Raw genomic sequence first — 57,671 nt, forward strand, 5'->3', positions numbered from 1 at the left:
GAACCAACCGTATCACGGTGTGGAGGGGGCTCCGGCCGGGGCCGATCCGGCCCCGGCCGGAGCCCGGCGCGCTATCCGGTCGGCTTCTGGGCCGCCTTCAGCTTCGCGCTGGCGTCCGCCGCACGCTGGATCGCGTCCTGCAGGGTTTCCTGCGCCTTGCCGTACGCCGTCCAGTCGCCCTTCTTCAGCGCCGCCTCGGCGTCCGCGTACGCCTTCTGCGCGTCCGCGATCGCCTGGTTGAGGGCGGCGTCGGCGGTGGCCGGCGGCTTGGGCGTGGTCTCGCCCGGCGGGGGCGGGGTGGGCTTGGCGCCCTCCACCCCGAAGACCGCGTTCAGCCCCTCGCCGAGGGTGTTCTCGAACACCGTGGTGTCCTTGGTGGTGTCACCGTCCGGCTGGTCCGCGTCGACGTACGACACCGCCACCTTCTTCAACAGCGGGTAGAGCGCGTTGCGGCCCTGGGCGTACACCGGCTCGACGTAGAGGAACCCGCCGTCCAGCGGCACGGTGAGCAGATTGCCGTACTGGATGTCGGAGTCGGCACCCTTCATGTCCCGGACGAACTGGGCCACCGACGGCAGACCGTTGAGCTTGCTCTGGACCTGTGCCGGGCCCGGCACGTCCGAGGTCACTCTCAGCAGCCTTATCCGGCCGTACTCCTTGCTCGTGGCGTCCGCGTCGACCGCCATGAAGCCGCCCAGGTTGGGCCGCCCGTTGGGGGTGAACGTGGTCGTCAGCGAGAACCGCTGCTGCTGGTCCCCGGGCATCTTCATGCTCAGGTAGTACGGCGGGACCGCGTTGCCGTCCTTGTTGGTCGGGTCGTCCGGGACCTGCCAGGCGTCACTGCCGCTGTAGAACTGCGCCGGGTCCTCGACGTGGTAGCGGGTGAGCAGCTCGCGCTGGACCTTGAACATGTCCTGCGGGTACCGCAGGTGCTGCATCAGGCCCGGCTTGATCTCGGCACGCGGCTTCACCGTGTCCGGGAACGCCTTCATCCAGGTCTTGAGAACCGGGTCCTTGGTGTCCCACTGGTAGAGGTTCACCGTGCCGTCGTAGGCGTCGACGGTGGCCTTCACCGAGTTGCGGATGTAGTTGACCTGGTTCTGCTGGGCGACGACCGTGCGCTGCTGGTTGCCGACGGTCAGCGCGTCCGCCGTGGTCTCGCCGAGCGTGGTGCGCGACGCGTACGGGTAGCCGTTGGTGGTCGTGTACGCGTCGACGATCCACTGGATCCGGCCGTCGACGACCGCCGGGTAGGCGTCGCCGTCGATGGTCAGCCAGGGCGCGACGGCCTCGACCCGCTCCTTGGGTGTGCGGTTGTACAGGATCCGCGAGCCCTCGCCGATGGCTCCCGAGTAGAGGATCTGCGGCTCACTGAAGGCCACCGCGTAGGCGGCCCGGTTGAACGCGTTGGAGAGGTTGACCCCGCTCTTGCCCTCGTAGCTGGTGGTCTTCTCGCCGTTCTCCTCGTAGTCCAGCTCCTTCTGCGGCCCGCCGACGATCGAGTACTGGTCGGTCTTCTCGCCGTAGTAGATCCGCTGCTGGTACTTGGGGGTCTGGCCGCTCGTCGGCAGCCCGGCCTCGGTGAAGACCGGCGAGCCGTTGGCGTCGGTCGTGGTGCCCGTGGCCATGATCGCGCCATAGCCGTGGGTGTAGGTGAAGTGGTCGTTGATCCAGTTCCGCTTCGGGATGCCCTTGATGTTGAGCTCCCGCAGGCCGACGACGGTGTCCTTGCCCTGGTAGCGGTCGATGTCGAGGGTCGTCGGGAACTGGTAGTACTTCCGCTTCTGCTCCAGCTGCTGGAACGTCGGCGAGACGATGTTCGGGTCGAGCAGCCGGTAGGCCGCCGCCGAGTCGGCGTCGTTGCGGAGCTTGTCCTTGGCCTTGACCGTGGACTTGCCCGAGTAGTTCTCCGGCGTCGTGTCACCGATGGCGTACGCCTGGCGCGTCGCGTCGATGTTCTTCTTGATGTACGGGGCTTCCTTGGCCTGTTCGTTCGGCTGGACCTGGAACTTCTGCACGATGGCCGGGTACAGGCCGCCGATCAGGATGGCCGACAGCACCATCAGACCGAAGCCGATCACCGGCAGCTGCCACGTCCGGCGCCACAGCGTGGCGAAGAACAGCACGGCGCAGATGACCGCGATGCAGAAGAGGATCGTCTTCGCCGGCAGATAGGCGTTGGCGTCGACGTACCGCAGACCCGTCCAGTTGCCGGTCGCCTTGAAGTCGCTGGACTTCACGGCAAGGCCGTACCGGTCGAGCCAGTAGGCCACGGCCTTGAGGGAGACGAAGACACCCAGCAGCACCGACAGGTGGCCGGTGGCCGCCGCCGTGGCCCGGGCACCGGGGCTGGTGATGCGCAGCCCGCCGTACAGGTAGTGGGTGAGCGCCGCGGCGATCAGGGACAGGACGGTGGCCGCGAAGCCGAAGCCGAGCAGGAAGCGGTACCAAGGCAGGTCGAAGGCGTAGAACGCCACGTCCAGCTTGAACTGCGGGTCCTTCTGGCCGAAGGGCACGCCGTTGACGTACATCAGCCAGGTGCGCCACTGGCCGGAGGCGGAGGCGCCGGCGATCAGCCCGACCAGGGCGGTGATCCCGAGGAGCACCCACTTCTTGTACGGCGCGAGGCCCATGCGGTACCGGTCGAGGCTCTGCTGCTCCAGCGACATCGCGCTGAGCGGCGGGCGCAGCCGGTGTGCCAGCCAGATGTTCAGGCCGACGGCGGCCGCCATCAGCAGGCCGAACACGGCGAACAGGCCGATCTTGGTCCATAGTGTGGTGGTGAAGACGGTCGAGTAGTGGACCGAGCGGTACCACAGCCAGTCCGTCCAGAACCCGGCGAACATGACGAACGCCATGGCCAGCACGGCCAGCACACCCAGTGTCATGAGCAGGGTGCGGGCCCGGCGGGAGGGCCGGCCGACTCTGATCCGTGGCCCGGTCGGGCCTCCGCCGCGGTCCGGCATCTGGAAAGCCAACGTGCGCCCCTCGAAGTTCGCGGTCGTGTGAAGCGGGCCCCCGCGATGCTAGGGCCCACTGATGCAACTTACTGAGGCTTTACCTAGTTCCCGTCTCGGGGGGATAACGAGGCAGGATATTGACCATGTCCAACGTTTCCTCCTCCGGCCCCCCGATGGCCGCGAGTCCCCTCACCCGTGCCGTGCTCGAGATCGACGAGTACGCCTCCGGTCTCGGCTGGGACCAGCCGGCCCGGCTCTTCGCCCTTGTCGACACCGCCCAGCTGCGCAGCCAGGAGCCGGCGCTCGCCGCCCAGCTCGGCCTGGACGGCGGCGACGACGCCGCCCCCCTCACCCCGATCGAGCAGGACGAGCTGCCCGCCGGGCAGGCCCTCGACGAGTTCCTCGGGACGATCGCCTGGCCCGACGCGGTGGCCGGCTGCGCGCTGACCGTGGAGCGGCTGATGCTGCCTCCGTCGGCCGAGGCGTCCGTCCCGGAGAACCTCAGCGAGGCCGCCCTCGCCAAGTGGGTCGCCAAGCACCCGGACCGCCAGGAGGTCCGGATGACCGTCGCCGTGCTGCGCGACGGGGCCCGGGAGTCCGCGCTGCGGCTGCGTGAGAAGGACTCCCCCAACGAGGTCCTCACCGGCGCCGACCTGGTGCCGGGCCTGGCCGAGGCGCTGTCGGCGACCTTCGAGGCCTAGGCCGTACGTCTCCGGGGTCCGTGCCGCGTACGGGCCCCGGGGGCGCCGCTCGCCGTCAGCTCGTGGTGCAGCGCGGCAGGGAGGCGAGGTCGCCCTTGCGGAGCTTCTCCAGCGACTTCGTCGCGTCGTCGATGGTGTCGACCTTGATCAGGGCCAGGCCGTCGGGGGTGTCCGTCGCGGCCGCGGCGCAGTTGTCGGCGGGGGTCAGGAAGTAGCGCGCGCCCGCGTTGCGCGCGCCCACCAGCTTCATGTCGATGCCGCCGATCGGCCCGACCTTGCCCTTCTCGTCGATGGTGCCGGTGCCGGCGATGAACTTGCCGTCGGTGAGCTCGCCGGGGGTCAGCTTGTCGACGATGCCGAGGGCGAACATCAGACCGGCGCTCGGTCCGCCGACGTCGGCGAGCTTGATGTCGATGGTGAACGGGAAGACGTGGTCCGTCCCGGCCCGGATGCCGACGATCGCCCGGTCCCCCTCCGGGGACTTGGCCGTGGTGATGGTGACGTTCCTCGTGGTGGTGGGCGCCTTGCCGGCCTTCTCGGCGGCCGCCGCGTCCTTGGCCGGGACGATGGTGAAGACGACCTTCTGCCCGGGCTTGCGCTTGACGACCTGCTTGGCGACGTCGTCGGGCTGTGTGACGGGCGTACCGTCGACCGCCTTGATCACGTCTCCGGCGTGCAGCGTGCCCTCGGCCGGGCTGTCCTTCTGCACGGAGGCGACCACCACGCGCGTGGTGACCGGGACGCCGAGCTCGCCCAGCGCCGCGACCTTGGCGCTCTCCTGGGACTGGCTGAACTCCTCGGCGTTCTCCTGGGTGGACTGCTCCTCGGTCTTGCCGTCCGGGTAGAGCGTGTCGTGCGGCACCACGACGTTGTCATGGGCCAGCCAGCCGTAGACCGCCTCGACGATGTTCATCCGGTAGTCCGCGCTGGTGACCCTGACCGTGGTCATGTTGAGGTGCCCGCTGGTGGGGTACGTCTCGCGGCCGCTGATCTGCAGCACCGGCTCGCCGTCTGCCTCGCCGAGCGTGTTGACGGTCGGGCCCGGGCTCATCTCCGAGTACGGCACCGGAAGAAGGACGCCGACACAGAGCAGGGTGATCAGAACGAGCGTGGAGGCGAGCATCGTCGCAGTGCGGCGTGGCATGGAACGACAGTACGGGACGGGTCTGTCAACGCACCGTCCGGGCGGTCCGTACGAGGCGGCCGGCGGAGAGAGGCCGGAGACGTGGCAACTGCGTACGGTGGGCGCGGGGGTCAGGCAGGTCCCGGACCGGAATGGGACTTCTCCATCGCGTCACGGAACCGCGCGTAACCGGCGAGCTCGGCGACGTCCCCGGCAGTTCGGTTCCTCGAGGCCCAGCTCGCCCATATCGCCGCGCCTACGACGGCGAAAAGCGGAATCAGCAACCAGGCGAGCACTGCCATCCCGTCCTCCCATCCCCAAATGAGCGACCGCAATCAGTGACCGCAATGAGTGATCAGCAGACTAGCCATCCGCTGCTTCAACGCTGCTGCCAGGGGGGCGGTTACGCAAATTGGGGCGGATGCCACCGCAGGGTGTTTCACGGGACGTTTTGCCAGGTCCGAGCGGTGTGTCGGGGCCTCAGCAGGCCCCGACCCACTCCTCGGTGCCGTCCGAGAACTGCTGGTGCTTCCAGATCGGCACCTCGTGCTTGAGGTCGTCGATCAGCTTGCGGCAGGCCTCGAAGGCCTCGCCGCGGTGTGGGCAGGAGACGGCGACGACGACGGCCAGATCGCCGACCGTCAGATCGCCCACTCGGTGGACGGCGGCCAGGGCGCGTACGGGATAGTCCGCGACGACCTTCTCGGCGACCCGCCGCAGCTCGGCCTCGGCCGTCGGGTGGCAGGAGTAGCCAAGGGCGTCGACGTCGGCGCCGCCGTCGTGGTTGCGCACGGTCCCGACGAAGAGCGTGGTGCCGCCGGCCGCGTCGTCGCCGACGGCCCGGAAGACCTCGTCGACGGAGAGCGGGGTGTCACGGATGGCGAGCAGCCTGATGGGATCCGCCGCCGCCTGCTCACCGGGATGATCGTGCGTAGGTGCCATGCGGTCCATGGTGCCGTACGGCCACGACATCCCGGAATAGCGTTTTCGACCGGCGGTGCGGACCCTCCGTAGGAGGGTCCTACAGACCTCCGTGCCGCCCTTCCGGGGGCCGCTTCCTCACAGACCCCGGCGCTTGCGGGCGCGGCGTACCAGCGCGGCCGTGCCGAGCAGCGCGACCGTCGCGCCGGCGGCTCCGGCGGCGGTGGCGTCCTTGCGGCCGAGCCGGCGGCCGGCGAGGGTGTGCCGGCCCTGGACCTCTTCGAGCAGCGCCGCGAGGACCTCCTCGTTGGTCCACCGGGGCCGCCAGCCCGCGTCGTGCAGCCGTCCGACGCTGACCACCCACGGGTGCATGGTGTAGGCGAGGTCGCCGGCCGGGGACGGGGTCAGTCCGATGCGGTGCAGCCGGGCCGCGGCGCCGAGGGCGACGGCCGAGGGCAGCTCCATGCGCCGGATTCCGCTCAGCTCCTCGACCTCCTCCTGTTCCAGCCAGCCGTCGCAGCCGACCGCGAACTCCCCGTCGGCCTTCTCGAGCGCCGCGTACTCCAGGGCGCTGACCAGGTCCTCGACATGGCAGAACTGCCAGGTGGGCCGGGATCCGGCCACCACGAGCAGGCGCGGCGACTCGAAGTAGCGGGTGAGGGCGGTGTCGGTGCCGCCGACCAGGACCGCGGGCCGGACGACGGTGACGTTGAGACCGGGGTGGGCGCGGGGCGCGCGGCGGCCGAGGCGTTCGATCTCCAGCAGGTCGCCGACGCCGGTGGCCTCGGCGGTGGCGCGGAGCTCGGCGTCCTCGGAGAGCGGGATGTCGTTGTCCGGCAGCGCGCCGTAGACCATCGCCGAGGTGCACAGCACGACCCGGTGCACGCCCGCCGCGGCGGCCGCGGTGAGCACGGTCTGGGCGCCGCGCACGTTGTACGCGGTCCGGGCGGCGGCGTCGGTCTCCAGGTCGAGGTCGACGGCGAGGTGCACGACGACGTCGGCGCCCCGCAGCTTCTCGGCGATGGCCGGATCACGTACGTCCAGGATGTGCCACTGCGCCTCGGGGATCTCGCCCCTGCGCTCGTCGATGGCGATGACCTGCTTGATCTCCTCGCACGCGACGAGGCGCCGGGTCAGCAGCTCACCGACACCGGAAGCGGCGCCGGTGACCGCGACGACGGGGCCGCGCGCGGCGGACCGGGTTGAGAGGTTTCGCGCTGCGCGAACCTGCGGATCTGGGGAACTCACCGGGCGTCTCCAGCGGTTGTCTTCAGTACGTACGTGAATGACGCGTACGTACCAGGTAGCGTCCATCCTGCCGCAGGCCGCGAGGCGGCGAAGCACTGAGGCCTTATCCGGCCTCGATGTCTAGGCTTGGTGGTGTTGTCGGGCAGTCGCCGCCGGCGAAGAGCCGGCGGCCCTACGAGCCGAGGAAACCCGTGAGTGACACCCCATTCGGATTCGGCCTTCCGCCGGAGGAGCCGGAGAACGGCGACGAGGGCAGGAAGAAGGACCCCGCCGGAGGTGGCAAGGGGTCGGGCGGCGACCCCTTCGGGTTTGGCGGCCTGCCGGGCGGCGCGGACAATCCGTTCGCCGCGATGTTCGGGTCCCTGAACCCCAGCGACCTCGGTGCGGCCTTCCAGCAGCTCGGCCAGATGCTGAGCTACGAGGGCGGTCCCGTGAACTGGGACATGGCCAAGCAGATCGCCCGGCAGACCGTGGCGCAGGGCACGTCGGACGGCACCAAGGACGCCAGTGTCGGCCCGGCGGAGAAGACGGCCGTCCAGGAGGCGGTGCGCCTCGCCGACCTGTGGCTGGACCAGGTGACCTCCCTGCCGTCGGGGGCGAACACCGCCGTGGCGTGGAGCCGCGCGGAGTGGGTCGAGGCGACCCTGCCCGCGTGGCAGCAGCTGGTGGACCCGGTGGCCGAGCGGGTCGGCGCGGCCATGGGCGATGTGCTGCCCGAGGAGATGCAGGCCATGGCCGGCCCCCTCATCGGCATGATGCGCTCGATGGGCGGCGCGATGTTCGGCCAGCAGATCGGGCAGGCCGTGGGCGCCCTCGCGGGCGAGGTCGTCGGCTCGACCGATGTCGGTCTGCCGCTCGGCCCGGCCGGGAAGGCGGCGCTACTGCCGCTGAACATCGAGACCTTCGGCAAGGACCTCGGGGTGCCCAAGGACGAGGTCCGGCTCTACCTGGCCCTGCGGGAAGCCGCCCACCAGCGGCTCTTCGCCCACGTGCCGTGGCTGCGCTCGCACCTGTTCGGTGCGGTCGAGGGGTACGCGCGCGGGATCAAGGTCGACACCTCCAAGCTGGAGGACGCGGTCGGCCAGCTCGACCCGACCCACCCCGAGCAGCTGCAGGAGGCGCTGCAGCAGGGCATGTTCCAGCCGCAGGACACCCCGGAGCAGAAGGCCTCGCTGGCCCGTCTGGAGACCGCCCTCGCGCTGGTCGAGGGCTGGGTGGACGCGGTGGTGCACGAGGCCGCGAAGACCCGGCTGACGTCGGCGGACGCGCTGCGCGAGACGCTGCGCCGCCGCCGGGCCACGGGCGGGCCGGCCGAGCAGACCTTCGCCACGCTGATCGGTCTGGAGCTGCGTCCGCGCCGGCTGCGGGACGCCGCCCGGTTGTGGGCGTCGCTGACCGACGCGCGCGGGATGGACGGCCGGGACGACCTGTGGGGCCACCCGGACATGCTGCCGACGGCGTCCGACCTGGACGACCCGGACGGCTTCGTCCACCGCGAGCAGCTCGACTTCTCCGAGCTCGACAAGATGCTGGGTGAGGCGGCCGAGCGGGCCGACGAGGACGGCAAGGACGACACCGACAAGTGACCCTGCACGATGACGCCGTTCTCGTACTGAAGGCGTACGAGAACCAGCCGGAGCTGCGCCAAGTCTATCTCGATCATCTGGACGCCCACCCGGACGGCATGTGGAAGACCTGCGGGGCCGGGCACCTCACGGCGAGTGCGCTGGTGGTGGATCCGGAGCGCGGGCGGGTGCTGCTCACGCTGCACAAGAAGCTGGGCATGTGGCTGCAGATGGGCGGTCACTGCGAGCCGGGCGACGCGACGGTCGAGGCGGCCGCGCTGCGGGAGGCCGTCGAGGAGTCGGGTGTGCGGGGGCTGACGCTGCTGCCGGGCGGGCCGGTGCGTCTGGACCGGCACCCCATTCCGGCGCCGTGCCACTGGCATCTGGATGTGCAGTACGCGGCGCTGGCGCCGGCCGACGCGGTCGAGGCGATCAGTGACGAGTCGCTGGATCTGCGCTGGTTCGGCTACGACGAGGTGGCTGAGGTGGCCGACGCGTCGGTGGTCCGGCTGCTGGAGCACACTCGCGCCCGGCTCTGAGGCCACAGCGGATGCGATAAGGGAGCGCGTAAGGGGCGGCCTCCCTGGAGGCCGCCCCTTACGCGCTCCCTGGGATCAGTTCCAGGCGTTGTTCTGGTTCTGGGCGTGGGAGCCGTGCTGCCCGGCGCCGAACTGGGCGCGCACGCCCTGCCCGATCTGCGCGTTCTGCGGCGGCATGACCTCGCTGGGCTGGACCAGGGCGAAGCCCTGTCCGAGGAAGCTGAGCTCCCAGCCCTCGCCGGTGTTGCCGCGGCGCCGCATCACACCGGAGGAGTGCGTCTGCGCCTGCATCTGCACCCGCAGCCCGGAGGACCAGGCGACGATCGCGTCGGCGTCGGCGTTGACGTACTTGTCGGGCGTGACCTGCATCATCAGCGGCTGCCCCGAGGTCATCAGGGCGACCTTGCCGCGGCCGGAGATGTTGAGCTGGTACTTGCCCGATCCGGAGATGCCGTACTGGCTGTCCACGGCGATCACTTCGGTGTGCAGGGTCGAGTCCAGCGCCAGGACGTAGGCGCTGTCGACGGTCATGCCCTCCTGGTCGACGTCCACGACGTGGATGTACTGGGCCAGGTTGGCGAAGTAGACCGTGCCCTGGCCGGAGCAGCGCATCAGGTCGAGGCCCTCCCCGGTGTTGGCGCGGGCCCGGCGCTGGCCGCCGGTCTGGTATTCGCCGTCGAAGTCGACGAGTCCCTGGTAGGCGACCATGGCGCCCTTACGGGCGAGGACGTCGTCGTGGCCGGTGAGCGCGACCCGCAGCAGCTGCGGGTTCTGTACGACGTACCGCTCCTGGCTCTGCTGCTCGGCGTGGTTGAAAAGCGGGCTCTGCATGGTGTTCTCGCTCCCCCTCAGCCCCGGATCCGCAGACGGTCGGTGCTGTCCTCACTCGGCTGGACGACGACGATGCCGCGTCCGGAGAAGGCCATCTGGTAGGCCTCCCCGCTGCCCCGTCCGATCAGGGAGGAGGCCTTGAAGCTGCGCTTGCCCTTGACCTTCAGCTCCGGGGACCAGGCGACGAGGGCGTCCGGGTCGACGTACGTCTCGTCCTCGCCGCGGCCGCAGTCGACCACGATCGGCGTGCCGCGCGAGGTGAGGGCGACCCAGCCCGTACCCGAGATCTGGACGTTCCACAGCCCCTGGCCGGCGAACTTGGCCAGGCCCTTGACCTTCTCGACGCCCCACTGGAGGTGGGCGTCGAAGGCGAGGAGGTTGGTGCCGTTGACGGAGAGCGAGTCGTTGTTGAGGTTCATGACGACGACGTCGGCGCCGTAGTCGGCGAGGTAGAGCAGTCCGTCGCCGGAGCACTTCATGATCGGCGCGCCCTCACCGGTGATCCACTGGGAGGCGACCTGGCGGGCGGCGGGCGGGTTGGGCTCGTACTGGATGAAGCCTTCGTAGGCGACCATCGAGCCGGTACGGGCGAACAGGTCCTGGCCGGAGGCCATGGCGACCTTCAGCATGGAGCGGCCGTGGTTCTCCATCCGGGCCGCGATCGGGGTGGGGGCGTAGCCCGCTAGTTGCTGGTTCATGTCTTCGGGCTCCCTCAGACCTCGTACGGCTGGACGACGATGAAGTTGCCGGGGGCTCCCCGGAACTGGAGGTTGACGGTCTCTCCGCTGTGGCCGGGGTAGGCGTTGCGGCGCAGCCGGACCTGGCTGGAGAGGATCACCTGCGAGGCGGCGGACCAGGCGACGACGGCGTTGCAGTCGGCGAACGTGGTCGGCGTGACGGGCAGGACGACGGGGACGCCGTGGGTCTTCACGACGACGGTGCCGGTGCCCTGGAACTGCATGGTGAACAGGGCTCCGCCGGGGATGCCGTGGCCCTCGATGCGGCGCACCTCGTGCTGGAGGGACTCGTCGAAGGCGAGGACGTTCTCCGCGGAGACGCAGATGGCGTCGCCCTGGAGCTCGATGGGGTGCAGATGGGAGCCGGTCTCGGCGAGGAATACCTGGCCGCGACCGGTGCAGCGCATCAGCTGCATCTCCTGGCCGGTGGCGTTACCGACGATACGGCCGGCGAACCCGGCGCCCTTGTAGCCGAATTCGACCTTGCCCTGGTACATGACCATGCTGCCCTGGCGGGCGAGGACGGGAACGCCGCCCATGGCCAGGTCGACCCGCATGAGCTGCTGGTTCTGCGGGGTCCAGCGCTGGCCGGTGGCGGCCTCCTTGTACGGCGCGAGCGCGGCGGCGAGTCCGGCGCCGCCCTGCGGGGCCCCTTGCGGCATGCCGCCGGGCGGCATGCCCATGGGGGGCTGCTGGCCGTACTGCGGCTGACCGTAGCCGGCCGGCGCGGGCTGGCCGTACGGGGACGGGGCGGCGGGCGGCGCGGCCTGGCCGGGGACCTGCCCGAACTGCGGCGGCTGGGGCGGCTGGCCGTACGGAGACGGGGCCGCGGGCGGGGCCATCGGCGCCGCGATCGTGGGCGCGCCGTGCACGGGCTGGGGCGCGGGCGGCACCGGAGCGGGCGCCGGGGCCGGAGCCGGGGCGGCCGGGGCGCCGAAGGACGGCGCGGGCTGGGCCTGCTGAGGCTGCGCGGGCGCGCCGAACGAGGGGGCCGGGGCTGCCGCCGCCGGGCCCGGGGCGGCGAAGCCGGGCGCCGCGGAGCCGCCGGGCGGCGGACCGAAACCGGGGGCCGCCTGCGGCGGCTGAGCGGCCGGTTCCTCCTCGGCGACCTCGCCACCGAAGTTGCGCAGCAGCGCGGCCAGTCCGCCGTCGAAGCCCTGGCCGACGGCGGCGAAGCGCCAGACGTCCTTGAGGTAGAAGTCGCCGAGCATCACGGCGCGCTCGGTGGTGAACTCCGAGCCCGTGAAGGAGTACCGCACGACCTCTTCGCCGCCCGCGACGATCCGGATGTAGCCGGGGCCGACCTGGGACATCTGGCCGTCGCCGTCGATGGTGGCGGTGAAGGACAGCTTGTGGATCGAGGCCGGGATGCGGTCCAGCGTGACCCGGAAGGACTCGGTGTCACCGGCCTGTGCGCCCAGGAGCTGGATGGATTCCTCGGGTGACTTCGGCTGGTTGAAGAAGACGAAATACCGGTCGTCGGAAAGCTGTTCGTCGGCGTCCAGGCCGAAGCAGCTGATGTCGAAGGTCAGCCCGGGTGCCGCGATCTGCACGCCCACGTACAGGTCGGTCCCGGAAGTGAGATCACTGATCTTGGCCTTGTGGCCCCGTTGGAATTCCCTGGCCATGCGTAACGACCGTCCCCCATCCCGAAATGTGAATGCGTCGCGTCAGGCTAACGGCTGGCGACGACATTGAGCCAAGTCGGGACGGATTCGCTACAGGATCGACGAATGTCACTCTCCGCGAGCGGCCGGCAGATGCGGCAACCGCTCGGCGGCGACGACGCCTTCGAGGTAGCCACGGGCCCGCTCGGTACGCGGGTAGGCCTCCAGGAGCCGCCAGAAGTCGGGACCGTGCCCGGGGACGAGGAGGTGGGCGAGCTCGTGGACGAGGACATAGTCGACGACGTACTCGGGCATCCCCTGGAGCCGGTGGGAGAGACGGATGCTGCCCTCGGAAGGGGTGCACGAACCCCAGCGGGTGTTCTGGTTCGTCACCCACCGCACGGAGGTGGGGCGCGCCCTGCCGCCGAAATACTGGTCCGACAACCGCTCGGCGCGCTCGCCCAGTTCCACGTCGCCCAGCATGCGCTTGCTCTCCTGGGCGGCGAGCTTGTCGAGCATCACGGTCACCCAGCGATGCTCCTCCGCCTCGGACATCCGGGCGGGGATGAGCACGATGGTCCGGTCGCCCTCCCGGTAGGCGGAGACTGTTCTGCTCCGCCGGGAGCTCCTTCGGACCTCGACCGCACTCGTCCCCGACCCGCGGGGCGGTTTCCTTGTCTCGCTGCGCTGTGGGTCGGCGGGCACGCCCCGACGTTACCCGCTGTCAGCGGAGGAAGTCCCGCCTCCAGGACGGTTCGGACGGGATCCACCCACGTCGTACACCATTTGAACGACTAATACCCCGCCCCTGTGGACAACTTTCCGTGGCCTTCGCGCCGCCGAGGCATTCTGACGGCGGAGATCACCACAGCGAGTGATCATGAAAGTACCGGGGGGCGGAAATGCATCCGATGGTCAAGCCGGCGCTGCGCCGCGCCTGGCGGAATCTTCAGTACGTGCAGTTCGGTGTGACACCGGCGCACGCGGTCGTGGTCGGTCCGGTGGACACGACCACCGGCAGCCTCATCGGGCTGATGGACGGGACTCGGGGCATCGATCTGCTGCGCGAGGAGGGCAGGGCGCTCGGGCTGGACGAGGACCGGGTGGACGTGCTGGTGAGCAGACTGGCCGCGGCGGGGCTTCTCGCGGACGCGACGGCGGGCCGAGAGGGCGCCGCTGCCTCCGGTCGCCGCGGCGGGGAGCCGGATCCGGTGCGCGCCGATCTGGAGTCGCTCTCGGTGGTCCACCGGGAGCCGGACGGTGCGGTGCGGCGCTGGTCGGCGCGGCGGACGGCGCGGGTGCAGGTGCGCGGTGCCGGGCGGGTGGGGGCGGCGGTGGCGGCGCTGCTGTCGGCCTCCGGGGTGGGACGCGTGGAGGTGCTGGACAGCGGGCCGGTGGAGCCCTGGGACGTGTCGCCGGGCGGGCTGCCGCCGGAGGCGGTGGGTGAGCGCAGAACCACTGCGGCCCGGCGGCTCGTGGGGAGATCGGCGCCGGGCGGGCGGGTGCCGCGGGCCCGGCAGGCGGCCGACGCGCCGGGGGCGGGCGCCGGGCGGCCCGTCTCGCTGATCGTCGTGGCGCCGAGGGACGGGCTGGGGGCGTATCTGCCCGACCCGGTGCCGGCCGGGGAGTGGGTCGCGGCCGGCACCCCCCATCTGTACGCGGGGGTGGCCGAGGCGACCGGAGTGGTGGGCCCGCTGGTGCTGCCCGGCGGGACGGCCTGCGCCGGGTGCATGGAGCGGGAGCGGACGGACCGGGAGCCGGTGTGGCCGCGGATGCTGGCGCAGTGGCGGTCCGGCGGGCCGGGCGCCGTGCCCGCCTGCGACCTGGGGCTCGCGACGGTGGTGGCCGGGCTCGCCGCGGCGCACGCCCTGGCGTTTCTCGACGGTGAGCTGCCGGCGAGTGTCGGCGCGCGCTGGGAGACCTCCTCGCCGTTGCTGGAATGGCGTTCGGAGCGGGTGGTGCCGTACGCCGGGTGTGATTGCGGCGCCGTTGCTGACGGAGAAGGGGAGCGGGCCTCGGGCGGCGGAGCCGCGCACGACACAATGGCGGGGTAACGGCCACCGGTACGCGACCTCGGCGTCGAACGCGGCACAGCAGTCTGGGATTTGGAGGGGCGCATGTCTGATCTACCCCGGAAGGCGGTCACCCGGACCGCCAAGTTGGCCGCGCTGCCACTGGGCTTCGCCGGTCGGGCCACGTGGGGCCTGGGCAAGCGGATCGGCGGGAAGTCCGCCGAGATCGTCGCCCGCGAGCTGCAACAGCGCACCGCCGACCAGCTGTTCAAGGTGCTCGGTGAGCTCAAGGGCGGGGCGATGAAGCTCGGGCAGGCGCTGTCCGTCTTCGAGTCGGCGCTGCCCGAGGAGGTGGCCGGCCCGTACCGCGCGGCGCTCACCAAGCTTCAGGAGGCGGCGCCCCCGATGCCGGTGCGCACGGTCCACGCGGTCCTCGCGGAGCGGCTGGGTGAGGACTGGCGTGAGCTGTTCCTGGAGTTCGAGGACAAGCCCTCGGCGGCGGCGTCGATCGGCCAGGTGCACCGGGCGGTGTGGCACGACGGCCGCGAGGTGGCCGTGAAGGTGCAGTACCCGGGGGCCGGTGAGGCGCTGCTCTCCGATCTGACCCAGCTCAGCCGCTTCGCCCGGCTGCTGGGCCCGCTGGTTCCGGGCATGGACATCAAGCCGCTCATCACGGAGCTGCGGGACCGTGTGTCGGAGGAGCTGGACTACGCCCTGGAGGCACAGGCGCAGCGGGAGCACGCGGCGGAGTTCGCGGACGATCCGGATGTGGTGGTGCCGGATGTGGTGCACCAGTCCGACCAGGTGCTGGTGACGGAGTGGATCGACGGCATCCCGCTCGCCGAGGTGGTCGCGGACGGCACGCAGGAGCAGCGGGACCGGGCGGGTCAGCTGCTGGCCCGGTTCCTCTTCTCCGGTCCGGCCCGTACGGGGCTGCTGCACGCCGATCCGCATCCGGGGAACTTCCGGCTGCTGCCCGCGGCAGGGGCGGACGACGGCGAGGAAGGGGCCTCTGGGGACTGGCGGCTGGGGGTGCTGGACTTCGGCACGGTGGACCGGCTGCCCGGCGGGCTGCCGCAGACGATCGGGGTCTGTCTGCGGATGACCCTGGCGGGTGAGGCCGAGACGGTCTACGAGCTGCTGCGCGAAGAGGGCTTCGTCAAGGAGAAGATCGCACTCGACCCGGACGCGGTGCTCGAGTATCTGCTGCCGATCATCGAGCCGGCGGAGGTGGACGCGTTCGCCTTCTCCCGGGAGTGGATCCGCAACCAGGCCGCCCGTATCGCCGACCCGCGCTCCCCCGCCCATCAGTTGGGCAAGCAGCTCAATCTGCCGCCGTCGTATCTGCTGATCCACCGTGTGACGTTGAGCACGATAGGGGTGCTCTGTCAGCTGAACGCGACGGTCCGGCTGCGGGACGAGCTGGAGGAGTGGCTGCCGGGGTTCCTGCCGCAGGACGAGGAGACGGAGCCGGACGCGCCGGAGCCGCAGGCGGTGGCGGAGGGCTGACCGGGGGGCGGCCCGCGCCATCACCACCAGGACGAGTCGAGCCGGCCCTCGATCGCTCTGATGTTGGCGCGGGCGCACGCCTCGCAGAAGTACTCGCGGCGGCCGTTCTCCACCGAGCAGGTCCAGGTCACCGGAAGCGTGTCGGCGACCCGGCCGCAGCGGGCGCAGGCGATGCTCTTGCTCTCCTCGGGTGTCCGGGCGTCTCCACCGGAGTCACTACTCAGCACCCTGAAGACGATAACCGCGCGGGGCTCCGCGGCCGGGGCAACGCACCGCGGGGGCCGGTCCGTTCGGACCGGCCCCCGCGGGGATGCTCAGCTGGTGAGCTTCCTGGGTATTCAGTGCATGACAGCCATGGCCAGCGCGCGGCGGGCGCGCATGGAGACGCGCTCGGCGCGGCGCTGCATGCGCCGGGCGGCGACCAGGCGTACGGCCTGACGTTCCGCGTCCGCTTCCCTCATGCGGTCGTGCATATGCGCACGGGCCAGGGCTTCTGGAATGAGTTGCATCTCACGGGTCCTGTTCTGACGCGAGGCGTTCGCGCCGATGGTGGTGACAGCTGGGGTGGCGGAGCCGGACGGCTCGCTCGTGGAAGAGGACATCGGGGCCTGCTTCTGGGGATCGTGCGTGAGGGGTCGGTCGATGGTTCCGGTGGCGGTCATGCCGCGACGACCGGGTTCTTGCGCGGGCGGCCACGCGGCCGCTTGCGGGCCACGACGACACCCTGGACGAACAGCTCGCCGCCCCAGACACCCCACGGCTCACGCCGCTCCTTGGCGCCCGCCAGGCAGGCCTCCATCAGAGGGCAGGTCCGGCAGAGGGACTTGGCGTACTCGACGTCCGCCGGCGACTCGGCGAAGAAGACCTCCGGGTCGTAGGAACGACACGGGACGGGTACGCCGAGGTTCTCGATGGCGTCGTCGAGCGCGGTGAGCGCGGTGAGGGGGGTCAAGGTGAAGTCCTCCGTGAGGCCGGGCGGGGGGATCGTTTCGGAAGGCGGTACGGACGGGGCGTGCGCTTCGAGTTGCACGGGGTGTTCTTCCTCGTCTGTTGTTCCGGCCTGTTGGGCCGGGTGTCGGCTGGTACCGGGTCTTGCGCTGTCCCGAGGCCCCTTCGGTCTGCTCCGCCCGTTCGGGCAAAACAGAAGGGCCGCGGATCCCGGGTGGGGTTCCGCGGCCCTGAAGGCGCCGGCCTGATCATGGATCAGGCTGGATCACTCCAGGGTTCGAGCCCACGGAAGGCCCACATCGTGTGGTGCTGCGTCGTCTGCTGCTTGGTTTCGGCACCGGTCGCCGCGAAGGCGTAGGCCTTGGCCTCGCCCGCCGCTACTCCTGCTTCCAGTGCCTTGGTCGGTCGCTCATTGCGCTCCATGACGGGGAGAGCCGCCAGAAGCATGGCCGGACGCAGGAACGCGAAGCCGGACACACCGGTGCCAATGAACGCCGAACCGGAGAGGCCGAGCGAGCAGGCGGAGACGACCGAGCGATCGGTCATTTTGTCGGTGCGGACGGTGGTGCTGTTGATGTAGCTGATCACTGGAATCGCCTCCTCTCGGCGTCTCAGGGGGATCGGGGTGAGCCGGTCCCACACGTATTCGGATAAGTACAGCACGGAGACACGGCTTCAGAGAAGTCGCTGTTTCCGTGGTTAAGAACCTATGGGGCTTCCCCAGGCGGGCGCAAACTATTTTTTCGACGAGTTTGCATCAGTCCTCCTCGTCGCCTCCTCCAACCTCCTCACCTGCACAGATGGCCAGGACATCGGCGCCGAAGCGGTCCAGCTTGCGGGCGCCGACGCCGGAGATGCCCGCAAGCTCCCCGTCGGTGGAGGGCACCGTCTCGGCGATCGCCATCAGCGTCTTGTCGGTGAAGACGCAGTACGCGGGCTGCCCCAGCTCCTTCGCCTGCTCCGAGCGCCACTCGCGCAGCCGTTCGTAGAGCGCCTCGTCCATGTCGGAGGGACAGCCCTCGCAGCGCATCAGCTTCATCTCACCGGCGTCGGTGAGCGTGGTGCCGCAGACCCGGCAGAGCACGGGCCCCCGGCGCTTGCGCCTGCCGCTGGCGCTGCCGCGCTCGATGCCGCCGCCCCCGCCCGTGCCCCGAGCGCCGAGGGCACCGGAGCCGGGCCGCAGGCCGGTGAGGAAGCGGGTCGGCCGGCGGGAGGCCCGTCCGCCGGGCGAGCGGGACAGCGCCCAGGACAGGGAGAGGTGGACCCGGGCCCGGGTGACGCCCACGTAGAGCAGGCGGCGCTCCTCCTCGACCTGCTCGTCGGTCTTGGCGTACGTGATCGGCATCATGCCTTCGGTGAGGCCGACCAGGAACACCGCGTCCCACTCCAGGCCCTTCGCCGCGTGCAGCGAGGCGAGTGTGACGCCCTGGACGGTCGGGGCGTGCTGGGCGGCGGCCCGCTCGTCGAGTTCGGCGACCAGGTCGGCGAGGGTCGCCTCCGGCTTGACCCGTACGTAGTCCTCGGCGAGCCGGACCAGGGCGGCGAGGGACTCCCAGCGGTCCCGGACGGCGCCGGAGCCGGCGGGCGGCTCTGGGGTCCAGCCCTTGGTGGACAGGACCGCCCGGACCTGGGAGGGCAGGTTGTCGGCGTCGTCGAGCAGGGCGTCGTTGCCCCCGGCGCGGGCGGCGCCGCGCAGGGCGACGCCCGCCTCCCGCACCTCGGGGCGGTCGAAGAAGCGCTCGGCGCCGCGCAGCTGGTAGGGCACTCCGGCGTCGGCCAGCGCCTGCTCGTAGACCTCCGACTGGGCGTTGACCCGGTAGAGCACGGCGATCTCGCCGGCCGGGACGCCGGCGGCGATCAGGTCGCGGATGCGGCGGGCGGTGCCCTCGGCCTCGGCGGGCTCGTCGGCGTACTCGGTGTAGACCGGCTCGGGGCCCGGGTCGCGCTGGGAGATCAGCTCCAGGCGGTGCTCGGCGGCCCGGCCGCGGGCCTGGCTGAGCAGGCCGTTGGCCAGGTGCACGACCTGGGGCGTGGAGCGGTAGTCCCGGACGAGTTTGACGACCGTCGCGTTGGGGTGACGGGTGCGGAAGTTCAGCAGGTGGTCGGGGGTGGCGCCGGTGAAGGAGTAGATCGTCTGGCTGGCGTCGCCGACGACGCAGAGGCTGTCGCGGTCGCCGAGCCACAGATCGAGGAGGCGCTGCTGGAGCGGGGAGACGTCCTGGTACTCGTCCACGACGAAGTGCTGGTACTGGCGGCGGATCTGGTCGGCGATGTCGTGCCGGTCCTGGAGGATGCCGACGGTGAGCAGCAGCACGTCCTCGAAGTCGATCACCGAGCGGTCCCGCTTGAGCTGCTCGTAGAGCGCATAGATCTGGCCGATCTCGGCGGGGTCGCGTGGGGCGTCGCGATGGGTCTTGGCGACGGCTGCGGGATAGTCGGCGGGGACGGTCTGGGTGACCTTCGCCCACTCGATCTCGCTGGTGACGTCACGGAGCTCGTTGCGGTCGAGCCGGACGCGGCAGCGCGCGGCGGCCTCGGCGACGAGCTGGATCTTCCGTTCGAGGAGCCGGGGCAGATCGCCACCGACTGCTTTCGGCCAGAAGTACTGGAGCTGGCGGAGCGCGGCGGAGTGGAACGTCCGGGCCTGGACGCCGCCCGCGCCGAGCTGCCGCAGACGCCCGCGCATCTCGCCGGCGGCGCGGTTGGTGAAGGTGACGGCCAGCACACTGGCGGGCGGGAGTATGCCCGCGCGCACTCCGTAGGCGATCCGGTGGGTGATCGCCCGGGTCTTGCCCGTGCCGGCGCCCGCCAGCACGCACACCGGGCCGTGCAGGGCCAGCGCGACCTCGCGCTGCTCGGGGTCGAGCCCGTCGAGCACCGCGTCGGCGGTCTCGGGGACCTGCGGGAAGAGAGTGGAGTGCGTTGCTGCTGTCACCCCGCCATGCTGCCAGGTTCGGGTGGGTCGGTGCGGCGGCTTGTCCACAGGCCCGGACGACCGGTCGTACGAATGCGGGAATGGTGGCGCCGGAGCATACGTTCTCCCCCTGGCACCTCACCCACCAACGAAGGAGCACCGGGCCATGCAGGGCACTGTGACGATGTACAGCACCACGTGGTGCGGCTACTGCCGTCGGCTGAAGAGCCAGATGGACCGCGAGGGCATCGCGTACACCGAGATCAACATCGAGCAGGACCCTGAGTCGGCCGCGTTCGTGGAGAAGGCCAACGGGGGCAACCAGACCGTTCCGACCGTGCTCTTCGGGGACGGTTCGACGCTGACGAACCCCTCGCTCGCGCAGGTCAAGCAGAAGATCGGCGTCTGAGCCGGCTCCGCTGATGGCCGAAAACCCCCGTCCGGGATGTCCCGGACGGGGGTTTTCGTCTTCACCTCACGTCGACGTCACGTCACCGTGCTCGTCACGTCACGTCACGTCACCGGGCTTCGGCAGCGGCTTGCCGTACCAGAGCTCGATCAGCCGGGACGCGATCGAGATGCCGTACGGCGGCAGCACCTCGCCGGACTCGAAGGCGGCCGTCAGGTCCTCTCGGGAGAACCAGCGCGCCTCGTGGATCTCCTCCCCGTCCACGTTGATCTCGGACGAGGTGGCGCGCGCCATGAAGCCGAGCATCAGGCTGGAGGGGAAGGGCCAGGGCTGGCTGGCGACGTACTCGACCTCGCCGACCGTGACTCCGGCCTCCTCGAAGACCTCTCGCGCCACCGACTGCTCGATCGACTCGCCGGGCTCGACGAACCCGGCCAGCGTCGAGAAGCGCCCCTCCGGCCAGTGCACCTGGCGGCCGAGTAGTGCCCGGTCCTCCTCGTCGGTGACGAGCATGATCACGGCGGGGTCGGTACGGGGGTAGTGCTCGGCGCCGCAGGCCTGGCAGCGGCGGACGTGGCCGGCGGCGGCGATGACCGTGCGCTCGCCGCAGCGGGAGCAGAAGCGGTGCAGCCGCTGCCAGTTCTCCAGCGCCACCGCGTGCACCATCAGGCCCGCGTCACGGGGCGACAGCAGCAGTCCGGCCTCGCGCAGCCCGGCCGGGCGCGCCGACTGGTCCATGCGCCCCGGCAGGGAGTCCTTCTGCAGGGCGAAGTAGCTGACGCCGTCGGTGTCGGTGCCCAGGAAGTACCGGTGGGTCTCGGTGACGGGGGCCTCGAAGGCCGGGGTCATGACCAGTTCGGTGCGGCCGTCGGGGGTGTCGTCGATCAGCACCTGGCCCCCGGAGACCACGAAGACCCGGGTCGTCGGGTGGCTCCAGGCCGCCGACAGCCAGGCCTCGTCGAGGCGGTGGTGCGCCATGCGGTCGATACCGCTGTGCGCGGTGAGCCCGATGGGACGGTCCACTGAGTCGTTGCTGATGATGCTCACAGGTACTTCCAACTCCCCCGGATCGGTGTGCGTTCAGTCAGGATCGGCAGGATCACAGGTCAGAATCGCGCGGTGGGCAGCTCGGACCACAGGTGTGCCGCGGCCTCGACGCCTTTGAGCAGCAGGTCCAGCTCGACCTTCTCGTTCGGGGCGTGCCAGCCGTCGGAGGGCACGGAGATCCCCAGGAAGAGCACGGGCGCGTGCAGGACGTCCTGCAGGTCGGCGGCCGGGCCGGAGCCGCCCTCGCGCGTGAAGCGGATCTTGGCGCCGTCGAAGGCCAGGCTCATGGCCTTGGCGACGGACCGGAGGGCGGGGTGGTCGAGCGGCGTCAGACAGGGCCGGGTGGGGGCGCCGAAGGTGATCTCGTACCGGATGCCGGCCGGGACCCGGGCAGCCAGCCAGTCGCGTACGGCCAGCTCGATCTTGTCGGGGTCCTGGCCGGCGACCAGCCGGAAGGAGATCTTCAGCTGGGCGGAGGCGGGGACGATCGTCTTGCCGCCGGGGCCCTGGTAGCCGCCGCCGATGCCGTTGACCTCGGCGGTCGGGCGGGCCCAGACGCGCTCCAGGGTGGAGTACCCGGCCTCACCCAGGACGCCGTGGGACTTCGCGGTGGCCAGCCAGGACGACTCGTCGAAGGGGAGCTCGGCGATCAGCGCGCGCTCGGCGTCGTCGAGCGGCGCGGCTCCGTCGTAGAAGCCGGGGATGGCGACGCGCTCGTCCTCGTCGTGGAGGGCGGCGACCAGGCGGCCCGCGACGGTGGCCGGGTTGGGCACGGCTCCACCGAAGGAGCCGGAGTGGATGTCCTGGTCGGGGCCGTACAGCTCGATCTCGCAGTCGGCGACGCCGCGCATGCCGGTGCAGACGGTGGGCGTGGTCTCGGACCACATGCCGGTGTCCGAGACGATCACGGCGTCGGCGGCGAGGCGGTCCGCGTGCTGTTCGACCAGCGCCCGGAAGTGCGGGGAGCCGGACTCCTCCTCGCCCTCCACCAGGAGCTTGAGGTGGACGGCGGGGGTGGTGCGTCCGGTGGCGGCGAGGTGGGCGCGTACTCCCAGGGTGTGGAAGAAGACCTGACCCTTGTCGTCGGAGGCACCGCGCGCGTACATCCGGCCGTCCCGGACGACGGGCTCGAACGGGTCCGTGTGCCAGCCGTCCTCGCGGGCGGCGGGCTGGACGTCGTGGTGGCCGTAGACGAGGACCGTGGGCGCGTTCTCGTCGTCGGAGGGCCACTCGGCGAAGACGGCGGGGGCCCCGGCGGTCTCCCAGACCTCGACGGCGGGGAAACCGGTCTCCGTCAGCTTCGCCGCGAGCCACTCGGCACTGGCCCGTACGTCGGGGGCGTGGCCGGGCTGCGCCGACACGGACGGGATGCGCAGCCAGGCCGCGAGGTCGTCGAGGAACGCGGCGCGGTGCTGCTCGACGTAGGCGCGTACGGCGTGGGTCCGTGCGGTCTGGACGGCGCTGTCCGGGGTGTCGCTCATGTTCCTGAGCCTATCCGGCGCCGGGGATGGGCCGGTCGGGTGTCCCGGTCAGCAAGATGCGCTCCAGCTCCGCGCGGCCGGGCAGCCGGCCGGGGCGGACGACCTCGCCGGTGCGTACGTAGACGAACGCGGCGGTGACCTGGTCGGGCGGGAGGCCGTGGCGCTCGGCCCAGGCGAGCCGGTAGACGGCGAGCTGGAGGGGGTCGGCGGTGCGGGTGCGGCTGGTCTTCCAGTCGACGATCTCGTACGCGCCGGTGGCCTCGTCGCGGTAGACGGCGTCGATCCGGCCGCGGACGACCCGGCCGGCGAGGGTGAGCTGGAAGGGGGCCTCGACGCGGTACGGGGTGCGGTGGGCGTACGGGGTGAGCTCGAAGGCCTCCTTGAGCCGGGCGAGGTCGCGCTCGTCGGCGATCTCGGGCTCGTCGGCGAACTCCTCGCCGCCGGGGAGCTCCTCGGGGCCGAGCATGGGCAGCGGGAGCGCGTCGAACCGGGATTCCACCCACGCGTGGAACCGCGTGCCGCGCCGGGCCGCGGGCTGCGGCGGCCGGGGCATGGGGCGGGCCAGCTCCTCGGCGAAGCCGTCCGGGTCGGCGGCGAGGCGGACGAGCTGGGAGGCCGAGAGGGAGGCGGGCAGCGGGACGTCGCGCGTGGTGGCGCGGGCGCGCCGCAGCTCGCCGGTGAGCGCGTCGAGGTCGCGGTCCCAGGAGGCGACGAGCCGGGCCTCCTCCGGGGTGAGCCGGGGGCCTTCGGGGGCGACGCGGGCGTGCGGGACGGCCTGGGCGTGCGGGACGGGTTCCGGGTGGGGGGCCGATTCAGGATGGGGGGCCGGTGGGGTGTCGGAGGGCTCCGGGGCGTCCTGGGGCCAGGGCTCGTCGTCGGGCCAAGGCTCGTCGTCCGGCCAGGGGGCTTCGTCGGGCCACGGCTCCTCCTCAGGCCAGGCGTCCTCGCCCGGGCCGGGGGCGTCGGTGGGCTCGTCGGTGGGCTCCGGGGCGTCCAGGTAGGCCAGGACCGTGTCCGCCGCGGCGCGGCGGCGGGACAGGGACAGGGGGTCCAGCGGCAGGGGCCAGGCCTGGTCGGCCCGCTTCTCGTCGAGGGCCGGGTTCTCGGCGTCCTTCTCGGGCTCGTCCGCCCAGACCTCGATCTCGCCGAAGCCGGCCGCGCAGTGGTCGTACAGCGCGTGGAGGAACGACGACGGGCCCCTGGGCCGCTTCTGGGAGGGGCCCCACCAGTGCGCGGAGGTGAGCAGCAGGGAGCGGGGCCGGGTGAAGGTCACATAGCCGAGGCGGAGCTCCTCCGTGTGCTGGTGCTCGCTCATCCGCTCCTTGAACGTCTTCATGGACCGCGCAGTCCATTCGTCGAGGGAGGGCAGCGTCGGCGCGTCTCCGCGCAGTGCGTGCGGCAGGACCTGGGGCTGGGACGTCCAGGACTCGCGGGCGCGGCTGCTGGGGAACTGGCTCACCACCAGCCCGGGGACGGCCACCACGTCCCACTCCAGGCCCTTGGACTTGTGGGCGGTGAGGACCTTGACCGTGTTCTCGCCGCCCGGGAGGGCGTTGTCGAGGCCCTTCTCGTACTGGGCGGCGGTGCGCAGGAAGCCGAGGAAGGCGAGCAGGGTGGCGTCGCCGTCGAGGGAGGCGAAGCCGGCGGCGATGTCGAGGAAGTGGGAGAGCGTTTCGCGGCGGCGGGCTGCGAGGGCGTGCGGGGAGGCGGAGAGCTCGACCTCCAGGCCGGTGGCGGCGAGGACGCGGTGCAGCACGTCCATCAGCGGGTCGGCCAGCGAGCGGCGCAGGTCGCGCAGTTCGGCCGCGAGGCGGGCGAAGCGGACCCGGGCCTCGGCGGAGAAGGGCAGGCCGTCGTCGTCGCCGTTCGCGGCGATGAAGGTGTCCAGGGCGTCGGCCAGCGAGATCACCTCGGCCGGGTCGACGCCTTCGACGGCCGCGGCCAGGCGCTCGTCGGGATCGTCCGAGTCCCCCGGGGAGCGGTGGACGAGGAGCCGGGCGCGGCGGCCGAGCAGGGCCAGGTCGCGGGCGCCGATGCGCCAGCGGGGGCCGGTCAGGAGCCGTACGAGCGAGGCGTTGGCGCCGGGGTCCTGGAGGACCTCGCAGACGGCGACCAGGTCGGCGATCTCGGGCAGGTGCACCAGCCCGGAGAGGCCGACCACCTCGACCGGGACGTCGCGCGCGACGAGGGCGGCCTGGATGGCCGCGAAGTCCGTGGCCGTACGGCACAGGACGGCGATCTCGCCGGGCTCCTTGCCCGTACGGACCAGATGGGCGAGGGAGTCTGCGAGCCAGTCGATCTCCTCGGCGTGGGTGGGGAGGAGGGCGATGCGGACCGAGCCGTCCCGCTCGGCGCCGGGGGCCGGGCGCAGCGCCTCCACGCCCGCGTGCCGGGCGCGCAGCGGCTCGGCGAGGCCGTTGGCGAGGTCGAGCAGGCGGCCGCCGCTGCGCCGGTTCTCGCTCAGTGAGAAGCGGGTGGCGGGGGCGCCGTCGGCGTAGGGGAAGTGGGCCGGGAAGTCGTCGAGGTTGGCCACGGAGGCGCCGCGCCAGCCGTAGATGGCCTGGCAGGGGTCGCCGACGGCGGTCACCGGGTGGCCCGTGCCGTCGCCGAAGAGTCCGGACAGCAGCAGGCGCTGGGCGACGGAGGTGTCTTGGTACTCGTCGAGGAGGACGACCCGGAATTCGTCCCGGAGGATCGCGCCGACCTCGGGGCGGGTCGTCGCCAGCTCGGCGGAGAGGGCGATCTGGTCGCCGAAGTCGAGCAGGTCGCGGGCGCGCTTGGCCGCGCGGTAGCGGACGACGAGGTCGAGCAGCTCCCGGCGGGCGGCGGCGGCCTCGGGGACCTTGCGCAGGTCCGCGTTGCTGAGCTTGGCCGACTCCAGGGTGGTGAGGAGCGCGGAATCGTACGCGCGGAGGTCGGCGGGGCGTACGAGGTGCTCGGAGAGCTCCGCGTCGAGGGCGAGGAGGTCGCCGACCAGCGTGGGGAAGGACTTGGTCAGCGCGGGGTACGGCCCGGGTGCCTCGCGCAGCACGCGCGCGGCGAGCTGGTAGCGGGTTGCGTCAGCGAGGAGCCGGGAGGTGGGCTCCAGGCCGATGCGCAGGCCGTGGTCGGTCAGGAGCTGCCCCGCGAAGGCGTGGTACGTGGAGATGCGGGGCTCGCCGGGCGGATCGTCCGGGTCGATGACGTCGGGGTCGGTCACCCCGGCCCGTACGAGCGCCTTGCGGACGCGCTCGGCGAGCTCGCCGGCGGCCTTGTTGGTGAACGTGAGCCCGAGGACCTGCTCGGGGGCGACCTGCCCCGTGCCGACCAGCCAGACCACCCGGGCGGCCATCACCGTCGTCTTGCCGGAACCGGCTCCGGCCACGATGACCTGCGGGGCGGGCGGCGCGGTGATGCAGGCCGTCTGCTCCGGGGTGAACGGGATGCCGAGGAGCTCCTTGAGCTGCTCGGGGTCGGAGATTCGTGCGGTCACCTCAGAGAGGCTAGCCGCGGCCACTGACACTCCCCGGCCGCGCGGCCCGGCGGCCGGGGGCGGGGCGGTGTCAGACGGCGGTTCCGCGTTCGAGCTTCTCCAGGTCCACGGTCTCGTCGGCGGGCGGGAGGACGACCTTCACCGGCTTGTCGAAGTCGGAGAGGAGCATCGTGCCCGGCTCGTCACCGCCCTTCTTGACGATCTGGACGATGTAGGGCTTGCCTTCCTTCGCGACGTACACGGTCGTCGTCTCCCCGTCGGCCTTTTTCTTCACCAGCGTGGCCACGGGCGTGTCGTTGACCTTGGTGTCGGCGCCCCGGGTGAGGCCGGTGCGGTCGTCCTCGTCCTTGCCGAGGTCGGCCAGCAGGGCCTTGAGGTCACAGACCCCGGCCAGATCGGTGCTGCCCTCCTGCCCCGGCGCGATCTTCAGCCAGCGGCCCTTGAGGAGCTCGATCGTGGGGCCGATCTGCGCCTCGGGCATGCCCTGGGAGGTCATGGAGGCGCGCCAGAACTTCTCGTCGCCCTTCATGTACGTGTCCCCGCCCGCCTGCCGCAGCTCGGCGACACCGCCCTCCACCGTGAGCTTCCCCGTGCACTGAGCCTGGTCGTTCACCGAGAAGTCGAGGTCGAGGGTCTGACCGTCCGAGACGCCCCGGCCGCTCATGCGCAGCGAGGTCGCGGACTGCGTCGCCTCGACGGCGCGGTCGCCGATCTCGTCGGCGCTGAGGTCCTTGAACGGGTCCGGCGAGGGAGTGGGGGCGGCGGCCCGCGCGTACGCCGGCAAAGGGAGCGCCTGGGATCCAGCCGCCGGAGCGGCCCCGACGATCACGGCCGTGCATACGGCTGTCGCGGCGGCCGTCGCGACAGCCGTCGCGGTGCGCAGTATTCGTCGCTGGGACGCCATGCGAGCCTCCTCACGGATTCCCCCGTCACCAGCCTCACCCCTGGGGCGTGCGCCCGCTACTCCGCTGCGGCGGGCGCACGCCGGAGGCTTCGTCAGCCGCCGAACTTGGCCAGGTCCATCACCTGGTCCGCCGGCGGCGCGGTGGCCTTGACCGGCTTGTTGTATTCCGAGAGGACGAGCGTGCCCGGCCCGTCGCTGCCCGTCTCGACCGTCTTCAGGACGAAGGGCTCGCCTTCCTTGGCGACGTACATGGTGAAGGTGTCGCCGTTGCTCTGCTTCTTGGTGAGGGTGACGGCGGCCTTGCCGTCGACCTCCGTGTCGGCGCCCCTGGTCATGCCGGTCCGCTTCCCGCGGTCCTTGTCCATCTCCTTCCGCTGGGACTTGAGGTCGCACACATCGGCCAGCTCGCCCGCGTTCTTGCCGGACATCTTCATCCAGCGGCCCTTGAGCACCTCGGCCATGGCGTTCCCCTCCTCGGCGGAGGCTCCTTCACCGGCGGTGACCTGCCAGAACTTGGCATTCGCCTTCATGTACATGACCTTGTCGGCACGGAGGAGGTCCGCGGTGGCGTCCTTGAGACCCATCTTCCCGATGCAGGCGCCCTTGTCGTCCAGAGCGAGGTCGAGCTTCAGCTGCTCACCGTCCGCCTCGCCGTCGCCGACCATGCGGAACGAGGTCGCGCCCTTCGTGGCCGTCAGAGCCCGGTCGGCGATCGTGTCGGCGTCGAGCCCCTTGAAGGGGTCGACCGGGGGCGGCGGGGTGCTGGCGGAGGCAGAGGCCACCGGCTCCTTCTTGTCGCTCTTGGCCTTGTTCTCGTCGCCCTTCGAACAGCCCGTCACGCCGACGACGGTGGCCGCGCAGACCATCGCCGCGACCCAGATCTTCCGGTTGGCCGCCATCTTCATCTCACTCCTCCGTAGCTTCTTTGCCCGGGGATCCGACTCCTGTGGGGTTCCTATGGATGCACAGTTCGTGACGTGATCTAGGGCACGTGACGCCAGGGCTGCGACGACGCCTCATTCCACGATGTGGCGGCCCTCGGGCTGGGCGCTGCAGGAGGCGCGGAATGCGCAGTGGGTGCAGTGCTGGCCGGTGGTGGGGGTGAAGCGTTCGTCCAGGACCCGGCCGGCGGCGGTGGCCAGCAGGTCGCCGACCCACTCGCCGGAGAGGGGCTCCTGGGCCTGGATCTTGGGCAGGGCGTCGCCGCCCTCCTTCTGCGGGGCTGCCTGGCGCAGTTGGACGAGTTCGGCGCCGCCGGAGGCCGGGCGGTGGCCGTCGAAGACCTCGTCGACCGCACCCTCGCGTACGGCGAGCTGGTAGACCGCGAGCTGGGGGTGGTGGGCGACCTCGTCCTTGGTCGGCGCGGACTTGCCGGTCTTGAAGTCGACGACGTACGCGCGGCCCTGTTCGTCGCGTTCGACCCGGTCCATGGAGCCCCGGATCCGTACGGCGTACTCGCCCGCCTCCAGGGTCACGTCGAAGCCGTGCTCCGTGGCGGCGGGGGTGCGGCCGCCGCGGTCCATGACGTGCCAGCGCAGGAAGCGCTCCAGCGCCACGCGCGCGTGCTCCTTCTCCTGGACCGACTTCCAGGGGGCGTCGAAGGCGAGCGCGTCCCACACGGAGTCGAGGCGTTCCATGAGTACCGCGAGGTCGGCGGGGGTACGGCCGGAGGCGACCTCGTCGGCGAGGACGTGGACGACGTTGCCGAAGCCCTGGGCGGCGGTGGCCGGGGCGTCCGCCTTGACCTCGCGGCCCAGGAACCACTGGAGGGCGCAGGTGTTGGCGAGCTGGTCGAGCGCGCTTCCGGAGAGGGCGACGGGACGGTCGCGGTCCCGCAGCGGCGCGGTGGAGTGCGTGGCGTCGTACAGACCCCACCAGCGGTACGGATGGGCCGCCGGGACGAGCGGCTGGTCCTCGTCGTCCGTGAGCGCGGCCAGCCGGGCGAGGCGGCGGGCGGCGGCGTCACGGAGTTCGGGGCTCGCGTCCGGGTCGACGGTCGTGGCGCGCAGCTCCGCGACGAGCGCGGCGACGGCGAGGGGGCGGCGGGGGCGGCCGGTGACGTCCTTGGGCTCGGCGCCGAGCTCGGTCAGGAAGCGGGAGGGCTGGTCGCCGTCGTCGGCCGGGGCCTTGACGGCGGTGACGACGAGCCGGTCGCGGGCGCGGGTGGCGGCGACGTAGAAGAGGCGGCGTTCCTCGGCGAGGAGAGCGCCCGGAGGGAGTGGCTCGGCGAGGCCGTCGCGGCCGATGCGGTCCGCTTCGAGGAGGGAGCCGCGGCGGCGCAGGTCGGGCCAGAGGCCCTCCTGCACGCCCGCCACGACCACCAGGCTCCATTCCAGGCCCTTGGAGCGGTGGGCGGTCATGAGGCGTACGGCGTCGGGGCGGGCGGCGCGCCGGAAGAGGGTGTCTGCGGCGATGTCCTGGGCGTCGAGCTCTTCGAGGAAGTTGAGGGCGCCGCGGCCGCCGGTGCGCTCCTCGGCCCGGGCGGCGGTCTCGAACAGCGCGCACACGGCGTCCAGGTCACGGTCGGCGTTGCGCCCAGCGGCGCCCCCGCGCAGGGCTGCGCGCTGGAGCCGCTGGGGCCACCCCGTGCCGTTCCAGAGCAGCCAGAGCGCCTCCTCGGCGGTGCCGCCGTTGTGCAGCAGCGCGCGGGTGTCCCGCAGCAGCTCGCCGAGGCGCAGTGCGCCCCGGGCGTACGCCGGGTCGTGGACGGCGAGCCGCTCGGGCTCGGCGAGCGCGCGGGCGAGAAGCACGTCGGAGGGCGGCGGGATGCGATTGCCCCCCGCCCGCTCCTCGTCGCGCAGGGCTCGCCCGAGCCGCCGCAGATCGGCGGCGTCCATGCCGCCGAGGGGTGAGGTGAGGAGGGTGAGAGCGGTGTCGGTGTCGAGCCAGGACACGCCGTCGGTCTCGGGAGCCGCGTCGAGGCGCGGGCCGTCCGCCTCGACGGTCGCGTCGCCGGCCCCGGGCCCCGCAGCCGGCAGCACGGAGTCCGCCGCGGCGGTCGCGTCGAGGCGTCGGCCGTCCGCCTCGGGGGTTCCGTCGGCGTCCGGGCCGTCCGCCTCGGTGGCCGCGTCCGCCCCGGGCGCCGCGGCCGACAGCACGGAGTCCGCCGCGGCGGCCGCGTCGAGGCGTCGGCCGTCCGCCTCGGGGGTTCCGTCGACGTCCGGGCCGTCCGCCTCGACGGTCGCGTCGCCGGCCCCGGGCCCCGCAGCCGGCAGCACGGAGTCCGACGCGGCGGCCGCGTCGCCGGCCTCCGGCTTCACCGTCGGCAGCACGGAGTCCGCCCCGACGAGCCGTCCGTCTGCCTCGGGCGTCGCCCCGACCCCCGCGGACGGGGGCACAGCCTGCCCGCCCCCGGCCTCCGCGGGCGCGGACTCCGCCTCGGCCGGCCCCGGTGGAGGGGCCGTGGCCGTCGCGCGGAGGGCGGTCAGGAGAGGGGAGACCGCGGGTTCGTCCCGTAGCGGGGTGTCCGCCGAGTCGGTTTCCAGGGGGACCCCGGCGGAGGTCAGGGCGCGGCGGAGGGCCGGGACGCGGGTGCCCGCGCGGACCAGGACCGCCATCGCGTTCCAGGGGACGCCGTCCTCCAGGTGGGCGCGGCGCAGCAGGTCGGCGATGTTGTCGACCTCGGTGGAGGCCGTCGGGTAGGTGTACGTCTCCACCCGGCCGCCCTCGCGGACCGGGGCCAGCTCGCGGTGGGCGCGGGCCTTGTCGGCGGGCAGCCTGGGCAGCGGCATCCGCTGGGTGAGCAGCCGGGTCGCCGCGAGCAGCCGGTCGCCGGAGCGCCGGGAGGTGGTGAGGACGGCCACCGGGGCCGTACGGCCGTCCGCGCGGCGGAAGGTGTCCGGGAAGTCGAGGATGCCGTTCACGTCGGCGCCCCGGAAGGCGTAGATCGACTGGTCCGGGTCGCCGAAGGCGACCAGCGTCCGGCCGCCGCCGGCCAGCGCGCCCAGCAGCCGTACCTGCGCGGGGTCCGTGTCCTGGTACTCGTCCACGAACACGGCGTCGTACTCCGGCAGGGCCACCCGCTCCGCGAGAAGTACGGCGCGATGGACGAGCTCCGCGTAGTCCAGGACCCCCTGCATGTCGAGGACGTCGAGGTACTCGGCGAGGAAGCCCGCCGCCGCCTTCCAGTCCGGCCGCCCCACCCGCGCCGCGAACCGGGCCAGGGCGCGCGGGCCGAGGCCCAGCTCCCGGGTCCGGGCGAGGACGGCGCGCACCTCGTCGGCGAAGCCGCGCGTGGTGAGGCAGGCCCGCAGGTCGTCGGGCCAGTCGATGCCGGCCAGGCCGTCGCGCTCCAGGTCGAGCTGGCCGGCCAGCAGCTCCCGTACGGCGACGTCCTGCTCCGGGCCGGACAGCAGCCGCAGCGGCTCGGCGAAGAGGTCCGCGTCCTGGTGCGCGCGGATCAAGGCGTAGCAGTAGGAGTGGAAGGTGGTGGCCTGCGGCGTCCGCGCGCCCCCCAGACGCGCCGCCATGCGGTCCCGCAGTTCCACCGCCGCCTTGCGGCTGAAGGTGAGGACAAGCAGCCGTTCCGGATCCGCGCCCCGCTCCACGCGCGCGGCGACCGATTCGACCAGCGTCGTGGTCTTGCCTGTGCCGGGACCTGCGAGAACGAGCAGCGGTCCGCGCGCGTGCTCAACCACGGCCCGCTGGGACGCGTCCAGGAGAGGGGGGTCCACCGGGTCCGGCGGGGTACGCACCAGTCGGTACGCGCCCGGGGGCTTCGGCCGTACCGGTCCTTGGTACGGCGTACGCCGGGTGGTGGAGGAGGAACTCACGTGGATCGCCGGTCCTGGTGGGTGTGCTGGTGGTGAGGGAGCTCGGGGTGCCGGAAAACGCTACGCGACGCGAGGCCCGGCACGCAGGCGGTCCACGCCGGAGACCGTCGGGCGCCGGCGCAGGCCGTCCGCGGCCACCGCACCACTCGAACCAACCGGCGCACCACTCGAACCAACGCCCGGCACGTACTCCGTACGCTCCTCAGAGTGCCCGTCGCACCGCCGTATGGCCGAAGCTGTCACGTGTGAGCTCCCGCACTCCCCTCGGCGTCCGCGCCACGGCCACCGCCGCCGTCCCATCGCGCCCTGCGCATGTCGAGGCGCGGCACGTGCCCCCGCGCGCCGCGCGCCGCCTCCCGCAGGGGCGTACCCTCCGCGCGGTAGTGGCTGAGCGCCCTCACCTCGTGGCCGGGCAGCAGCGTGCCGTCGGAGCGCACCACGCGCCACCACGGGACCGCGGAGCCGTACAGCGCCATCACCCGGCCCACCTGGCGCGGGCCGCCCTCGCCCAGCCACTCGGCGACGTCCCCGTACGTCATCACCCGGCCGGGAGGGATGTGTTCGGTGACCTCCAGCACCCGCTCGGCGTACTCAGGCAGCTCGGGCAGGTTTGGCACCTCATCGCTCATCCGGCCCATCCTGCCTTACGGCGCGGACAGTGCACGCTGGAACGTGAGACCGGTGGCACGGTGGAGCCGAGGGCGCCGCTTGCGCACCGCGCGCCCCCGCGGTGCACCCTGATGGCGTCCGCTGTCGGCCGGTCGTGCCACCATCGTGCGGGCGGTGACTGGTGATACGAGATCAAGAAGAGACCGAGACGACGAAGGGGCACGGCGTGCAGCCTCCGGAGGGCGAACGCACCCCTGACGCCGAGCCACGCCCGGAATCACCGCGTCCGCAGCGCGACTCCGAGCCCGGTCACGCCCCGGCCTCCACCCCCGAGTCCGAGCCCGGCCACGTCCCTGCCTCCACCCCCACCCCCGGCAACGCACCCCCTCCCGCCCCCGACCCCGCCTCCAACGAGGGCCGCCACCCCGACCAGGGCGGCCCTGGCGACCGTTCCGACGAGCACGTCGAGCGGGTCTCCGGGGACGAGCCGCTGCTCGCCGCGCGCGTGCACCGCCCCTCCGACCTGCTCCGCCTCCTCGTGGGCGTGCTCGCGATCGCCGTCGTCCTCGCCATCGCCGCCTTCGCGCACGGCACTACCACCGGCCTCGAACAGGACATCAGCAAGGGCACCCAAGGCGCTCCCCGCGTCTTCGTCAACTTCGCCGGACTCGCCTCCAGCATCGCCGTCCTGCTCGTCCCGGTCGCCTTCGCCATCGAGCGGCTGATCAAACGCGACGGCCTGCGCATCGCCGACGGCGTCCTCGCCGCCGTGCTCGCGCACGGAGTCACCCTCGCCACCGATCTCTGGGTCGCCAGGGCGGCCCCCGGCTCGCTCCAGGAGGCCCTGACCCGCGTCCAGTCCGGCGGCGGCCTGACCGATCCGGTGCACGGCTACCTCGCGCCGGTCATCGCGTACATGACCGCCGTCGGCATGGCCAGGCGGCCCCGCTGGCGCGTGGTGCTGTGGGCGGTGCTGCTGCTCGACGCGTTCGCCATGCTGGTGGCCGGGTACACCACGCCGTTCTCGATCATCCTGACCGTGCTGATCGGCTGGACGGTCGCGTACGGCACGCTCTACGCGGTCGGCTCCCCCAACGTCCGTCCCACCGGGCAGAACCTCCTCGCGGGGCTCCGCCGGGTCGGATTCCGCCCGGTCACGGCGATGCGCGTCGAGGGCGCCCCGGAGTCGTCCGACCACGGCGACCGGGGCCGGCGCTACATCGTCACCCTGGAGGACGGCCCGCCGCTCGACGTCACGGTCGTCGACCGGGAGCAGCAGGCGCAGGGCTTCTTCTACCGGGTCTGGCGCCGGCTCACCCTGCGCGCCATCACCACCCGGCGCTCCATCCAATCGCTGCGCCAGGCCCTGGAGCAGGAGGCGCTGCTCGCGTACGCGGCCATCGCCGCCGGGGCCAACGCGCCGAAGCTGATCGCCACCTCCGAGCTGGGGCCGGACGCGGTCATGCTCGTCTACGAGCACCTGGGCGGCCGGTCCCTGGACTCGCTCGAGGACGAGGAGATCACCGACCAGCTCGTATGCGACGCCTGGCAGCAGGTACGGGCGCTCCAGTCGCGCCGGATCGCGCACCGCAGGCTCACCGGCGACGCCATCCTGGTGGATCGTTCCGGCAAGGTCATCCTGACGGATCTGCGCGGCGGCGAGATCGCGGCCGGCGACATCGTGCTGCGGATGGACATCGCCCAGCTGCTCACCACGCTCGGCCTGCGGGTCGGCGCGGAGCGCGCGGTGGCCGCCGCGGTCGAGGTACTCGGCCCCGACGCCATCGCCGACTGCCTGCCGCTGCTCCAGCCGATCGCGCTGAGCCGCTCCACGCGCGCGACGCTCCGGAAACTGGCCCGCGAGCGCTCCAAGCGGGAGCGTGAGGCGGTCCTCGCCGCGTCCGAGGCAACCAAGCAGGCCCGGGCCGAGGCGGCGCGGGCCGGCGAGGCGAAGGCGGACCGCAAGGCCGTCCGGGCCGAGAAGCAGGCCGAGAAGCGGGCGCTGGACGTCGCGCTCGACGAGGCCCGCGAGGAGGACCTGCTCGCCCAGATCCGCCAGCAGGTGTTGCTGATCAAGCCGCAGGCCCCGGTGGAACCGGTCCGCCTCGAGCGCATCAAGCCGCGCACGCTCATCAGCCTCATCGCCGGCGCCATCGCCGCGTACTTCCTGCTCTCCCAGGTCGCCCGTACGCCGCTGTCGACGATCGCCCAGGCCAACTGGGGCTGGCTCATCGCGGCGGTGCTCTTCTCGGCCCTCACCTACGTGGCGGCCGCGATGAGCCTGCTGGGGTTCGTACCAGAGCGGGTCCCGTTCTGGCGGACGGTGGTGGCGCAGGTCGCCGGGTCCTTCGTGAAGATCGTCGCCCCGGCGGCGGTCGGCGGTGTCGCGCTGAACACCCGCTTCCTCCAGCGCTCCGGGGTCCGCCCGGGCCTCGCGGTGGCGAGTGTGGGCGCCTCCCAGCTCTTCGGGCTCGGCGCGCACATCCTGCTGCTGCTCGCCTTCGGCTATCTGACCGGCACGGAGAAGACCCGGTCGTTCACCCCGTCCAGGACGGTGATCGCCGGGCTGCTGACGGTGGCGGTCCTCGTGCTGGTGGTCACCGCCATCCCGTTCCTGCGGAAGTTCGTCTCGACCCGGCTGCGGTCGCTGTTCGCCGGTGTCGTCCCGCGCATGCTGGACGTCCTCCAGCGGCCGATGAAGCTCGTCACCGGCATCGGCGGCATGCTGCTGCTGAGCGGCTTCTTCGTGCTCTGCCTGGACGCGTCGATCAGAGCCTTCGACCACGGCAACCAACAGCTGACCTATGCCAGCATCGCGGTCGTCTTCCTGGCCGGCAACGCGCTGGGGTCGGCGGCGCCGACGCCGGGCGGTGTCGGGGCCGTGGAGGGCGCGCTGACCTTCGGTCTGGTCGCGTTCGGGCTGCCGCTGGAGGTCGCCACACCGGCGGTGCTGCTGTACCGGCTGCTGACGCTGTGGCTACCGGTGCTGCCGGGGTGGTTCAGCTTCAACTCACTCACCCGGCGGGGCTCCCTCTAGGTACCCCCGCACGGCCGCCGGGCTCCTGCCGCCCGGCCGGCCGGGCCACCCGCTTGGCCCTGGCCCCGCGCGGGGCCGGGCGGCCCGGCGCACGATGGACGCATGCCGACCTCCTCCGCCGCGCGGCACGCCGCGTTCCTCGCCACCGCCGCCGGTGCGGCAGCCGTCCTGATCACCGCCGGGTGCACCGACAACGGCGACAAGGACGCGGCCGCGGACGGCCCCAGGGACCTGGCCACCCAGACGCTGGAGTGGTCGAAGTGCCCGGCGCCGTCCGAGGCGGAGGGCGGCGGCCCCGCCCCCTCGCCGCTGCCCGGCGGCACCATCTGGGAGTGCGCCTTCATGGACGCCCCGCGCGACTACGCCAAGCCCGACGGCGACACCATCGAGCTCGCGCTGATCCGCGCCCGCGCCTCCGACCAGGCCCGCCGCATCGGCTCGCTGATCTTCAACTTCGGCGGCCCCGGCGGTTCCGGCATCACCGGCCTGCCGTCCTTCGCGAAGGACTACGAGCGGCTGCGTACCCGCTACGACCTGGTCAGCTTCGACCCGCGCGGGGTCGGTCGCAGCGAAGCCGTCGAGTGCCTGGGCAACCGCGAGCTCGACGCGTACTACGCCGAGGACTCCTCCCCCGACGACACCGCCGAGGAGAAGACCTTCACCGACAACCTGAAGAAGTACGCGGAGGGCTGCGAGAAGAACTCCGGCGACGAGCTGCCGCACGTCGGGACCACCAACGCCGCACGCGACCTGGACCTGATGCGCCAGGTCCTCGGCGACGACAAGCTGTACTACTTCGGGGTCTCCTACGGCACCGAACTCGGCGGCGTCTACGCCCACCTGTTCCCCAAGAACGTCGGACGGGCCCTCTTCGACGCCGTCATCGACCCGACCGCCGGGACGCAACAGGGCACGCTCGCCCAGGCGAAGGGGTTCCAGCTGGCGCTGGACAACTTCTCCGCCGACTGCGTCGCCCGTGGTGGCGAGTGCCGACTGCCCGGCTCCACCCCCAAGGAGATCGAGTCGTTCATCACCGGGCTCCTGGCCGAGCTGGAGAAGAAGCCGATCGAGGGCATGGGCGAGCGCATGCTCACCCAGTCGCACGCCGTGAACGGCATCCTCCAGGCCCTCTACTCCAAGGAGCTGTGGCCGCTCCTGGAGCAGGGGCTCGACGAGGCCGACGGAGGCAACGGCGCCCTTCTGCTCGCCCTGTCGGACGCGCTGAACGGCCGCAACCAGGAGGGCGACTACAGCAATCTGCAGGCCGCCAACGCCGCCATCAACTGCGTCGACTTCAAGGAGCGCTACAACGCCGAGCAGGCGAAGGCGAAAGTCCCCGAGTTCCGGGCCGCGTCGCCGGTCTTCGGCGAATTCATGGCCTGGTCCCTGATGAACTGCTCGCAGTGGCCGGTGCCCGGCACCTGGGACCACCCCGATGTCAGCGCCCCCGGCTCGGCCCCCATTCTGGTGGTCGGCGGCACCGGCGACCCGGCGACTCCTTACGAGGGAACCCGCAAGATGATCCAGGCCCTCGGCACGGGCGTCGGTGTAGAGGTCACGTACCGCGGCGAGGGCCACGGCGCCTACAACAGCGGCAGCAAGTGCGTGCAGAACACCGTCGACGCGTACTTCCTGTCCGGGAAGATCCCGGCCGCCGGCACGGTCTGCCAGTAGCGCCGCTCCCGCCGACTGTCCGAGCCGCCCCCTAGGATGGCGGTCCGGTTCGGAAAGCGGGGTACGGCATGACCATGCGGGTACGGGCCGCGACGCTGACGGTCGCCGCGCTGATGGTCGTCGCGACGGCCGTCGGCTGCGACGCCAAGGGCGCCGAGAGCGTGGAAGGTGACTCCCCGTCGCCGGGCGACGCCAAGAACACCGCCGCCTCCCCCACCGAAGGTGGGAGTCCGCTGCCCGTCTCGCTCACCGGACAGCGGCCGGTGTGGGGCGACTGCAAGGCCCCGGACGGCGGCGAGCGTCCCGCCGCGGCCTGGCGCTGTACGCGCGTGAAGGTCCCGCTGGACTACGCGAAGCCCTCCGGGCCGACGATCTCCGTGGCGCTGATCCGCAAGGAGGCCCGCGACAAGGACCGCCGGATCGGCTCGCTGCTCTTCAACTTCGGCGGCCCCGGCGCCTCGGGCGTCGACATCCTGCCCCGGATGGCCGGCGAGTACGAGAAGCTGGGCGGCCGCTACGACTTGGTCGGCTTCGATCCGCGCGGCGTCTCCCGCAGCTCGGGCGTGGTCTGCCGGGACGACAAGGAGATCGCCCGCTCCGAGGCGAGCACCGACCTCACGCCGGAGACGGACGCCGAGGCCGCGGCGTACATCAAGGACAACAGCGACTTCAGCGCCGGCTGCGCCCGCCGCTCCGGCACGGTCATCCCCCATGTCGGTACGAGCAACGCCGCCCGGGACCTGGATCTGGTCCGCCAGGTCCTCGGCGACGACAAGCTCCACTACTTCGGCATCTCCTACGGCACCCAACTGGGCGCCGCTTACGCCCACCTGTTCCCGAAGAACGTCGGCCGGGCGGTCCTGGACGCGGTCATCGACCCGACCGGGGACTCCCTGGGCCACGCGCGCGGACAGGCGACCGGATTCCAGCGGGCGCTGGGCAACTACCTCACCAGCACCGGCGAGGACCCGAAGAAGGGCACCGACCGGATCGCGAAGCTCCTCGCGAAGCTGGACCGTTCGCCGCTGCCGACCGCCGACGGCCGCAAGCTCACCGACGGGCTCGCCCTGACCGGCATCGCCCTGCCCTTGTACTCCAAGACCAGCTGGCCCTATCTGACCGAGGCGCTGAACCAGGCGGAGCAGGGCAAGGGCGAGGCGCTGCTCGCCCTCGCGGACTCCTACAACGACCGGGACAAGAAGGGGCATTACGGCACCCAGTCCCACTCCCAGCGGGCGATCTCCTGCGCCGACAGCAGCCTGCGGCCCACGCCGGCCCAAGCCAAGGCCCTGCTGCCGGAGTTCCGGAAGATCTCACCGGTCTTCGGGGAGTTCCTCGCCTGGGACACGGCGGGCTGGTGCGCCGACTGGCCGGTCAAGGGCGAGCACGACACCCCGCCGGCGAGCGCGCCGGGCGCCGCGCCGATCCTGGTGGTCGGCACGACCGGGGACCCGGCCACGCCGTACGAGGGTGCCCGGCGGATGGCGGACGAGCTCGGCCAGGGCGTCGGTGTGCTGCTCACCAACAGGGGCGAGGGGCACGGCGCGTACGGCACGGCCTCCTGTGTGACGAAGACGATCGACGCGTATCTGCTCGACGGCAAGGTCCCGACGCACGGCACGACCTGCTCATGACGGCGTCCTGAGCGTCGGGCGACGAGAAGGGGCCGGACCCGCCATGGGTCCGGCCCCTTCTGTGCGTCGCCGGTCCGGGAGACCGGCTTCTCCGGCTAGTAGACCGGCTTCTCCGGCTCGATCTGGTTGACCCAGCCGATCACGCCGCCGCCCACGTGGACCGCGTCGGCGAAGCCGGCCGACTTCAGCACCGCGAGGACTTCCGCACTGCGGACACCCGTCTTGCAATGCAGGACGATGCGCTTGTCCTGGGGCAGGTCCTGGAGGGCGTTGCCCATCAGGAACTCGTTCTTGGGGACCAGCCGGGCGCCCGGGATCGAGACGATCTCGTACTCGTTGATCTCGCGGACGTCGATGATGTCGATGTTCTCGCCGTCGTCGATCCACTCCTTGAGCTGCTTGGGAGTGATCGTGGAGCCGAGCGCCGCCTCCTGGGCCTCCTCGGACACGACGCCGCAGAAGGCCTCGTAGTCGATGAGCTCGGTGACGGTGGGGTTCTCGCCGCAGACCGCGCAGTTGGGGTCCTTGCGGACCTTGACCTGGCGGTACTGCATCTCCAGGGCGTCGTAGATCATCAGGCGGCCGACCAGCGGGTCGCCGACGCCGGCCAGGACCTTGATCGCCTCGGTGACCTGGATGGAGCCGATGGACGCGCAGAGCACGCCCAGGACGCCGCCCTCGGCGCAGGAGGGGACCATGCCCGGCGGCGGGGGCTCGGGGTAGAGGCAGCGGTAGCAGGGTCCGTACTCGGACCAGAAGACCGAGGCCTGGCCGTCGAAGCGGTAGATCGAGCCCCAGACGTACGGCTTGTTCAGCAGCACGCAGGCGTCGTTGACGAGGTAGCGCGTGGCGAAGTTGTCCGTGCCGTCGACGATCAGGTCGTACTGGCTGAAGATGTCCATCACGTTCTCGGCCTCGAGCCGCTCTTCGTGGAGGATCACGTTCACGTACGGGTTGATGCCGAGGACGGAGTCCTTCGCGGACTCGGCCTTGGAGCGGCCGATGTCCGACTGGCTGTGGATGATCTGGCGCTGCAGGTTCGACTCGTCGACCTCGTCGAACTCCACGATGCCGAGCGTGCCGACACCGGCGGCGGCCAGGTACATGAGGGCCGGCGAACCGAGACCGCCGGCGCCGACACAGAGCACCTTGGCGTTCTTGAGCCGCTTCTGACCGTCCATCCCGACATCCGGGATGATCAGGTGGCGGGAGTACCTGCGGACCTCGTCAACGGTGAGCTCGGCAGCCGGCTCGACCAGGGGTGGCAGCGACACGGAGACCTCATCAATACAGCTGGTCGGTGAGTCAAAACGATTGTTCTCCCCGTAACACTGCCACGGCCCTTCTCATTCCGAGACACCTGGTCCAATGCGCGAGACGATTTCGTCCCAGTAGCCGGGCAGGGCCTGGAACGTCCCGTTCTGTCCGGTGCGGTCCGTGAAGAAGATCGTCGAGGCGCCCTGCCAGCGGGCGATCCGCATGGCCTCCTCCAGGTGGGTGCGCGGCACTCCGTGGACGAGGTGGACGAAACGCTCCGGGGGATGGTCCGCGGTCCACTCCGCCACCTGCGACCAGCGGTAGTCCGTCCAGGGGCCGGAGAAGGTGACCAGTTGGTCGGCGATCTCCAGGTATCCCGGGTGCGGGTGGGAGCCGTGGCCGAGGACGAGGTGTCCTCGGTGGTCGAGGACGGCCTCCAGGGTGGCCGCCGTGCGCCGTACGGCCGGCAGGTCGGCCCGGTCGGTGGGGCAGCGGTCCAGGTAGTAGCCGTCGACGTGGTACCAGTCCAGGAAGCGGTGGGCGTCCGCGATCACCTCGGCGAACGGGCGTGACCCATGGGCGAGGTCGAGGTGGCCGAGGACCCTGACTCCGGCGTTGTGGAGCCGGCCCGCGGCCTCCAGACAGTGCGGGTCCGGGCGGCTGCCCGGCCCGTCGGCGACATTGAGCACGGCCCAGTGCAGGGGGGTGCCGGGCCGGGTGAGCTCGGCCCACTCGACGGGGGCGAGCAGCGGATGCGCGTATCCGGGGACGCCGACGCCGAGCCGCTCCGCCCCGGTGGTGGTCAGATGCGGCACGCCGCCTCCATCCAGATGTCGGCCAGCGACTCCTCCAGGTTGATCCTGGGACGCCAGCCGAGCCGGTCGCGGGCCGTGCGGACGTCGGCCTGCTGCCAGCTGCCGCAGCCGTCCGGGTACGGGAAGGGGGCGGCGGCCAGGTGCTCGGTGACCGTCTCGCCGCGGGGGGCGCCGATGACGGGGCGCTGGGGCGGCCCGTCCAGTTCGTGCAGGGAGCCGGCGTAGCCGGCGACCCTGGCCAGGACGGCGGCCGCGTCCCGCAGGCGTACGGCCCGTCCGGTGCCGATGTTGACGACGCCCTGGGCGGCCGAGAGCGAGGCGGCGTGGACGGCCCGGGCCACGTCCCGTACGTCGACGAAGTCGCGCTGCACGCCGAGACCGCCGAGTTTCAGCTCGCCGTCGCCCGACTGCATGGCGCGGCGCATCGCCTCGGCGAGCCGGCCGAGCGGCGACCCGGCGGGGGTGCCGGGCCCGACGGGCGAGAAGACCCGCAGGACGACGGCGTCGAGTCCGGAGCCCAGGACGAGTTCGGTGGCGGCGAGCTTGGAGACGCCGTACGGGCCTCCGGGGCGCGGCACCGCGTCCTCGGCGGTGGAGGAGCCCGGCTGGCTGGGCCCGTACTCGGAGGCGCAGCCGACCTGGACCAGGCGGGCGCCGCAGCCGCTGCGGCGCAGGGCCTCGCAGACGGTGGCGACGGCGACGGTGTTGTGCCGGGTGAGCTCCCGGGCGCCGCCGCGGGTGGCTCCGGCGCAGTTGACGACGACACCGGGGTGGACGGCGTCGAGGAAGCGGGTGAGGGCGCCGGGGCTGCCTCCCGCGAGGTCGAACCGTACGTCGGCGTCGTCGCCGCGTCCCAGGGCGGTGAGGTGCACCGCGGGGTCGGCGAGGAGCCGGTCCGCAACGAACCGGCCGATGAACCCGTTGGCACCGAGCAGCAGAACCCTCATCGCGCGGCCCCTTGGTGCCGACCGGCCGTTGCTGGGGGTTGGGGGGTCATCTCTGTGTCTCCTTGGTGAGGATGCGGCGGATGCCGGGGAACTGGGGGGCGTGCCCGCGGCGTCGGCTCCGCGGGTGCGCGCGTTGGGGGGGCTAGGGGGTGGCGTGCGCGGACGCCCGGGAGAGCGCGGCGGTGGCGTGGGCCAGCAGCGCGGCGGCCGTGAGGCCACAGATCAGGGTGGGGATCACCGCGGGTCCCCAGGCCGCGGCGGCGGCCCGGACCGGCAGGGCGAGGAACTCGCAGCCGGGGAGGCGGGCGGCGAGCACGGACGCAAGGGCGAACGCTTCGGCGGCGCAGGCGGCGCCGAGCGCCCTGGCGGCGGGCTCGGGGCAGCCGTGGACGGTGAGGAGCCGGGCGACCAGCAGCAGCGTGCCGAGGGCCGCCGTGTGGACGGCGCCCGCCGCGCCGTAGGCCACTGAGGTGAGGGTGAGCAGGCCGGCCAGGGCGCATAGGTGGAGGGCGACCGCGCCGAGGAGGAGGGGACGGGTTACTGCGGCGAAGTCGGCGAGGCCGCGGCTGCGGGCGAGCCTGCGGCGGGCGCCGGCGGCGAAGAGGCGGGCGCACCAGGCGGCGGGGGCGATGGAGAGGGCGAGGGCGAGCAGGGGCGCGGGGGTGAGCGGCCAGAGCCCTTCGGGGCCGCCGGTGAGCAGCTGGTCGAGGAGGCCGTCGCCGCCGGTCGCGTAGGCGAGCAGCCAGCAGACCCAGAGTGCGGCGGCGGGGGCGGTCCGCCCGGGCGCTCTCAGGGGGCCGCGCCTGAGGCAGAGAGTGAGGGAGAGGGCGAGTGCGACGGCTCCGGCGCTCGCGACGGCGGTCTTGGCAGTGCCGTCGGTGACGAGCAGTCCGGCGGCGGTGAGCGCGGCGGCGGTGCCGGGCAGCAGGACGAGGACGACCCATCCGGGGGCGGGCGGGGGTGCGGCCGCCGCCGGGGTGGGGGCGGTGTCGGTGGCGCGGGGCACGCGCGCGTAGAGCTCCTCGGCGAGCGCGAAGACGTCCCGGTGCCGGAAGCGGGCGGCGGTCCGGTCCGTCATGCCGTGGGCCTCCAGGCCGGCGGCGATCTCCAGCGGATCGACGGCCCGTTCGCAGAGCTCCCGGTGCCGGTGCAGCAGCGCCTTGACCGGGTCGGCGGGGCCGCGCCGGGGCGGTGCGAGGGCGGGGGCGGCGGGCGCCCCGGGGGTGGTGGCGGGCGGCGCCGGGGCGGGCGTGGTCAGGGCCTGCTCCTCCAGGAGTGCCTCGCCGTGGCTCTCCCATTCCTGGTGGCCGTCGGCGGACCAGGGCTCCTCTCCGGTCCGCTCGCCCCACAGGGGCGTTCCGTCACGCATCGTCGTGGCTCCTTCCCGCTGCCGCGCCCGCGGGGGCGGGACCGTCGGCCCAGCTGGGGGTGCGCCCCGGGCCGGTCCAGGTGCCGGGGAGGAAGGCCTCGGCGGGGTGGGCGAAGGGGACCCCGGTCTCGGTGCGGCGGACCGGGGCGTGGGAAAGGAGCTCCAGGTAAATGCCGTGAAATGCGGCGATGTTCTGCTCGACGGTGAACAGTTCGAGCGCGCGGGCGCGGGCGGCGGCGCCCAGCCGCTGCCGTCGCTCGGGGTCGCGCAGGAGCGCCAGGCAGGCGTCGGCGAGCGCCCGCGGATTGCGCGGGGGTACGACGAGCCCGGTGCCGCCGATGACTTCGACCACCGCGCCGACGTCGGTGGAGACGGTCGCGCGGGCGCAGAACATGGCTTCGACGAGGCTGACCGGGAAGCCCTCGACGACGGAGGAGAGGACGACGACCGCGCCGGCCGCGTAGGCGTCGGCCAGGGTGGGGGCCTCGGGGCCGCCGATCTCCTCGAAGGAGACGGGGTTGTCGCCGATGGCGTGCGGGTCGGTGGCCTCGTCGGGGAAGAGCTGGGCGGCCAGGGCGCGGCAGTGCGCGAGGTAGGGGGCCGTGTCGTCGCCGCGTACGGGCGCGGCGACGATCCGCAGCCGGGCGTGCGGCTCTTCCTTGCGGATCTCGGCGAAGGCGTGGAGGAGGGCGATGAGGTCCTTGGCGGGCTCGATGCGGCCGACCCAGACGAGGGTGTCCTCGTCGCCTTCGGTCTCGCCGACCGCGGTGAAGCGGCGGGCCTCCATCCCGGGGTGGACCGTGCGCAGTTTGGCCCGCTCGGCGCCGCACTTCTCCTGCCAGCGGCGGGCGTGGGTGTTGCCGGGGGTGATGACGGCGGCCTGGCGGTAGACCTCTGCGGTCAGGCGGCCGTGAAACGCGGCGAGCAGGGCGCGTACGGGGGCGCTCGGTGCGTCGGCGGCGGATCCCGTGCCGAGGTAGTGCGCCCTCAGCTGGACTCCGTACTCGGTGACCAGCAGCGGCACACCGAAGAAGCGTTTGGCCAACAGTCCGGGCAGGGCCGCCGGTCCGCCCGCGGTGGCATGGCAGAGGTCGGCGGCGGCGAGGCCGTCGTCGCCGTACCAGTCGAGCGAGAGGGGGCGCAGCGCGCGCTCCAGCCGGTCGGCGAAGTCGAGGTGGTCGAGGACGCTCGCCCCGCGCACGCTCCGGCGCGCGCCGGGTGCGCGACAGGCGGACTCCAGGGCCCTGACGGCGACTTCGGAGCGGAGGGCGGCATGGAGTCCGCCGCTCTCCCGGGCCAGCTCGGCGAGGCCGTAGAGCCCTTCGGCGAAGGCGTCGCCCGCGTCCTCGGCGCAGATCGAGGCGGCCAGTTCGGTGTAGTGGCGGGCGAAGCGGCGCCGGTCGCGGCGGCCGTAGGTGTGGCCGTCGTCCTCGGGGGCCCAGAGGGGTGCGGTGCGCACCTGGCGTACGTGGGGAGGCAGGTCGACCAGGCCCGCGGCGGTCTGGCAGGCGCTGCGGCTGAGGGCGTAGAGGTCGAACTCATGCCGCGCGAGCCCGCGCACGAGCCGGTCGCACCAGACCCTGGACTCACCCGCCGCATACGGAAAACCACCGTCCGTGAGCAATCCGATCCGCACGAGTACACCCCCGATCTCCCTTGTGCGCGGCCACCGTTGGTCGGTGACTCATAGCGGGACGACGTTAAGCGGAGGTGCCGGTGGCGCGATGGACGGTTGTCCGTCGCGCCACCGGAAGGGGTGAATACACGTAACTTTCACCCCACGGTGGCGTTTCGTCGCGCTACGGGGTGGAAACGTTACGGAGGGTCAGGCGACGGCCAGCCCCTCGGCCGCGCAAGGGCGGCGAGGGGGAGGAAGGGCCGACCGGACGGTCAACTCCCGGGGTGGACCCAGGGGTTGGGGCGGCACTTGATTCCCTCGATGTCCAGCGACTTGGTCTGCTGCTGCATCACCGGCGCCGGCGCGCCGGGCGTACGGCAGTTCACATGGCTGTGCCCGAGGCGGTGCCCGACCTCGTGGTTGATCAGCATCTGGCGGTAGCTGAGCATCGCCTTGGGGCCGTACGTATCCGCCCCCTGGGCCCAGCGGAACGCGTTGATCATCACGCGCTCGGTGGCGGCGGAGTCGCAGGAGACGTTGTCGACCGTCGTGTCCAGACCGGACTTGGCACACCACGTGGCGGTGGTGCCGGGACTGGCCAGGGTGATCACGAACTCCGGTTCACCGCTCGCTATCCGCTCGAACGTCATCGCGCCGCCGTGCGCCCAGCTGCGGTCGTCGTTGAGGGTCTTGTGGACGGCCTCGGCGAAGAGCTTGGCGTCGAGCCCGATGCCCTTCTCCACGTCGACGCGGTAGCGGACCTTGCGGCCCTTGCCCGGTCCCTTGGCGAAGCCTGGTACGGCCTCGAAGTCGCCCGAGCCGGTGAGCTCCGGGTCGATGAGGAACTGACGCGCCATCTGCTGTTCGTACGTCGGCGGCGGGGCGGGGCGGGGCGGCTGCCGGGGCGGCGTCGGGCGGGCGTCGGACCGTGAGGCGGAGCCGTCGGCGGTCCGCTCGCCGGCCTCGCCGGCGGACTGGTTGACCGTGTCGCTGCCGGGATGGTCCGCGACCTGCCCCGCGACGACGACGGCGAGGACGGTGGTGACGGCCGCGGCCGCGATGCCGGTGAAAGTACGTCCCTTGCCCGCCTTGGCGGGGCCGGACGCGGGCTCTTCGCACTGGGGCGCCGTGAGGGCTTCGTCGGCCCCCCGGCGCTGCGCCGGTATGAACGGCGCCTCGGGCCGGGGCGTGGCCTCGGGGGCCGGTGCGGGGTGAGGGGTCCCGGGGGTTCCCTGCCAGTCCCCGTACCGCTGCGGCGGTGTCTGCCGGGTGCCCCAGCCGCCGCCGGGCTCATGGTGCTCGGGGTGCCCGCCGCGGACGCGGGGCGCGCCGTGGGCGGGGGTGTCGTAAACAGGGCTTCCGTGGGCCGGCGTGCCCTGATCGCCGTAGCCGTAGACGGGCGTGCCATGAGCGGGGGTGCCGTACACGGGAGTGCCGTGGGCCGGGGTGCCGTACTGCGCGCCGGGCGGCTGCTGCGGCCCGTCCGGGGCCCGCCGTCGGCGGCCCGTACCAGGAGCCACGGTCTGCGGCTCGTCCGCGCCCGTCCCGGCCCCGGTATCTCGAGGGGATACCGGGGCGGGGCCCTTGCGACTATGTCGTCCCACGCCCCGGATCAGCTCCCGCCCTGTTTCTTGTTCTTGTCCGTACCGTCGTTGTCGTCCATCAGCTCCCGTACGGCCTGGGCGACCGTCTCGGGGTACTCCATCATGGCGACATGGCCCGCGTCCGGAAGCGTCAGCAACCTGGAGTCGCGGAACGCGGCGGCCGCCCTGCGGGCCATCCGGAACGAAACGAGCTGGTCACGACCGCCGTAGACGAGCAGCGTCGGCGCGAGCACCCGCTCGGCCTGTCGCCACAGTCCATGTTGACCGCCGAGAGTGTAGGCGTCGACGATGCCGCGCGCCGAGCGGGCCATCGCGTCCCAGAAGTACGGCAGCTCCAGGCGCCGCTCCATCTCCTCCACGGCGTCGCGCAGCCCCTGGTCGGTGACGCGACCGGGGTCTCCGTAGCAGAGCGCCATCACGCCGCGCACCCGCTGCTCGGCCGTCCAGTCTCTGGTGATCCGGGCGAAGAGCGACGCCACACCGGGCAGGGCGAGCATCGCGGTGGGCCAGGCGGCGCGCTGGGCGCGCAGCTCGGGGAGGGCCGGCGAGACGAGGGTGAGCGTGCGCACGAGGTCGGGCCGGACGGCGGCGACCCGGGTGGCGACGGCGCCGCCCAGCGAGTTGCCGATCAGATGGACCGCGCCCCGGCCGCCCGCGTCGAGCAGCCGGATGACGGCGCGCGCGTGGCCGGTCACCGAGTAGTTGCCGTCGTCCGGCGGCGGGGAGTCCCCGAAGCCGGGCAGGTCGACGGCCTCCCCGTCGACCTTGTCCGCGAGCAGCGGCATCAGGGACGACCAGTTCTGCGAGGAGCCGCCGAGCCCGTGCACGTAGAGGGCGGGCGGCAGTCCGGCGCGTGTGCCGGGCCGGGCCCGTACGGTCAGCGTCAGTCCGGGCAGGACCACGGACCGCAGCTCCTCACCCGCGGCGACCCGCACGGCGCGCGCCCGCGCCGCCGCGGAGGCGGCGGTGCGGGTGTCCGGCAGCTCGGTCGAAGACATGGCAGCGATATTACGAGACGATCACGCTCTGGCGCGTGTGTGCGCGGTCACAGGATCGCGTAGCGCCCGGGGAAGGGAACTCCTACGCTCAAGGAGTGACCCTTCCCCTTTGGGGAAGGCGCCGGACGGACCCTCCCGGCACCGTGAGAAAGGGAGCCGCATGACTGCCGACCCGACGGAACCGGAAACCTTCCAGGAGAACGGCACCGACACACTGGTCGAACTGGGCGAGGAGACCCCGGAGGCCGACGCGGCGGAACAGCACACTGATGTTCAGCAGCAGGAGGACGACCGGGCGCACCGTCCCGACCCGGCGAGCGCGAACGAGGCGGACGCGGCCGAACAGACCCGTGTGGTCGCCCTGGACGAGGACGACTACCGCTGATTTGTTCATATTCCCCGTGAGCTTCCCGTGAGCTGCGGGTTCCGCGCGCGTCCGGTCCGTGAAATTCTGCGTCCGCACCGCGCGATGCCGGGTTACCCAAAAGTACGATGGCGGCGCGGCGCACAGCGCGCATGGATCGATCTTGGGAGGCGGCGTGACAGCCATCGAGCAGACAGAGGCGGCACGCCCGCGGGGCACGCGCCTTCCGCGCCGAGCCCGACGCAATCAGCTGCTGGGCGCAGCCCAGGAAGTGTTCGTGGCCCAGGGTTATCACTCGGCGGCGATGGACGACATCGCGGAGCGCGCGGGCGTCAGCAAGCCGGTGCTGTACCAGCACTTCCCCGGCAAGCTGGAGCTGTATCTGGCGCTGCTCGACCAGCACTGCGAGGCGCTGCTCCAGGCGGTCCGTACGGCCCTGGCCTCCACCACGGACAACAAGCTGCGCGTGGCGGCCACGATGGACGCCTACTTCGCGTACGTGGAGGACGAGGGCGGCGCGTTCCGCCTGGTCTTCGAGTCCGACCTGACCAACGAGCCCGCGGTCCGGGAGCGCGTGGAGCGGGTGAGCCTGCAGTGCGCCGAGGCGATCTCGGACGTGATCGCGGAGGACACCGGGCTCTCCAAGGACGAGTCGATGCTGCTCGCCGTCGGTCTGGGCGGCGTCTCGCAGGTCGTCGCGCGCTACTGGCTCTCCAGCGAGTCGGCCATCCCCCGGGACAAGGCGGTGCAGCTGCTGACGTCGCTGGCATGGCGGGGTATCGCCGGCTTCCCGCTGCACGGCGCCGAGGGCCACTGACCGACCGACCCCCGGTCACCCGCCCGGCGCGGGGTGACCACGCTCTGTTCGCTCCTGGCGTGCACGGGTGACCCGTTCCGGGTCCCCTCACCGGGCTAATGTGGGCGGGTACGGCGCGGCTGACCGCGCATCGCTGACCGTTCGGAGGGACATAGCCGTGGAGGTCAAGATCGGCGTGCAGCACGCGCCCCGGGAGATCGTTCTGGAGAGCGGGCAGTCCGCCGAGGAGGTCGAGAGCGCGATTGCCGACGCCCTGGCCGGCAAGTCGGCGCTGCTGAGCCTCACGGACGACAAGGGCCGCAAGGTCCTGGTGCCGGCGGACCGGATCGCCTACGTGGAGATCGGCGAGCCGGCGCAGCGCCGGGTGGGCTTCGGCGCGCTCTAGGCACGGCAAGGCATGGCGAAGGGCCCGGCGGGACAACCGCCGGGCCCTTCGCCATGCTCACGACGATCCCGGGTGGTGGAGGAGGGTTGTATTCCGCGCGCTTCGGGTAGTACGGCCTACGACCGTTTTGCCCGCCCCGCACCGCCCGCGAGGTGATCCGCCGTGTTCTTGGAAGCTCTCGGTTCGGCCCTGCTCGGACTCGCCCTGGCCTGGGCCGCCGTGCATCGGCTGCCCGACCGCCTCCCCGCACGCCCGGTGGTCCTCGCCACGGGTGGGCTGGGGGCCGTGTTCGGCGCGGTGGTGACGCACGCGGCGCTGGGGCCGGGCCATCTGCTCGGCACGCTGGCGGGGGCGGTCGCCGTCGGAGCCGTACTGCTGTCGCTGCTGATCCGCCCGGCGGGCCGTCGCCTGCGCCGATCAGCGGCGGCGTGAATCACGCCGCCGCCGTCTTCCCTGCCGTATCGCCCGTAAGCCCTAGCCGTACGAGCCGTACGCTCAGGCGGCCAGGCCCAGCGCGGCCATGCGCTTGGTGTGGGCCTTGGTGATACGGGTGAACATCTCGCCGACCGCGGCGAGGTCGAACCCGGCCGCCAGGCCGACACCGCCGACCAGCATGGTGGACAGCGCGTCCCGCTCGGCGACGACCCGCTGCGCCTGCGACAGCGCCTCACCCATCAGGCGGCGCGCCCACAGCGCGAGCCGGCCGCCGACCCGCGGGTCGGCGTCGATCGCGGCGCGCACCTTCTCCACGGCGAAGTTGCCGTGGCCCGTGTCGTCGAGGACGCCCAGCACCAGCGCGCGGGTGTCGGAGTCGAGACGCGCCGCGACCTCGCGGTAGAAGTCGCTCGCGATCGAGTCGCCGACGTACGCCTTGACCAGGCCTTCCAGCCAGTCGGACGGCGCGGTCTGCCGGTGGAAGTCGTCCAGTGCCTTGGCGAACGGCTCCATCGCGGTGGTCGGCTCCTCCTCGATGGCGGTGAGCCGGTCGCGCAGCCGCTCGAAGTGGTGGAACTCCGCGGAGGCCATCTTCGCCAGCTCCGCCTTGTCGGCCAGGGTCGGCGCGAGCTTGGCGTCCTCGGCGAGCCGCTCGAAGGCCGCGAGCTCGCCGTAGGCCAGGGCACCGAGCAGGTCGACGACCGCGGCGCGGTACTGCGGCTCGGCGGAGGCGGTGGCCCAGTCCTGGGCGGCGATCCCGGTGAGCTCTTCGGCTTCTTCGGGTGCAGTGGCGTTGTCAGGCGTCTCCATGAAGCGCACAATAGCCCGCTCCGCAGGCCGGGGAAGGCCCTGGTCAGTCACTGTGACCGCGCCCTCATTACGAATTCCCCCAACACACATGCGCGAATCCGGGGTACAGTGGTAAAGCGCCTGCTGAGTATTCAGACATGCCTGACATGTGTGAACGTACTCGGTAGGCCATCTCATGAATGAGGATGCCCGGTCGGTCGCCCCGGTCGGCTCCGACCCGACAGCCCTCCGTGCGCCCCGCCGCACACGAGGGAACCCTCAGCGGCACGACGCTCGAGCGACGGCCAGTGGTCCCGCGCCACCCGGCGGTGATCCTTTCGATCCACGGCCGGACGTGATCCGGCACGGTACGACCCCCGTCGTTCGCCTCGCGCCGCGTCTCACAGAAGAGGCAGCACCCTGACTACGACTTTCCGAGATCTCGGGATCCTCCCCGAGACCGCCGAGGCCCTTGAGGCCGTCGGCATCGTGTCCCCCTTCCCCATCCAGGAGATGACCCTTCCGGTCGCACTCTCCGGCACCGACGTCATCGGGCAGGCCAAGACCGGCACCGGCAAGACGCTCGGATTCGGGCTTCCGCTCCTCGAGCGCGTCACCGTCCCCGCCGACGTCGAGGCGGGCCGGGCCAAGCCCGAGCAGCTCACCGACGCGCCGCAGGCGCTGGTGGTCGTCCCGACCCGTGAGCTGTGCACCCAGGTCACCAACGACCTGCTGACCGCCGGCAAGGTCCGTAACGTCCGCGTGCTCGCCATCTACGGCGGCCGGGCGTACGAGCCCCAGGTCGAGGCGCTCAAGAAGGGCGTCGACGTGATCGTCGGCACCCCGGGCCGCCTGCTCGACCTGGCCGGCCAGCGCAAGCTCGACCTCTCCCACGTCAAGGCGCTCGTCCTCGACGAGGCCGACGAGATGCTCGACCTGGGCTTCCTGCCCGACGTCGAGAAGATCATCAACATGCTTCCGGCGAAGCGTCAGACGATGCTGTTCTCGGCGACCATGCCAGGCGCGGTCATCGGCCTGGCCCGCCGCTACATGTCGCAGCCCACGCACATCCGCGCCACCGCGCCGGACGACGAGGGCGCGACCGTCGCCAACATCACCCAGCACGTCTACCGCGCGCACTCGATGGACAAGCCGGAGATGGTCTCCCGCATCCTGCAGGCCAACGGCCGCGGGCTCGCGATGATCTTCTGCCGGACCAAGCGCACGGCGGCCGACATCGCCGAGCAGCTGGAGCGGCGCGGCTTCGCCTCCGGCGCGGTCCACGGCGACCTCGGCCAGGGCGCGCGCGAGCAGGCGCTGCGGGCGTTCCGCAACGGCAAGGTGGACGTCCTCGTCTGCACCGACGTCGCGGCGCGCGGTATCGACGTCGAGGGCGTCACGCACGTCATCAACTACCAGTCGCCCGAGGACGAGAAGACCTTCCTGCACCGGGTCGGCCGTACGGGCCGCGCGGGCAACAAGGGCACGGCCGTCACGCTGGTCGACTGGGACGACATCCCGCGCTGGCAGCTGATCAACAAGGCGCTGGAGCTGGACTTCCACGAGCCGGTGGAGACGTACTCCACCTCGCCGCACCTCTTCGCCGACCTGGACATCCCCGAGGGGACGAAGGGTGTTCTGCCCCGGGCCGAGCGCACTCGCGCGGGCCTGGGCGCGGAGGAGCTGGAGGACCTCGGCGAGACCGGTGGCCGGGGTGGCCGCGGCCGCAAGGCCCAGGCCGCTCCCGCCGAGGAGCGTCCGGCCCGCACGCGTACGCCGCGCCAGCGTCGCCGCACCCGTGGCGGCACCGCGCTCGGCGAGGCGCCCGCCGCGTCCACGGCCGAGGCGACCGAGGCTCCGGCCGCTCCGGCGGACGAGCAGTCCGCCGCGCCGCGCACCCCGCGTCGCCGTCGCCGCACCCGCGCCGGCGCCTCCTCCGAGGCCGCTGCGGCCGTCGCGACGGCCGAGGCCGCCCCGGCTCCTGTGGCGCCGGTCGAGGAGTCCCCGGTCGAGGAGGCGCCCAAGCCGCGCCGCCGCCGTACCGCGAAGAAGGCCGTGGAGGCTCCGGCGGTGGAGACCGCCGAGGCCGTCGTGGAGTCGATCGAGGCCGCGGAGCCCGTCGCGGAGCCGAAGCCGCGTCGCCGCACGGTCAAGAAGGCCGCTCCGGCCGCCGAGGCCGTCGTGGAGACGGTCGAGGCCCCGGAGGCGACCGAGGCCAAGCCGCGCCGCCGTACGGTCAAGAAGGCCGCACAGGCGCCGGTGGAGGCGGTGGCGGAGGAGGCCCCCAAGCCGCGTCGCCGTACCACCAAGAAGGCCGCCGAGGCGCCCGTGGAGGCCGCGACGGAGGAGGCCCCCAAGCCCCGCCGCCGTACCACCAAGAAGGCCGCCGAGGCGCCCGTGGAGGCCGCGACGGAGGAGGCCCCCAAGCCCCGCCGCCGCACCACCAAGAAGGCCGCGGAAGCGCCCGTCGAGACGGTGATGGACGAGGTGCCGAGGCCGCGTCGTCGTACGACGAAGAAGGCGGTCGCGGCTCCGGCCGAGAGCTGATCCGTCTGTAGGCACAGCCCCAGCGGCCCGGTCCCCCACCAGGGACCGGGCCGCTGTGTGTCCGGGGAAGATCCCCATTACAGTCCCTGTATGAGCAAGCCCCGGTCCCTGGCCCTGCCGCCCCGCACGCGCGCGCGGCGGCTGGTGACCGCACGCGGGAGCTTCGCCGTGCTCGACGCCGCCGCGGCCGGTGAGGCGCGCGGGACCGTTCTGATGCTCCCCGGCTACACGGGCAGCAAGGAGGACTTCCTCGCGCTGCTCGGGCCGGTGAGCGAGGCCGGCTACCGCGTGGTCGCGATCGACGGCCGGGGGCAGCACGAGAGCCCCGGGCCGCGCGGCCGGGCCGCGTACAGCAGGCGGGCGCTGGCGCTCGACGTCGTGGCGCAGGCCGCCTCCCTCGGGGACGGTCCGGTGCATCTGCTCGGCCACTCCTTCGGCGGGCTCGTGGCGCGGGCGGCCGCCCTGCTCGCTCCGGCGGCGTTCCGCTCGCTGACCCTGCTCTCGTCCGGTCCCGGCCCCGTCGCCCGGCCGCAGCGGATCCGGGTCCGGGTGCTGCGCGGGGCGCTCGCGCTGCTGCCCAAGGACCGGGTGTGGGAGGCGACCCGCTGGCTGGACAGCCGCGGGGAGGAGCCGGGGGTCACCGACCCGCCGGAGATCGTGCTGTTCCTGCGGCGGCGCTGGATGGCGACGCGGATCGCCCAGCTGTCGGCGACCGGGCGGCTGCTGCGCCGCGAGCCGGACGGCACCGAACAACTCGCCGCGCTGGGGATGCCGTTGCACATCGCGTACGGCGCCGAGGAGATGATCTGGCCGACGCCGTTCCTCGCGGCGACGGCGCTGCGGCTCGGGGCGCACCACACGGTGGTGGATGGGGCGGGCCACTCCCCCAATGTGTCGCACCCCGAGGAACTGGCCGCCCGGCTGGTCGCGTTCTGGGAGCAGTGCGCCCGCAAGGAGGCCGGGCCGCGCACGGACGCGGACGCGGGCGCCGGGACGGCCTGAGGCGGCGACGCGCGACGCGCGGCTAGTACTGGGCCTGGAGGTGCTGCCAGAAGCCGTCGCGCAGCGCCCTGCGCAGCGCCGCATGTCCGCGCAGCGAGCGGCTGAGCAGCTTCTCCGCCTCGATCAGCAGGTCCTGGTCGACGGGGCCGGGCAGATACGGATGGCCGGGAAGCAGCTCGGCAAGGGTGTCGCGGCCCCGCTCGGCTAGCCAGGTCGCGGCGATCTGTGCGCCGACGAAGCGCACCTCCTCGCGTGACGGCGGTGGTTCGCCCTCGTTCTCGTACGTCGTCACCGGACGGCGCGTCACATACGGGCGGCAGAAGTCCAGGTCGAAGGTGCGCTGGCTGTCGACCTCCCAGAGCAGCGGCTCCGCCTGGTTGCGCCCTTCACCTGCCTCGATGCCCCAGAGGTGGACGCGGGCGCCGTAGCCCTGGGCGGCCTCGACCGCGGAGACGAGGTCCTCGTCGCCGCCGACCAGGGCGGCGTCGCTGATGGCGCGGTGGCGGGCGAGGGACTCCAGGTCCGAGCGGATCAGGGAGTCGACGCCCTTCTGCTGGTTGTTGGCGTTGAGGTTGCCGAGCCGGACCTTGACGTCGGGGAGTTCGGCTATGGACTGCTGCTCGGCGGTGTGGATACGGCGGCGGGCGCCGTCGTACCAGTACACGCGCAGCAGCCGGCTGTCGGCGAAGATCGTGCGGGCCTTGTCGATGAAGGCCTCGATGAGCCCCTCGGCGTCGAGGTCGAAGGAGCGGCGGTCCTCGGTGCCCGTCACAAGCAACCCGGCCGCAGCATAGACGTAACCGGCGTCCACGAAGATGGCATGGGTCGAGGGGGTCTTCGCCACCTCGGCGATCATCCGCTGCAGGAGCTCATTGGTGCGCTCCAGGCGGGCGGCGAGGGTGCCGATGTCGGGGAGGTCCGCGGACCGGTCGTTCTGAGGCTTCTCTGCGTCGTTCATACGGGGCTCATTGTCCGTTGATCACGACCCGCCCGCCAGCTCCCATGACCCGGTCGTTAGTCATCCAAAAAATTTCCTTAGCGTAGGGAATGTTTGGTGGATGCATCCCGTTACACCTCACGTACACCCAGTTCTCCTCCAGGAGGATCAACTCAGACGAAGGGAGAAGCCTGTGCGCTTCGAAATTCTGCGACTCGACGACATCGACGGCACGGCCGTCGACAGCACGGTCGTGGACGCCGCCTCCGTCAACCGGATCGTTCAGCAGGCCGCAGCGATCGGCCAGCGAATCATGATCCGCCCGGCCGACAGTCCGGCCTCGTAACACCGTCGACGCACCGCGCCCCCGCACGGACTCCGGCAGAGTCGGAATCCGTACGGGGGCGCAGTGGTGTCCGGGACCGGGCTAGGCGCCCTGGATCACCTGCGTCACACCGTTGATGATCTGCTGCACGGCGATGGCGGAAAGCATCATGCCCGCGAGTCGGGTGACCAGCACCACACCGCCGTCCTTGATGACCCGGATGATCACCAGCGAGTAGCGCATGGTCAGCCAGAGCACGACGTGCATGGCGACGATCGCCGCCCAGACAGAGACCTGCTCCCCCACGCCGTCGGCGTGCTGCACGGCGAGGATCACCGACACGATCGCACCGGGTCCGGCGAGCAGCGGCATGCCCAGCGGTACGAGGGCGACGTTGACGTCCTTGGTCTGCTTGGGCTCGTCCGTCTTGCCGGTGAGCAGGTCGAGCGCGATGAGCAGCAGGAGCAGACCGCCCGCGATCATCAGCGCGGGTACGGAGACATGGAGATAGTCCAGGATCTGCTGGCCCAGGATGCCGAAGACGGTGATGACGCCGAAGGCCACCGCGACGGCCTGCCAGGCCATCCGGCGCTGCACCTTGGACGCGCGGCCGGAGGTCAGGGCCAGGAAGATCGGAGTGATCCCGGGGGGATCCATGATGACAAAAAGGGTGAGGAACAGGGAGCCGAAGACGGCAACGTCGAACACAGTGAAGGGCCTTGCACGAGAGGGTGGTACGGAGGAGGCGGGCGCGGGACGGAAGGGGCCCGTGCCCCGGAGTCGGCCGGGACCGCGGCGGGCGCGGCGTCGGACCTGAGGAAGAAGGGGCGGCACCGGTCGGCGCACGCGGTGGTGCGCCGGCGGGACCGGACGGTGTCAGATACGTCCGCCGGTGCCCGGCACCGGGAAGGCGCCGGTCGCACGGCGCGTGATCTCGCCGTAGATCTCCGGGTCGGTGGTGTAGTCGCCGAGCCGACAGGTCTTACGGCTGCCGTGGTAGTCGCTGGAGCCGGTGGTGAGCAGGCCCAGCTCCTGGGCGAGCCCGCGCAGCCGGGCGCGGGTGGGCTCGTCGTGGTCCATGTGGTCGATCTCGATGCCGTCGAGACCGGCGGCGGCCAGCTCGGCTATCGCGCTCTCGGGCACGGTTCGGCCGCGCTTGACGGCGCCCGGGTGCGCGAAGACGGTGACCCCGCCGGCCGCCTTGACCAGGCGGATCGCGGTGAAGGGGTCGAGTTCGTGCTTCTCCACGTACGCGCGGCCGCCGTCGGCGAGCCACTGCGGCGTGAAGGCGTCGGAGACGCTTCCCACCACGCCGAGCTCGACGAGGGCCTCGGCGATGTGCGGGCGGCCGACGGATCCGTCGCCGGCGATCCGGGCGACCCGCTCCCACTCGACGGGCACGCCGAGTTCCTGGAGCTTGCCGATGACGGCGTGCGCCCGGGGCACCCGGTCGTCCCGCACCAGCTCGCGCTCGCGCAGCAGCTCGGGCTCGTCCGGGTCGAAGAGGTACGCCAGCATGTGCATCCCGACACCGTCGAGCCGGCAGGAGAGCTCGGCGCCGGTGACGAGGGTGAGGCCTTCGGGGAGGGCGGCGACCGCCTCGGCGTGGCCGCGGGTGGTGTCGTGGTCGGTCAGCGCGACGACGTCCAGACCGGCGGCGGCAGCGCCGTGGACCAGCTCGGCCGGGGTGTCCGTACCGTCGGAGGCCGTGGAGTGGGTGTGCAGATCGATGCGCACGACGCGTGACTCCGGGGCTCGGGGACGGACAGGGGACGCTCAAGGATAACGGGCGAATCGAACACCTCGGAGCACAGCGGCGCCTCGCGGCACACCGGCGCCTCGAACACCGTTGGTCGTGCCAGAGCCTCTGGGACAGCACGCGCCAGGACAGCGGTCCCCCCTCAGGACAGCAGCCTGGGCGTCAGCGCGCCGCAGGGCAGGAGTTCCACCTCCGCCCCCGCGTCCCTGAGGTCGGTCAGGACCAGTTCGTCGTACATCAGCAGCCCCGTCTGCTCGGGCCACACGACCGCCCACAACCACAGGCCGCGTGCCTCGCCCGCGAAGACCGCGCGGTCCTCCGGAGTGCCGCTGACATGCCAGAGCGGCGTGGGACGGCCCGCGGCGAGCACCTTCGCCTGGGGCGGTCTGTCCACGCTCATCGCGGGCCCGGGATCGGGCCCGTCTATCCCGGCGAAGCGCGCGCCGAGCCCCACGCCGAGCTCCTCGGCGATCAGCAGCAGCTCGCCGACGCCCCCGAGCGGCCCTGGGCCCGAGCAGGCGACGGCCGTGGCGCGTCCGCCACTGCGGTCGTCACCCGCGTACGCGACGCCGGTGAACAGCCAGCCGACGGGCAGCGGCCAGGGCATCCACACGGGGACCTGGGCGCGGTGCACGACCACGCTGAGGGCCTCCACGCTGGGCGGGACCACGGGCTGCATCGGATGGACCGCGCCATGCACATCGCACTGCCACGCGTCGGCAAAGAGACCGGGCGCCCTGACCCGGCCACCGCACTTCGGGCAACTGGGTTCGCCCCTCATAGCGTTCAACGGTCCTACCAGGCCGCCCTCGCGTCAAGGACGATCACCCGTCCGAACGGGTGAGTCGGCCGGAAGCCGGCCGCGGTCAGTCGAGGGTCACGGAGGTGCGCCGGGGGTCGCGCAGGTCGGTTCCGTACGCCAGCCAGCGCTCCTCCAGCGCCTGTGCGCCGTGCACCCGCTTCCACGCGGCTTCGTTCGCCGTCATCGGCAGCAGCGGCAGGAAACGGACCGGATCCATGGGGTCGTCCAGCTCCAGGTCCTCCACCAG

At 72.3% G+C, this 57,671-nt stretch carries 49 protein-coding genes (1 of these 49 only partly in view); 16 read left to right on the top strand and 33 right to left on the bottom strand.

Annotated features, from left to right (window positions below; genetic code table 11):
* Positions 1-71: 71 nt before the first annotated feature.
* Positions 72-2,966: a UPF0182 family membrane protein gene (locus IEZ01_RS18060; protein ID WP_019889288.1), complete on the bottom strand. Its 2,895-nt coding sequence runs from the start codon at positions 2,964-2,966 to the stop codon at positions 72-74.
* 137 nt (positions 2,967-3,103) lie between these two features.
* On the opposite strand from IEZ01_RS18060, the gene IEZ01_RS18065 reads away from it, so the two are divergent.
* Entirely contained in the window at positions 3,104-3,661 is a 558-nt protein-coding gene (locus IEZ01_RS18065; RefSeq protein WP_189202593.1) for a PPA1309 family protein, read from the top strand.
* Between the two features lie 55 nt (positions 3,662-3,716).
* Here the strand turns inward: IEZ01_RS18065 and IEZ01_RS18070 are convergent, their stop codons facing one another.
* From IEZ01_RS18070 to IEZ01_RS18080, 3 genes are all read right to left on the bottom strand, one after another.
* Positions 3,717-4,805: a YlbL family protein gene (locus IEZ01_RS18070; protein ID WP_028797952.1), complete on the bottom strand. Its 1,089-nt coding sequence runs from the start codon at positions 4,803-4,805 to the stop codon at positions 3,717-3,719.
* 459 nt (positions 4,806-5,264) lie between these two features.
* Positions 5,265-5,726 carry a molybdenum cofactor biosynthesis protein MoaE gene (locus IEZ01_RS18075; RefSeq protein WP_028797951.1) on the bottom strand — a complete coding sequence of 154 codons (462 nt, stop codon included), beginning with the start codon at positions 5,724-5,726 and terminating at the stop codon, positions 5,265-5,267.
* Between the two features lie 117 nt (positions 5,727-5,843).
* On the bottom strand, positions 5,844-6,953 hold the full coding sequence (locus IEZ01_RS18080) for an SDR family oxidoreductase (protein ID WP_019889283.1): 1,110 nt from the start codon (positions 6,951-6,953) through the stop codon (positions 5,844-5,846).
* Positions 6,954-7,144: 191 nt separating this feature from the next.
* Between IEZ01_RS18080 and IEZ01_RS18085 the strand changes: the two genes are divergently transcribed.
* Both IEZ01_RS18085 and IEZ01_RS18090 read left to right on the top strand, forming a co-directional pair.
* A complete protein-coding gene (locus IEZ01_RS18085) occupies positions 7,145-8,539 on the top strand; it encodes a zinc-dependent metalloprotease (RefSeq protein ID WP_019889281.1) in 1,395 nt (464 codons plus the stop codon).
* Positions 8,536-9,057, top strand: coding sequence for an NUDIX hydrolase (locus tag IEZ01_RS18090; protein WP_189202595.1), 522 nt, complete (start codon positions 8,536-8,538; stop codon positions 9,055-9,057). The genes IEZ01_RS18085 and IEZ01_RS18090 overlap by 4 nt, the downstream gene beginning before the upstream one ends.
* Before the next feature lie 75 nt (positions 9,058-9,132).
* Here the strand turns inward: IEZ01_RS18090 and IEZ01_RS18095 are convergent, their stop codons facing one another.
* The 4 genes from IEZ01_RS18095 to IEZ01_RS18110 form a co-directional block, all read right to left on the bottom strand.
* Positions 9,133-9,888: an AIM24 family protein gene (locus IEZ01_RS18095; RefSeq protein WP_189202597.1), complete on the bottom strand. Its 756-nt coding sequence runs from the start codon at positions 9,886-9,888 to the stop codon at positions 9,133-9,135.
* A gap of 17 nt (positions 9,889-9,905) precedes the next feature.
* Positions 9,906-10,586: an AIM24 family protein gene (locus tag IEZ01_RS18100; protein ID WP_189202599.1), complete on the bottom strand. Its 681-nt coding sequence runs from the start codon at positions 10,584-10,586 to the stop codon at positions 9,906-9,908.
* Between the two features lie 14 nt (positions 10,587-10,600).
* On the bottom strand, positions 10,601-12,253 hold the full coding sequence (locus IEZ01_RS18105) for a TerD family protein (RefSeq protein WP_189202601.1): 1,653 nt from the start codon (positions 12,251-12,253) through the stop codon (positions 10,601-10,603).
* A 108-nt stretch (positions 12,254-12,361) separates the two neighbouring features.
* A complete protein-coding gene (locus IEZ01_RS18110; protein WP_078513406.1) occupies positions 12,362-12,937 on the bottom strand; it encodes a M48 metallopeptidase family protein in 576 nt (191 codons plus the stop codon).
* 197 nt (positions 12,938-13,134) lie between these two features.
* On the opposite strand from IEZ01_RS18110, the gene IEZ01_RS18115 reads away from it, so the two are divergent.
* Positions 13,135-14,286 (top strand): ThiF family adenylyltransferase, encoded by a 1,152-nt coding sequence (locus IEZ01_RS18115; protein WP_189202603.1) that lies wholly within the window; start codon positions 13,135-13,137, stop codon positions 14,284-14,286.
* 63 nt (positions 14,287-14,349) lie between these two features.
* On the top strand, positions 14,350-15,753 hold the full coding sequence (locus IEZ01_RS18120) for an ABC1 kinase family protein (protein WP_189202605.1): 1,404 nt from the start codon (positions 14,350-14,352) through the stop codon (positions 15,751-15,753).
* 20 nt (positions 15,754-15,773) lie between these two features.
* Here the strand turns inward: IEZ01_RS18120 and IEZ01_RS18125 are convergent, their stop codons facing one another.
* The 5 genes from IEZ01_RS18125 to IEZ01_RS18145 form a co-directional block, all read right to left on the bottom strand.
* Positions 15,774-15,980, bottom strand: a complete 207-nt coding sequence (locus IEZ01_RS18125) for a hypothetical protein (RefSeq protein ID WP_019889270.1) — start codon at positions 15,978-15,980, stop codon at positions 15,774-15,776.
* A 111-nt stretch (positions 15,981-16,091) separates the two neighbouring features.
* Positions 16,092-16,415, bottom strand: coding sequence for a putative WhiB-interacting protein (locus tag IEZ01_RS18130; protein WP_019889269.1), 324 nt, complete (start codon positions 16,413-16,415; stop codon positions 16,092-16,094).
* Complete coding sequence (locus tag IEZ01_RS18135) at positions 16,412-16,783, bottom strand: WhiB family transcriptional regulator (RefSeq protein ID WP_019889267.1); 372 nt, start codon at positions 16,781-16,783, stop codon at positions 16,412-16,414. Before IEZ01_RS18135 ends, IEZ01_RS18130 begins: the two co-directional genes overlap by 4 nt.
* Positions 16,784-16,956: 173 nt before the next feature.
* A complete protein-coding gene (locus IEZ01_RS18140; RefSeq protein ID WP_019889266.1) occupies positions 16,957-17,289 on the bottom strand; it encodes a hypothetical protein in 333 nt (110 codons plus the stop codon).
* Between the two features lie 169 nt (positions 17,290-17,458).
* Positions 17,459-19,636, bottom strand: a complete 2,178-nt coding sequence (locus tag IEZ01_RS18145) for an ATP-dependent DNA helicase UvrD2 (protein WP_028797949.1) — start codon at positions 19,634-19,636, stop codon at positions 17,459-17,461.
* Positions 19,637-19,781: 145 nt separating this feature from the next.
* On the opposite strand from IEZ01_RS18145, the gene IEZ01_RS18150 reads away from it, so the two are divergent.
* Positions 19,782-20,024 (top strand): mycoredoxin, encoded by a 243-nt coding sequence (locus tag IEZ01_RS18150; protein WP_019889264.1) that lies wholly within the window; start codon positions 19,782-19,784, stop codon positions 20,022-20,024.
* A gap of 99 nt (positions 20,025-20,123) precedes the next feature.
* Here the strand turns inward: IEZ01_RS18150 and nudC are convergent, their stop codons facing one another.
* The 7 genes from nudC to IEZ01_RS18185 form a co-directional block, all read right to left on the bottom strand.
* Positions 20,124-21,071 carry an NAD(+) diphosphatase gene (nudC, locus tag IEZ01_RS18155; protein WP_019889263.1) on the bottom strand — a complete coding sequence of 316 codons (948 nt, stop codon included), beginning with the start codon at positions 21,069-21,071 and terminating at the stop codon, positions 20,124-20,126.
* A 59-nt stretch (positions 21,072-21,130) separates the two neighbouring features.
* Entirely contained in the window at positions 21,131-22,552 is a 1,422-nt protein-coding gene (locus tag IEZ01_RS18160) for a dipeptidase (protein WP_189202607.1), read from the bottom strand.
* A 10-nt stretch (positions 22,553-22,562) separates the two neighbouring features.
* Positions 22,563-26,024, bottom strand: coding sequence for a UvrD-helicase domain-containing protein (locus IEZ01_RS18165; protein ID WP_189202609.1), 3,462 nt, complete (start codon positions 26,022-26,024; stop codon positions 22,563-22,565).
* Positions 26,025-26,094: 70 nt separating this feature from the next.
* Entirely contained in the window at positions 26,095-26,928 is an 834-nt protein-coding gene (locus tag IEZ01_RS18170; RefSeq protein WP_189202611.1) for a hypothetical protein, read from the bottom strand.
* Positions 26,929-27,020: 92 nt separating this feature from the next.
* Complete coding sequence (locus tag IEZ01_RS18175) at positions 27,021-27,827, bottom strand: hypothetical protein (protein WP_028797948.1); 807 nt, start codon at positions 27,825-27,827, stop codon at positions 27,021-27,023.
* A gap of 117 nt (positions 27,828-27,944) precedes the next feature.
* Complete coding sequence (locus IEZ01_RS18180; protein ID WP_019889258.1) at positions 27,945-31,700, bottom strand: ATP-dependent helicase; 3,756 nt, start codon at positions 31,698-31,700, stop codon at positions 27,945-27,947.
* 239 nt (positions 31,701-31,939) lie between these two features.
* The gene (locus IEZ01_RS18185) at positions 31,940-32,329 is read right to left on the bottom strand and encodes an MGMT family protein (RefSeq protein ID WP_019889257.1); all 390 of its coding nucleotides are present in this window, start codon (positions 32,327-32,329) and stop codon (positions 31,940-31,942) included.
* 206 nt (positions 32,330-32,535) lie between these two features.
* Between IEZ01_RS18185 and IEZ01_RS18190 the strand changes: the two genes are divergently transcribed.
* The 3 genes from IEZ01_RS18190 to IEZ01_RS18200 all read left to right on the top strand — a co-directional run bounded on the left by IEZ01_RS18190 (position 32,536) and on the right by IEZ01_RS18200 (position 38,654).
* Positions 32,536-35,346: a lysylphosphatidylglycerol synthase transmembrane domain-containing protein gene (locus IEZ01_RS18190; protein WP_019889256.1), complete on the top strand. Its 2,811-nt coding sequence runs from the start codon at positions 32,536-32,538 to the stop codon at positions 35,344-35,346.
* 102 nt (positions 35,347-35,448) lie between these two features.
* The gene (locus tag IEZ01_RS18195; protein WP_189202613.1) at positions 35,449-37,020 is read left to right on the top strand and encodes an alpha/beta hydrolase; all 1,572 of its coding nucleotides are present in this window, start codon (positions 35,449-35,451) and stop codon (positions 37,018-37,020) included.
* Positions 37,021-37,088: 68 nt separating this feature from the next.
* Entirely contained in the window at positions 37,089-38,654 is a 1,566-nt protein-coding gene (locus IEZ01_RS18200) for an alpha/beta hydrolase (RefSeq protein WP_189202615.1), read from the top strand.
* A gap of 95 nt (positions 38,655-38,749) precedes the next feature.
* Here the strand turns inward: IEZ01_RS18200 and moeZ are convergent, their stop codons facing one another.
* The 7 genes from moeZ to IEZ01_RS18235 all read right to left on the bottom strand — a co-directional run bounded on the left by moeZ (position 38,750) and on the right by IEZ01_RS18235 (position 47,262).
* Positions 38,750-39,928, bottom strand: a complete 1,179-nt coding sequence (gene moeZ, locus IEZ01_RS18205; RefSeq protein ID WP_019889253.1) for an adenylyltransferase/sulfurtransferase MoeZ — start codon at positions 39,926-39,928, stop codon at positions 38,750-38,752.
* Positions 39,929-40,000: 72 nt separating this feature from the next.
* Positions 40,001-40,726, bottom strand: coding sequence for a spherulation-specific family 4 protein (locus IEZ01_RS18210; protein ID WP_189202617.1), 726 nt, complete (start codon positions 40,724-40,726; stop codon positions 40,001-40,003).
* Positions 40,714-41,673 (bottom strand): NAD-dependent epimerase/dehydratase family protein, encoded by a 960-nt coding sequence (locus IEZ01_RS18215; RefSeq protein WP_019889251.1) that lies wholly within the window; start codon positions 41,671-41,673, stop codon positions 40,714-40,716. Before IEZ01_RS18215 ends, IEZ01_RS18210 begins: the two co-directional genes overlap by 13 nt.
* 142 nt (positions 41,674-41,815) lie before the next feature.
* The gene (locus IEZ01_RS18220; protein ID WP_189202619.1) at positions 41,816-43,042 is read right to left on the bottom strand and encodes a hypothetical protein; all 1,227 of its coding nucleotides are present in this window, start codon (positions 43,040-43,042) and stop codon (positions 41,816-41,818) included.
* Positions 43,035-44,678, bottom strand: a complete 1,644-nt coding sequence (locus tag IEZ01_RS18225) for a DUF3492 domain-containing protein (protein WP_189202621.1) — start codon at positions 44,676-44,678, stop codon at positions 43,035-43,037. Before IEZ01_RS18225 ends, IEZ01_RS18220 begins: the two co-directional genes overlap by 8 nt.
* A gap of 254 nt (positions 44,679-44,932) precedes the next feature.
* Positions 44,933-46,180 (bottom strand): DUF3152 domain-containing protein, encoded by a 1,248-nt coding sequence (locus IEZ01_RS18230; RefSeq protein ID WP_229833046.1) that lies wholly within the window; start codon positions 46,178-46,180, stop codon positions 44,933-44,935.
* 92 nt (positions 46,181-46,272) lie between these two features.
* Entirely contained in the window at positions 46,273-47,262 is a 990-nt protein-coding gene (locus tag IEZ01_RS18235; RefSeq protein WP_019889247.1) for an alpha/beta fold hydrolase, read from the bottom strand.
* A gap of 160 nt (positions 47,263-47,422) precedes the next feature.
* On the opposite strand from IEZ01_RS18235, the gene IEZ01_RS18240 reads away from it, so the two are divergent.
* From IEZ01_RS18240 to IEZ01_RS18255, 4 genes are all read left to right on the top strand, one after another.
* Complete coding sequence (locus IEZ01_RS18240; RefSeq protein ID WP_019889245.1) at positions 47,423-47,647, top strand: Rv3202a family protein; 225 nt, start codon at positions 47,423-47,425, stop codon at positions 47,645-47,647.
* Positions 47,648-47,801: 154 nt separating this feature from the next.
* Complete coding sequence (locus IEZ01_RS18245; RefSeq protein ID WP_028797944.1) at positions 47,802-48,443, top strand: TetR/AcrR family transcriptional regulator; 642 nt, start codon at positions 47,802-47,804, stop codon at positions 48,441-48,443.
* 157 nt (positions 48,444-48,600) lie between these two features.
* On the top strand, positions 48,601-48,828 hold the full coding sequence (locus tag IEZ01_RS18250; protein WP_019889241.1) for a DUF3107 domain-containing protein: 228 nt from the start codon (positions 48,601-48,603) through the stop codon (positions 48,826-48,828).
* A 162-nt stretch (positions 48,829-48,990) separates the two neighbouring features.
* Entirely contained in the window at positions 48,991-49,260 is a 270-nt protein-coding gene (locus IEZ01_RS18255; RefSeq protein WP_019889239.1) for a hypothetical protein, read from the top strand.
* A 63-nt stretch (positions 49,261-49,323) separates the two neighbouring features.
* Here IEZ01_RS18255 and IEZ01_RS18260 read toward each other — a convergent pair whose 3' ends face one another.
* Positions 49,324-50,073: a ferritin-like fold-containing protein gene (locus IEZ01_RS18260; RefSeq protein WP_028797943.1), complete on the bottom strand. Its 750-nt coding sequence runs from the start codon at positions 50,071-50,073 to the stop codon at positions 49,324-49,326.
* A 492-nt stretch (positions 50,074-50,565) separates the two neighbouring features.
* Here IEZ01_RS18260 and IEZ01_RS18265 point away from each other — a divergent pair, with 492 nt between their 5' ends.
* Positions 50,566-52,599, top strand: coding sequence for a DEAD/DEAH box helicase (locus IEZ01_RS18265; RefSeq protein WP_040875656.1), 2,034 nt, complete (start codon positions 50,566-50,568; stop codon positions 52,597-52,599).
* Between the two features lie 90 nt (positions 52,600-52,689).
* Positions 52,690-53,601 carry an alpha/beta fold hydrolase gene (locus IEZ01_RS18270; protein WP_019889235.1) on the top strand — a complete coding sequence of 304 codons (912 nt, stop codon included), beginning with the start codon at positions 52,690-52,692 and terminating at the stop codon, positions 53,599-53,601.
* A gap of 22 nt (positions 53,602-53,623) precedes the next feature.
* On the opposite strand, the gene IEZ01_RS18275 is transcribed toward IEZ01_RS18270, so the two are convergent.
* Entirely contained in the window at positions 53,624-54,559 is a 936-nt protein-coding gene (locus tag IEZ01_RS18275; protein WP_189202626.1) for an NYN domain-containing protein, read from the bottom strand.
* A gap of 172 nt (positions 54,560-54,731) precedes the next feature.
* Here IEZ01_RS18275 and IEZ01_RS18280 point away from each other — a divergent pair, with 172 nt between their 5' ends.
* Complete coding sequence (locus tag IEZ01_RS18280) at positions 54,732-54,884, top strand: DUF8834 family protein (RefSeq protein WP_019889233.1); 153 nt, start codon at positions 54,732-54,734, stop codon at positions 54,882-54,884.
* An 81-nt stretch (positions 54,885-54,965) separates the two neighbouring features.
* On the opposite strand, the gene IEZ01_RS18285 is transcribed toward IEZ01_RS18280, so the two are convergent.
* The 4 genes from IEZ01_RS18285 to IEZ01_RS18300 form a co-directional block, all read right to left on the bottom strand.
* On the bottom strand, positions 54,966-55,571 hold the full coding sequence (locus IEZ01_RS18285) for a MarC family protein (RefSeq protein WP_019889232.1): 606 nt from the start codon (positions 55,569-55,571) through the stop codon (positions 54,966-54,968).
* A gap of 168 nt (positions 55,572-55,739) precedes the next feature.
* Positions 55,740-56,600 (bottom strand): PHP domain-containing protein, encoded by an 861-nt coding sequence (locus tag IEZ01_RS18290; RefSeq protein WP_019889231.1) that lies wholly within the window; start codon positions 56,598-56,600, stop codon positions 55,740-55,742.
* Positions 56,601-56,764: 164 nt separating this feature from the next.
* On the bottom strand, positions 56,765-57,403 hold the full coding sequence (locus tag IEZ01_RS18295) for a DUF6758 family protein (protein ID WP_028797942.1): 639 nt from the start codon (positions 57,401-57,403) through the stop codon (positions 56,765-56,767).
* 85 nt (positions 57,404-57,488) lie between these two features.
* Positions 57,489-57,671: the final stretch of a suppressor of fused domain protein gene (locus IEZ01_RS18300; RefSeq protein WP_019889229.1), read on the bottom strand. 402 nt of this gene lie beyond the right edge of the window; 183 of the gene's 585 nt are visible here — the last part of the coding sequence; the start codon falls outside the window, past its right edge; its stop codon occupies positions 57,489-57,491.

Source organism: Streptomyces purpureus (genome assembly GCF_014648195.1).
GTDB classification, from domain to species: Bacteria; Actinomycetota; Actinomycetes; order Streptomycetales; family Streptomycetaceae; genus Streptomyces; species Streptomyces purpureus.

What these genes read in the sequence shown, in the direction of transcription:
- IEZ01_RS18060 (WP_019889288.1), bottom strand. Translation starts at nt 2,966, where the DNA reads ATGCCGGACCGCGGCGGAGGCCCGACCGGGCCACGGATCAGAGTCGGC.
- IEZ01_RS18065 (WP_189202593.1), top strand. Translation starts at nt 3,104, where the DNA reads ATGTCCAACGTTTCCTCCTCCGGCCCCCCGATGGCCGCGAGTCCCCTC.
- IEZ01_RS18070 (WP_028797952.1), bottom strand. Translation starts at nt 4,805, where the DNA reads ATGCCACGCCGCACTGCGACGATGCTCGCCTCCACGCTCGTTCTGATC.
- IEZ01_RS18075 (WP_028797951.1), bottom strand. Translation starts at nt 5,726, where the DNA reads ATGGCACCTACGCACGATCATCCCGGTGAGCAGGCGGCGGCGGATCCC.
- IEZ01_RS18095 (WP_189202597.1), bottom strand. Translation starts at nt 9,888, where the DNA reads ATGCAGAGCCCGCTTTTCAACCACGCCGAGCAGCAGAGCCAGGAGCGG.
- IEZ01_RS18100 (WP_189202599.1), bottom strand. Translation starts at nt 10,586, where the DNA reads ATGAACCAGCAACTAGCGGGCTACGCCCCCACCCCGATCGCGGCCCGG.
- IEZ01_RS18105 (WP_189202601.1), bottom strand. Translation starts at nt 12,253, where the DNA reads ATGGCCAGGGAATTCCAACGGGGCCACAAGGCCAAGATCAGTGATCTC.
- IEZ01_RS18115 (WP_189202603.1), top strand. Translation starts at nt 13,135, where the DNA reads ATGCATCCGATGGTCAAGCCGGCGCTGCGCCGCGCCTGGCGGAATCTT.
- IEZ01_RS18120 (WP_189202605.1), top strand. Translation starts at nt 14,350, where the DNA reads ATGTCTGATCTACCCCGGAAGGCGGTCACCCGGACCGCCAAGTTGGCC.
- IEZ01_RS18130 (WP_019889269.1), bottom strand. Translation starts at nt 16,415, where the DNA reads ATGACCGCCACCGGAACCATCGACCGACCCCTCACGCACGATCCCCAG.
- IEZ01_RS18150 (WP_019889264.1), top strand. Translation starts at nt 19,782, where the DNA reads ATGCAGGGCACTGTGACGATGTACAGCACCACGTGGTGCGGCTACTGC.
- IEZ01_RS18160 (WP_189202607.1), bottom strand. Translation starts at nt 22,552, where the DNA reads ATGAGCGACACCCCGGACAGCGCCGTCCAGACCGCACGGACCCACGCC.
- IEZ01_RS18170 (WP_189202611.1), bottom strand. Translation starts at nt 26,928, where the DNA reads ATGGCGTCCCAGCGACGAATACTGCGCACCGCGACGGCTGTCGCGACG.
- IEZ01_RS18175 (WP_028797948.1), bottom strand. Translation starts at nt 27,827, where the DNA reads ATGGCGGCCAACCGGAAGATCTGGGTCGCGGCGATGGTCTGCGCGGCC.
- IEZ01_RS18185 (WP_019889257.1), bottom strand. Translation starts at nt 32,329, where the DNA reads ATGAGCGATGAGGTGCCAAACCTGCCCGAGCTGCCTGAGTACGCCGAG.
- IEZ01_RS18195 (WP_189202613.1), top strand. Translation starts at nt 35,449, where the DNA reads ATGCCGACCTCCTCCGCCGCGCGGCACGCCGCGTTCCTCGCCACCGCC.
- IEZ01_RS18200 (WP_189202615.1), top strand. Translation starts at nt 37,089, where the DNA reads ATGACCATGCGGGTACGGGCCGCGACGCTGACGGTCGCCGCGCTGATG.
- IEZ01_RS18215 (WP_019889251.1), bottom strand. Translation starts at nt 41,673, where the DNA reads ATGAGGGTTCTGCTGCTCGGTGCCAACGGGTTCATCGGCCGGTTCGTT.
- IEZ01_RS18220 (WP_189202619.1), bottom strand. Translation starts at nt 43,042, where the DNA reads ATGCGTGACGGAACGCCCCTGTGGGGCGAGCGGACCGGAGAGGAGCCC.
- IEZ01_RS18235 (WP_019889247.1), bottom strand. Translation starts at nt 47,262, where the DNA reads ATGTCTTCGACCGAGCTGCCGGACACCCGCACCGCCGCCTCCGCGGCG.
- IEZ01_RS18240 (WP_019889245.1), top strand. Translation starts at nt 47,423, where the DNA reads ATGACTGCCGACCCGACGGAACCGGAAACCTTCCAGGAGAACGGCACC.
- IEZ01_RS18260 (WP_028797943.1), bottom strand. Translation starts at nt 50,073, where the DNA reads ATGGAGACGCCTGACAACGCCACTGCACCCGAAGAAGCCGAAGAGCTC.
- IEZ01_RS18265 (WP_040875656.1), top strand. Translation starts at nt 50,566, where the DNA reads ATGACCCTTCCGGTCGCACTCTCCGGCACCGACGTCATCGGGCAGGCC.
- IEZ01_RS18270 (WP_019889235.1), top strand. Translation starts at nt 52,690, where the DNA reads ATGAGCAAGCCCCGGTCCCTGGCCCTGCCGCCCCGCACGCGCGCGCGG.
- IEZ01_RS18275 (WP_189202626.1), bottom strand. Translation starts at nt 54,559, where the DNA reads ATGAACGACGCAGAGAAGCCTCAGAACGACCGGTCCGCGGACCTCCCC.
- IEZ01_RS18295 (WP_028797942.1), bottom strand. Translation starts at nt 57,403, where the DNA reads ATGAGGGGCGAACCCAGTTGCCCGAAGTGCGGTGGCCGGGTCAGGGCG.